The sequence below is a fragment of the Facklamia sp. HMSC062C11 genome, from assembly GCF_001810675.1.
Lineage (GTDB): Bacteria > Bacillota > Bacilli > Lactobacillales > Aerococcaceae > Facklamia > Facklamia hominis.
On record NZ_KV802374.1, the window covers coordinates 1 to 57,671 of the forward strand.

48 protein-coding genes and 1 riboswitch (1 of these 49 running past the window's edge) are annotated in these 57,671 nt (G+C 37.7%); all 48 genes read right to left on the reverse strand.

Features of this window, described 5'->3' with window-relative positions; all coding sequences use genetic code 11:
• Positions 1-43: 43 nt before the first annotated feature.
• Positions 44-781 carry a DnaD domain-containing protein gene (locus tag HMPREF2758_RS00150; protein ID WP_070608405.1) on the reverse strand — a complete coding sequence of 246 codons (738 nt, stop codon included), beginning with the start codon at positions 779-781 and terminating at the stop codon, positions 44-46.
• A gap of 21 nt (positions 782-802) precedes the next feature.
• The gene (gene asnS, locus HMPREF2758_RS00155) at positions 803-2,101 is read right to left on the reverse strand and encodes an asparagine--tRNA ligase (RefSeq protein WP_070608407.1); all 1,299 of its coding nucleotides are present in this window, start codon (positions 2,099-2,101) and stop codon (positions 803-805) included.
• Positions 2,102-2,113: 12 nt separating this feature from the next.
• Positions 2,114-2,590 carry a hypothetical protein gene (locus HMPREF2758_RS00160; protein ID WP_070608408.1) on the reverse strand — a complete coding sequence of 159 codons (477 nt, stop codon included), beginning with the start codon at positions 2,588-2,590 and terminating at the stop codon, positions 2,114-2,116.
• Between the two features lie 31 nt (positions 2,591-2,621).
• A complete protein-coding gene (locus HMPREF2758_RS00165) occupies positions 2,622-5,147 on the reverse strand; it encodes an exonuclease domain-containing protein (RefSeq protein WP_070608410.1) in 2,526 nt (841 codons plus the stop codon).
• 12 nt (positions 5,148-5,159) lie between these two features.
• Positions 5,160-6,395 (reverse strand): CCA tRNA nucleotidyltransferase, encoded by a 1,236-nt coding sequence (locus HMPREF2758_RS00170; protein ID WP_016647728.1) that lies wholly within the window; start codon positions 6,393-6,395, stop codon positions 5,160-5,162.
• Between the two features lie 10 nt (positions 6,396-6,405).
• Positions 6,406-6,933, reverse strand: coding sequence for a YpiB family protein (locus tag HMPREF2758_RS00175; protein ID WP_070608412.1), 528 nt, complete (start codon positions 6,931-6,933; stop codon positions 6,406-6,408).
• 10 nt (positions 6,934-6,943) lie between these two features.
• Positions 6,944-8,155: a tetratricopeptide repeat protein gene (locus tag HMPREF2758_RS00180; protein ID WP_246823113.1), complete on the reverse strand. Its 1,212-nt coding sequence runs from the start codon at positions 8,153-8,155 to the stop codon at positions 6,944-6,946.
• A 197-nt stretch (positions 8,156-8,352) separates the two neighbouring features.
• Entirely contained in the window at positions 8,353-8,628 is a 276-nt protein-coding gene (locus tag HMPREF2758_RS00185; RefSeq protein ID WP_016647724.1) for an HU family DNA-binding protein, read from the reverse strand.
• A 131-nt stretch (positions 8,629-8,759) separates the two neighbouring features.
• The gene (gene der, locus HMPREF2758_RS00190) at positions 8,760-10,073 is read right to left on the reverse strand and encodes a ribosome biogenesis GTPase Der (protein ID WP_016647723.1); all 1,314 of its coding nucleotides are present in this window, start codon (positions 10,071-10,073) and stop codon (positions 8,760-8,762) included.
• A 90-nt stretch (positions 10,074-10,163) separates the two neighbouring features.
• On the reverse strand, positions 10,164-11,513 hold the full coding sequence (gene rpsA / locus HMPREF2758_RS00195) for a 30S ribosomal protein S1 (RefSeq protein WP_016647722.1): 1,350 nt from the start codon (positions 11,511-11,513) through the stop codon (positions 10,164-10,166).
• A gap of 125 nt (positions 11,514-11,638) precedes the next feature.
• On the reverse strand, positions 11,639-12,301 hold the full coding sequence (gene cmk / locus HMPREF2758_RS00200) for a (d)CMP kinase (RefSeq protein ID WP_070608415.1): 663 nt from the start codon (positions 12,299-12,301) through the stop codon (positions 11,639-11,641).
• A gap of 141 nt (positions 12,302-12,442) precedes the next feature.
• The gene (locus HMPREF2758_RS00205; RefSeq protein WP_070608416.1) at positions 12,443-13,054 is read right to left on the reverse strand and encodes a LysM peptidoglycan-binding domain-containing protein; all 612 of its coding nucleotides are present in this window, start codon (positions 13,052-13,054) and stop codon (positions 12,443-12,445) included.
• 173 nt (positions 13,055-13,227) lie between these two features.
• Positions 13,228-13,821, reverse strand: a complete 594-nt coding sequence (locus HMPREF2758_RS00210) for an ECF transporter S component (protein ID WP_070608418.1) — start codon at positions 13,819-13,821, stop codon at positions 13,228-13,230.
• A gap of 100 nt (positions 13,822-13,921) precedes the next feature.
• A riboswitch (FMN riboswitch) is annotated at positions 13,922-14,036 on the reverse strand.
• A gap of 52 nt (positions 14,037-14,088) precedes the next feature.
• Positions 14,089-14,820, reverse strand: a complete 732-nt coding sequence (locus tag HMPREF2758_RS00215; protein WP_070608420.1) for a pseudouridine synthase — start codon at positions 14,818-14,820, stop codon at positions 14,089-14,091.
• Positions 14,777-15,427 carry an SMC-Scp complex subunit ScpB gene (scpB, locus tag HMPREF2758_RS00220; protein ID WP_070608421.1) on the reverse strand — a complete coding sequence of 217 codons (651 nt, stop codon included), beginning with the start codon at positions 15,425-15,427 and terminating at the stop codon, positions 14,777-14,779. Before scpB ends, HMPREF2758_RS00215 begins: the two co-directional genes overlap by 44 nt.
• Positions 15,428-15,439: 12 nt before the next feature.
• Positions 15,440-16,195, reverse strand: a complete 756-nt coding sequence (locus tag HMPREF2758_RS00225; RefSeq protein WP_070608423.1) for a segregation and condensation protein A — start codon at positions 16,193-16,195, stop codon at positions 15,440-15,442.
• Positions 16,196-16,621: a hypothetical protein gene (locus HMPREF2758_RS00230; RefSeq protein WP_070608425.1), complete on the reverse strand. Its 426-nt coding sequence runs from the start codon at positions 16,619-16,621 to the stop codon at positions 16,196-16,198.
• 92 nt (positions 16,622-16,713) lie between these two features.
• Complete coding sequence (locus tag HMPREF2758_RS00235) at positions 16,714-17,505, reverse strand: purine-nucleoside phosphorylase (RefSeq protein WP_070608427.1); 792 nt, start codon at positions 17,503-17,505, stop codon at positions 16,714-16,716.
• A gap of 8 nt (positions 17,506-17,513) precedes the next feature.
• Positions 17,514-18,683 carry a phosphopentomutase gene (gene deoB / locus HMPREF2758_RS00240; RefSeq protein WP_070608430.1) on the reverse strand — a complete coding sequence of 390 codons (1,170 nt, stop codon included), beginning with the start codon at positions 18,681-18,683 and terminating at the stop codon, positions 17,514-17,516.
• A gap of 19 nt (positions 18,684-18,702) precedes the next feature.
• Positions 18,703-19,611, reverse strand: coding sequence for a site-specific tyrosine recombinase XerD (xerD, locus tag HMPREF2758_RS00245; protein ID WP_070608432.1), 909 nt, complete (start codon positions 19,609-19,611; stop codon positions 18,703-18,705).
• Positions 19,604-20,494: a CvfB family protein gene (locus HMPREF2758_RS00250; protein WP_070608434.1), complete on the reverse strand. Its 891-nt coding sequence runs from the start codon at positions 20,492-20,494 to the stop codon at positions 19,604-19,606. Before HMPREF2758_RS00250 ends, xerD begins: the two co-directional genes overlap by 8 nt.
• 123 nt (positions 20,495-20,617) lie before the next feature.
• Positions 20,618-22,375, reverse strand: a complete 1,758-nt coding sequence (pyk, locus tag HMPREF2758_RS00255; protein ID WP_070608436.1) for a pyruvate kinase — start codon at positions 22,373-22,375, stop codon at positions 20,618-20,620.
• Positions 22,376-22,396: 21 nt separating this feature from the next.
• A complete protein-coding gene (locus tag HMPREF2758_RS00260; protein ID WP_006907501.1) occupies positions 22,397-23,368 on the reverse strand; it encodes an ATP-dependent 6-phosphofructokinase in 972 nt (323 codons plus the stop codon).
• Between the two features lie 87 nt (positions 23,369-23,455).
• A complete protein-coding gene (locus HMPREF2758_RS00265) occupies positions 23,456-26,797 on the reverse strand; it encodes a DNA polymerase III subunit alpha (RefSeq protein ID WP_070608439.1) in 3,342 nt (1,113 codons plus the stop codon).
• Positions 26,798-26,815: 18 nt separating this feature from the next.
• A complete protein-coding gene (gene queA, locus HMPREF2758_RS00270) occupies positions 26,816-27,853 on the reverse strand; it encodes a tRNA preQ1(34) S-adenosylmethionine ribosyltransferase-isomerase QueA (RefSeq protein ID WP_070608441.1) in 1,038 nt (345 codons plus the stop codon).
• Between the two features lie 13 nt (positions 27,854-27,866).
• Complete coding sequence (gene ruvB, locus HMPREF2758_RS00275; protein ID WP_006907498.1) at positions 27,867-28,871, reverse strand: Holliday junction branch migration DNA helicase RuvB; 1,005 nt, start codon at positions 28,869-28,871, stop codon at positions 27,867-27,869.
• Between the two features lie 29 nt (positions 28,872-28,900).
• Complete coding sequence (ruvA, locus tag HMPREF2758_RS00280) at positions 28,901-29,485, reverse strand: Holliday junction branch migration protein RuvA (RefSeq protein ID WP_006907497.1); 585 nt, start codon at positions 29,483-29,485, stop codon at positions 28,901-28,903.
• Positions 29,485-29,922 (reverse strand): peptide-methionine (R)-S-oxide reductase MsrB, encoded by a 438-nt coding sequence (gene msrB, locus HMPREF2758_RS00285; RefSeq protein WP_070608443.1) that lies wholly within the window; start codon positions 29,920-29,922, stop codon positions 29,485-29,487. The genes ruvA and msrB overlap by 1 nt, the downstream gene beginning before the upstream one ends.
• Entirely contained in the window at positions 29,915-31,831 is a 1,917-nt protein-coding gene (gene mutL / locus HMPREF2758_RS00290; protein ID WP_070608445.1) for a DNA mismatch repair endonuclease MutL, read from the reverse strand. Before mutL ends, msrB begins: the two co-directional genes overlap by 8 nt.
• A 3-nt stretch (positions 31,832-31,834) precedes the next feature.
• Positions 31,835-34,444 (reverse strand): DNA mismatch repair protein MutS, encoded by a 2,610-nt coding sequence (mutS, locus tag HMPREF2758_RS00295; protein WP_070608447.1) that lies wholly within the window; start codon positions 34,442-34,444, stop codon positions 31,835-31,837.
• A gap of 152 nt (positions 34,445-34,596) precedes the next feature.
• Positions 34,597-36,156 (reverse strand): ribonuclease Y, encoded by a 1,560-nt coding sequence (gene rny, locus HMPREF2758_RS00300; RefSeq protein WP_070608448.1) that lies wholly within the window; start codon positions 36,154-36,156, stop codon positions 34,597-34,599.
• A gap of 176 nt (positions 36,157-36,332) precedes the next feature.
• Entirely contained in the window at positions 36,333-37,394 is a 1,062-nt protein-coding gene (recA, locus tag HMPREF2758_RS00305) for a recombinase RecA (protein WP_006907492.1), read from the reverse strand.
• 62 nt (positions 37,395-37,456) lie between these two features.
• On the reverse strand, positions 37,457-38,599 hold the full coding sequence (locus tag HMPREF2758_RS00310; protein WP_070608450.1) for a CinA family protein: 1,143 nt from the start codon (positions 38,597-38,599) through the stop codon (positions 37,457-37,459).
• A 186-nt stretch (positions 38,600-38,785) separates the two neighbouring features.
• Complete coding sequence (gene pgsA / locus HMPREF2758_RS00315; RefSeq protein WP_016647698.1) at positions 38,786-39,370, reverse strand: CDP-diacylglycerol--glycerol-3-phosphate 3-phosphatidyltransferase; 585 nt, start codon at positions 39,368-39,370, stop codon at positions 38,786-38,788.
• A gap of 1 nt (position 39,371) precedes the next feature.
• The gene (locus tag HMPREF2758_RS00320; protein WP_016647697.1) at positions 39,372-40,406 is read right to left on the reverse strand and encodes a helix-turn-helix domain-containing protein; all 1,035 of its coding nucleotides are present in this window, start codon (positions 40,404-40,406) and stop codon (positions 39,372-39,374) included.
• A 79-nt stretch (positions 40,407-40,485) separates the two neighbouring features.
• On the reverse strand, positions 40,486-41,517 hold the full coding sequence (ftsY, locus tag HMPREF2758_RS00325; protein WP_016647696.1) for a signal recognition particle-docking protein FtsY: 1,032 nt from the start codon (positions 41,515-41,517) through the stop codon (positions 40,486-40,488).
• 15 nt (positions 41,518-41,532) lie between these two features.
• Positions 41,533-42,339: a Cof-type HAD-IIB family hydrolase gene (locus HMPREF2758_RS00330; RefSeq protein WP_016647695.1), complete on the reverse strand. Its 807-nt coding sequence runs from the start codon at positions 42,337-42,339 to the stop codon at positions 41,533-41,535.
• 120 nt (positions 42,340-42,459) lie between these two features.
• Positions 42,460-46,011: a chromosome segregation protein SMC gene (smc, locus tag HMPREF2758_RS00335; RefSeq protein WP_016647694.1), complete on the reverse strand. Its 3,552-nt coding sequence runs from the start codon at positions 46,009-46,011 to the stop codon at positions 42,460-42,462.
• On the reverse strand, positions 46,012-46,716 hold the full coding sequence (gene rnc, locus HMPREF2758_RS00340; protein ID WP_016647693.1) for a ribonuclease III: 705 nt from the start codon (positions 46,714-46,716) through the stop codon (positions 46,012-46,014).
• A 111-nt stretch (positions 46,717-46,827) separates the two neighbouring features.
• On the reverse strand, positions 46,828-48,609 hold the full coding sequence (locus HMPREF2758_RS00345) for an oligopeptide ABC transporter substrate-binding protein (RefSeq protein ID WP_070608452.1): 1,782 nt from the start codon (positions 48,607-48,609) through the stop codon (positions 46,828-46,830).
• A gap of 88 nt (positions 48,610-48,697) precedes the next feature.
• Entirely contained in the window at positions 48,698-49,627 is a 930-nt protein-coding gene (locus HMPREF2758_RS00350) for an ABC transporter permease (protein WP_070608454.1), read from the reverse strand.
• An 11-nt stretch (positions 49,628-49,638) separates the two neighbouring features.
• The gene (opp4B, locus tag HMPREF2758_RS00355; protein ID WP_016647690.1) at positions 49,639-50,601 is read right to left on the reverse strand and encodes an oligopeptide ABC transporter permease; all 963 of its coding nucleotides are present in this window, start codon (positions 50,599-50,601) and stop codon (positions 49,639-49,641) included.
• 1 nt (position 50,602) lies between these two features.
• Positions 50,603-51,565 carry an ATP-binding cassette domain-containing protein gene (locus HMPREF2758_RS00360; protein WP_070608455.1) on the reverse strand — a complete coding sequence of 321 codons (963 nt, stop codon included), beginning with the start codon at positions 51,563-51,565 and terminating at the stop codon, positions 50,603-50,605.
• Positions 51,565-52,575 carry an ABC transporter ATP-binding protein gene (locus tag HMPREF2758_RS00365; protein WP_070608457.1) on the reverse strand — a complete coding sequence of 337 codons (1,011 nt, stop codon included), beginning with the start codon at positions 52,573-52,575 and terminating at the stop codon, positions 51,565-51,567. The genes HMPREF2758_RS00360 and HMPREF2758_RS00365 overlap by 1 nt, the downstream gene beginning before the upstream one ends.
• A gap of 40 nt (positions 52,576-52,615) precedes the next feature.
• Complete coding sequence (gene acpP / locus HMPREF2758_RS00370) at positions 52,616-52,864, reverse strand: acyl carrier protein (RefSeq protein ID WP_006907479.1); 249 nt, start codon at positions 52,862-52,864, stop codon at positions 52,616-52,618.
• A gap of 67 nt (positions 52,865-52,931) precedes the next feature.
• Positions 52,932-53,930, reverse strand: coding sequence for a phosphate acyltransferase PlsX (gene plsX, locus HMPREF2758_RS00375; protein WP_070608459.1), 999 nt, complete (start codon positions 53,928-53,930; stop codon positions 52,932-52,934).
• Positions 53,931-53,948: 18 nt separating this feature from the next.
• Entirely contained in the window at positions 53,949-55,991 is a 2,043-nt protein-coding gene (gene recG, locus HMPREF2758_RS00380; RefSeq protein WP_070608461.1) for an ATP-dependent DNA helicase RecG, read from the reverse strand.
• 84 nt (positions 55,992-56,075) lie between these two features.
• Positions 56,076-57,671: the 3' portion of a DAK2 domain-containing protein gene (locus tag HMPREF2758_RS00385; protein ID WP_070608463.1), read on the reverse strand. 87 nt of this gene lie beyond the right edge of the window; the window shows 1,596 of its 1,683 coding nt (coding positions 88-1,683); its start codon lies beyond the right edge, outside the window; its stop codon occupies positions 56,076-56,078.

Below are 57,671 nucleotides of genomic sequence, written 5' to 3' on the forward strand. Positions count from 1 at the left end.
TATTTTTGAGACTTGTGTCACAGCCTCTTTATGAGTTTGAATTTTAGGATGATCCCCAATCAATAATGGGGATCTGATAGCTATTTTGATCTTTTAGTGATGGTTCTTGATAATCTGAAGCAGATCGAATAGATTTTTGATCGAATGCTTGAATATAAGCTCTAGCTTCTTCATAAGTTTTAATATTATTCTGTTGCCAATTTAATAGAATACGATCAATATATTTAAAAGAATAAGCTTCTCGAATCATAGCCTCTCTTAATGCTAACTGAATGAGATCCACCGAATACTTATCTTGGTTGATCCATTGATTAACCATGTCTAATTCAGAAGACGATAAACCACGTCCAAAGCCTTCCTCAAATTGTTGAAGCAATTGACTCATCTTAGTTTCATTTTGAAGCACACTCGGTTTCTGTTGTCCAATAGCTTGGCTTGATGTCTGTTCCTTATGCACCTGATCATTTAAATAATCAAACAAAGGCCTAAGGGTATAATGATCTGTTTTTTTCCCCTGATCATTAGATACTAATTCAATATTTAAATAGTTTTTATCTAAAAGTGAATTAAGACTAGCATACAGCTTTTCGCTTGACCAACCAAGTTGATTCGCGATGGAAGCCACTGTATCGACAGATTGATGGTTATGAATATGCTCTAATAGATAAACGACCACCACAAATTCGTCAGATGTTAATTTTAACTGAGCAAATCGTTGAATTAAAATATTGGGAATGATTGTGCATCCCGACTTCATCCAATCATAGATTGATTCACTCATGCGGTCATTCCCTCCTTCTTTTTATGGATACAAACGGTGTAATAAACGTGGGAATGGAGCAGTTTCTCGAATATGTTCAATACCACAAATCCAAGCAACTGTTCTTTCAAGCCCCAAACCAAATCCTGAATGTGGAACCGATCCATATTTTCTTAAATCAAGGTACCAGGCATAGGTTTCTGGATCAAGCTGATAGGCTTTAATATTTTCAACCATCTTATCATAGTCATCAATCCGTTGAGAACCGCCAATGATTTCCCCATAACCTTCAGGCGCAATCATATCCGCACAAAGCACAGTTTCTGGATTATCGGGATTCTCTTTCATATAAAATGGTTTAATGGATTTTGGCCAATTAACGATAAAGACCGGCTGATCATTTTGGTTAGCGACAAAAGTTTCATGAGGTGATCCAAAATCTTGTCCCCATTCAATATCATCAAAACCATTTTCTTTTAAAAGCTCAATCGCATCGGTATATTCAATGCGTGCATAGGGTAATTTCGTATATTTACGTAATTGGTCTTGGTCACGTCCCAAAGTCTCTAATGCCATTTGACAATGATCTAAGACATTCTGTACTAAATAAGCGACATATTCTTCTTGAATTTTTAGACTTTCTTCATGGTCACAATTAGCCATTTCAGGTTCCATCATCCAAAATTCAATTAAATGACGACGAGTTTTAGATTTTTCCGCTCTAAATGTCGGTCCAAAAGAAAAAACTTTACCAAAGGCCATGGCCGCTGCTTCCATATAAAGCTGACCAGACTGGGATAGATAAGCATCTTGGTCAAAATATTCAGTATGGAATAATTCTGTCGTTCCTTCAGGAGCCGATCCTGTTAAAATAGGGGGATCAATCTTAATAAATCCACGATCATTGAAGAATTCATAGGTAGCACGAATCAACTCATTTCGAATAAGCATAATGGCATGTTGACGGTTAGACCGTAACCATAAGTGACGGTGATCCATTAAAAAGTCAGTCCCATGTTCTTTAGGGGTAATTGGATAATCTTCACTCGTTCCAATTAATTCAATCGACTTAATAAGTAACTCATAGCCTAAAGAAGACCGATCATCACGTTGAACAATTCCAGTTAGACGTATAGAACTTTCTTGTCCTAAGGATTTTGCTTGATGAAAAGCTTCTTCCCCAACCTCTTGCTTTAATACGATCCCTTGAAAATTAACACGGCCATCTCTTAATTGTAAGAAGGCGATTTTTCCAGATGATCGCTTATTAGTCAACCAAGCATTCACTTGGACAGTCTCATCCACATGAGCACTCGCTTGGTCCATGGTAATTAATTCCATTTATTCTCCTCCTTAAATATTAGAGAGGGTTTGAACCCACTCTCCTGTTTTTGCATCTAAGATAAAATATGAGATTGTCTGATTTGAATTACGTAAAGTCATTTCCCATACAGGTTTCCCTTTATATAATCCTAATCGAGCTTGCATGATTTGAGGATCTTTGATTTCGCTAGCAGTAATTGACTTCGCATCACTTTCCTTAATCAATTCTTGGTAAGGGAAATAATGAATATCTCCCCCTTCCCTTTCAACAATCGCATAAAAACGTTCAGCTTGATCATCAATAAAATCGATCGTAAAGCATGATTGATCGGTTATTGTCCAATAAAATTGGTTAACCTTCTTGACCGTATGATCAACTTCAACCAAGGCGATTGTTTCTTCTTCTGCTCGACTTAAATGAGCCTGACTAGCCATAAAAACTGATAATAGTGAAATCATTACCACTAATAAAATAAAAGTTAAGATTGAGACTGTTCGTCGTTTCACCTCACCACCCCTATCTACTGTCTCATGCCTTCTATTCTAGAATAAAATGTAGGCTTCGATCAAGTCTTTGCTGAATTTCTTTTGAATAATATTTACTAAAAACTCGTCCATCAAACAAAAGGATTAGATCTAACGAAAAAATTCCTTTCGCTGTTTGGCAAGTCGCTAGCAAATTATGACACATATCTGCGATTAATAATTGGTCAAAGATCTCTTCTTTGGAAATTGAGGCTAAATCTGCTTGCAGTTTTATCAAAGGATCTTCCAATGATCTAAAGGGGAGCTTGAGCCAATGAAGTTGGACCGTCTTGTCCAAAATCGGCCAATCCAAATCTTTGAGCGTTTGCCACTGAATCACAAGCACAAAGGTATTTGACTCTCTAATATAGCGTTTTATTTTATTCATGCTTCCCGAAATGTGTTGAGCAAAAATAGGAATTTCGATCGAATTATCTAAGTGTTGGGTCAAATACTGATAGGCTTCAACTGCTTGCTGACGACTCCCTACAAGAAGCACTTGACTTACTGATCGATGGAAATTAGAAGAATCATTCATCCAATCTACCACTGATTTTAAATCATCGGTTAAGTCTGTCGTCTTAGTCGATCGAGTTGGTAAATAATCCATTTCAAGATAAACATCTAAGGCAGGCTCATTTTGTTTAAGCAGATAGTAAGCATAATTCCAGAGATTCAAGCGATGATAACTACCAATAAATTGTTTAAAATAAGCATTCCCTGGTGAAAAAAGTAAGACTTGATGAAATGGTTCCAGAAAATCCTCATGAAAGTTGATATATTGATAATCACGGCTACAAACATTGAATTGATAAAAACGCTCTTGTACCTGATGACTCTTTAAAATAATATAGGAATTCTCATCTAATAAGCTAGCAATCATCTTGCGACCTTGATGACACATTGTTAAGATTTCTTTAAATTTATCCTGAAAATTTATTTGATCATTTTTTGGCCAAACCATAACGGCCTCAATAAATCGATCAAGTCTCGATGACAAACTTTGTAAAAAGTCATATAAATCCTTTTTTATTTTGGGATAGTCATTTAAGTAAAGAATTCGATTTTGTTGTTTTTCAATCGGGAGATAAATTGTTTGCAGCTGACTTTCTAAATGCTCCAAATAATTATGCAAATGATCGTTCATCCACATTAATTGATTAATTAATCGTATCGAATCCGAATCTTCATCCAAGTCCATAAAAAGTAAGTCTTTTAACTGAAGACCCAAAACTAAGAAATGACTTAAGTTAAATGTTCGCTGAAAATGAATCATCGCACTTTGAGCAAGATGATCAAGGTCTTGAATCAATAACAAACGATTTGCTAGCAAGGTTCGTATTTTTTTTGACTGTTTAAGTCCAAACAAGGATTGATCCGTCATAATAACTAACTGAGCTTTTTGAGCTTGTTCCACTGCCCTTTGATAAAAAGGATTCACAGAAAATAGTTGATTTGAGGTTTCATATTCTATCATTAACCGTTTTATATCAATTTCATGATTTAACTCTAAGAGTAAGCCAGTCTGCGTTTCCTCCAACCAAATACAAGACGCAGCTAAAATAGCCGCTTGATAACTCTGTATTTTTCTTTTTTTTAAGCTTGCAAGGACTTTTTTAAATCGCTGAGGATGTATGTAATCATTTGGATTTAAAAGAATAGTAGTCGAAAGCTGATCAGACAAATCGGATAAACGATACCGCTCTCTCCAGAATTTTATTTTTGAACTTACTAAAACAACTTTTTCACCTTGATTCAAAAACCAATCTACTATTAAAGCCTGGTCTTTTTTATCAATCGCATGAAGATTACCTTCTACAATCAAATGAGCCTGGTTAGACAATTTTTCCTGCAAAAGTTGCCCCCACAGAAGAATTGTTTTACTGAGAGTCTCCCTTGAATCTTTTTGATACACACGTTTTCTAACTAACGGCTGATCAAGGCAAAAATTACAAGCTGATTCAAAAAAATAAGACTCCTGATGGTCCAAAGATTTACTGATAGTTACGACTTGCTTAAGACATTTTTCAGATAGTTGTTGGCATTTTCGAGCCATTATATCTAGCAACTGACAGGTAATTTGAGCATCCGCTAAAGCCTGATGTGCTTCATTATAAATCAAATGAAAGTCCGCAGCCAAATCGATTAAATTATAGGCTCTAGCTTGGGGAAAGCAGATCTTAGCCAAAAGGATACTATCGATTGCCGGCGGGTCAAAATTTAAACCAGACTCTGCAAAATGATCTTTCAAGAAAAGAAGATCATGATGCAAATTATGAGCCACAAAGACACAATCTGCCAATCGTTCAAACCACTCCTGAGCAATCTGACTGAAATCGGGTGCCGTTTTTAATTCCTCCGATCGAATACCGGTCAATTGTTGAATACGAATTGAAAGCTCTTGATGAGGGTTAACTAAACTTTGTTTTTGTTCAATAACTTGTCCGTCTGAAACAATAACCGCCCCAATTTGTATGATACGATCTCCTTGATCTAGACGGGGACCCGTTGATTCTAAATCTACGACTGCGTATTTCACCAAACTCCCCCTCTAACAATCATTATGAGTCTTGCCATAATCTTGAACTGCTTTTTCTAAAATTAAACGATCATTTCTTAAATTATTTTTTATGACTTGTGTTTCTAAATAATCCAAAATTTGGCCGATTAGAGGTCCACCACGGTGCATGTCCAGAATCTGCATAATATCACTTCCATTAAGTGCAAGCTCCTTACGATCATGGATCGCTAAGGAATCGAAATGGTCTCGAATTGATGCGGCTAATGATATCTGATCCTTGGCTATCAAATAGTCCTCCAATAATTCAATGGATTGGCTACTAAATGAATAAAGATCAATCGGTTGAATCGCTCCGTTTTCAAGATTAACGATTAGTTGATAATACTCTTGGATTTGGTTAATTCTTTGATTAGACAATGTCCACTTCTTTAACAAATTTTGACGATCGGATGATTCAGATAATTCCATTCCACGTAGTAAGAAAGCCCAAGCTTGAACGATTGAATAATGCTTAAGATTGCTTATTTCATTAGCTAAGGCATCCATACCTAGACAATAGCGTTGACCATTATAAAGGGGAAAATGATCTAATAGATGCGACTCCTTGATTAATGGCAAACAACGATTAAAATGTCTTCCAAGCATTGTCTTTTCAAATTCAATTCGAATACGTTCAATCGAAATATAAGCTAAATTTTTCGATAAGCCTTGAATGGCTTTATAGGTCTGAGATTCTAGTTCAAAACCTAATTGACTGGCAAAACGAATTGCACGCATCATTCTAAGGGCATCTTCTTGAAAACGATCATGAGCTTGCCCTACCGCTCTTATTTTTTGATCTTCAAGATCCTTCAATCCATCATGATAATCGAATAAGACGCCTCTTGCATCCAGTGCCATCGCATTTATCGTAAAGTCACGGCGTTTTGTGTCTTCTACTAAATCTCGAACAAAGGAAACCTGATCTGGTCGCCGGTAGTCCGAATAGGTCGACTCTGTTCTAAATGTGGTAATTTCATAGGATTCCCCATGAAATAACACAACGACGGTACCATGTTCTAAGCCAACATCAAAGTGTTTAGGAAAAATGGATTGAACCTCTTCTGGAAAGGCAGATGTCGCAATATCAATATCCGAGATGCCCTTGTTCAATAGGCTATCTCTTACGCAACCTCCTACAAAATAAGCCTCATAACCATGTGATTCAAGCTCTTTTAGTACAGGGATTGCCTTAAGAAATAATGGATCTGTTAAGTCTAATTTCATGCCTGCCTCCTTAAGTAGCTTGTCTTAAAATATTAGTTAATACGTCAAATTTACTCCGATCATGTTCAATTAAAGCTTGGTTGATATGTTCCATCAATACCTGGCGTTGCCCCTCTTTGGCTAATTGATCCGCCGTATAATCAACTTCCTTCAGAAGGTCTCCACATAGCGGAGCAAAAGGATTTTCAACAAAGATATTCATTTTCTGGCAGTAATAATAATAGTCTTGACAATCTAATTCAATATAATAGATCTTCTTTTGTGATCTGGCATTTAAACGAAAATCATGAAAAGCTTGATCTATCGACTGATAGGAATAATCTCCTTTAAAATAGGTAAAATAGCTCTCTTGAGTTTGTTGATAAGAGATTTTAAAAGCCAAAGGGGCAAAGATAACTTGATCTGAAAACTCAAGTAAAGATAAGAAGGATGGATGAGCCTGCAAATAATGGTAAAAAGCATTAACTTGACGATCAAAATGTGGGCGGTTCCCAATTAACCAATCAATCATTTGTAATTTTTCCTGTTGATACGTCATAGTGGCCTCCCTAGGAATGATAATGCTGATACAGATTCTCAATATCTTCCGCTTGACATCCTTCTAACCAAGCTTGTTCAATATTAACGCTAAAAGTTTCTTTATCCTCTTCAATTAAAGCAAGCTTAGCGCTATAATAGGCCAAATCAGCTTCCATTATTTGATCTTTTAATTGATGGATTAGATCGTTTGCCTGATCAGTTTGATTCATTGCTAATAAGTGATTAAAGACTAAAAGTATCACCTTTTGTTTTAAGTCGTCTTCGTCAATCAAGGGCAAACAATCCATCAATTTATCATAAAGTAGTTCACCATAATCTTCTCGAATTGTTAGGTATGGAAGACATTCCAATAGGACTAGATCATAGCTAGGGACGACCTTCACAAATTGTTGAATCCATTTCTTTAATGCTGCTTCTTCCCCACGATTATGTTGAATATCCACAATATACAAGTAAGCTTGAAGATAATCATCCTCCAATTCGATAGCTTGCTGAAAGGCTTCAAGTGCCAATTGATTGTCTTGGTAATAATAAGCACACACCCCTTGCAAAAAAAACTCTTCCGCTTCAATTAAAGGTAGATCGGGATCCTTTAACAGTGTCTGTAAAATCTCCTGATCGATATATTCTTGTTGTAAGTAAAGTCGGAGCAATGCTTTACGCCAGTGGCGTCGAAGTTTGGAATCTTCCTTTAAGAAGTATTGATAAAGCGTTTGATAGTAACGAATAGCTTGATCTTCATAGCCTTCATGTTCAAATAATTGTGCGAGCTGGTCATAAGCCAGCCACTCGGTTGGATACGCCTTAATCAATGTTTGATAGCAATCCTTAGCTTGACGTAATTGGCCTAAGCCTTCCAAAGCTTGTCCCTGTAGCAACTTCATCGAATAGGTCTTTTGAAGTTCTGGCACTTTCTCCAGATAAGTCAAGGCTAGCGTATATAGGCCCAGTTGATTACACGCTTTTGCTAAAGAAAAAGCAACATTGGCATCCGCCTGCCATTGAAAGGCTAACTGATAGAGTTCAATTTCTTCTTTTCGATAGCCTTGTTGTCCCCATTTTTTTGCCCAATAGACCAATAAAGAAGCTATATCTTCCTTGCTTAATGATGATCCCGCTCCTTGATCGAGGTAGTTCTGGGATAATTCAATTAAAGCTTGATAGGCCTCTTCAACATTAGAAAACGACTCAATAAAAATGATTGCTTCACCTAAATCCAAAACAACCCCTCCTTATATTGTCCATTATACCAAAAGTAAAACTAACTTTAAGTCAAAATAAAAGACTGCGATAGCAACTATCACAGCCTTATAATTGAATCATTGATGCACTTACCACTTAGATCAAGTAGACCATAAAGGTTAAGATAACTACTTACTAAGCAACTGACTCAATGTTCAATGAGTCTTTTCAATGATTATTTAACAGCGTCTTTTAATGCTTTACCTGCTTTAAATCCAGGAACTTTGGTTGCATCAATTTGGATTTCTTCACCAGTTTGAGGGTTACGACCTTTACGAGCTGCACGTTCACGCACTTCAAAGGTACCAAATCCAATAATTTGAACTTTTTCACCTTCAGCTAAGAATTCTTCAACGGATTCGAATAGTGCTTCTACCGTAGCTGTAACATCTTTCTTAGTTAAGTTTGTCTTTCCTGCAATTTTTTCTACTAATTCTGCTTTATTAGCCATTTGAATAATCCTCCTTAAAAATATATGCACTGGGCATTTTGAAATTTAATCACTCAGTGATTATTTCTTACATAGAATAACATAAGATCCTTATTAAAACAATCTTTAGCCCTTATTTTTTAGGAAAACACTTAAGATCTTTGGCGAATTAAAATTTTAAGCGGCGTTCCTTCAAAGTAAAAAGCTTCTCTTAATTTATTTTCTATAAAACGTTGATAAGAAAAATGCATCAGTTCTTCATCATTGACAAAAACGACAAAAGTAGGCGGATTTACAGCAACCTGAGTCATATAGTAAATCTTTAAACGTCTTCCTTTATCCGTTGGAGTAGGATTTAAAGCAATAGCATCCATCAATACATCATTAAGTACTGACGATTGAATTCTGCGGAAGCGATTCTCATAAATCTCTTCAATCATCGCTGGTAAACGATCTAGCCGTTGGCCTGTTTTTGCCGAAACAAATAATATTGGGGCAAAGGGTAAATATTGAAATTCTTGACGAATTTTATCGGTAAATTCTTGGAAGAGATTATCTGATTTATCGACAGCATCCCACTTATTAACTAATATGATAATTCCTTTATTTGCTTCATAGGCATAACCAGCAACCTTCTTATCTTGTTCAATAATTCCAGTTTCTGCATCTAAAACTAAACAAACAATGTCAGAACGATCGATAGCAGATAGGGCTCGCATTACCGAATATTTTTCCGTATTCTCATAGACTTTTCCTCTTTTGCGAATGCCAGCAGTATCAATCATTGTAAAGGATTGACCTGTTTTACTAACAAAATGTGTATCAACCGCCTCACGGGTCGTCCCCTCCATATTAGAAACGATAACTCGCTCTTCCTTCAACATGGCATTTACTAAACTGGATTTCCCAACATTGGGTCTGCCAATAAAAGAAAATTTAATCTCATTATCGACCTCTTCAGAATTATCTTTATTCGGAAAATGCTTGATAAGTTCATCGAGTAAATCACCTGTACCCGTACCATGTGACGAAGAAATTGGATAAGGATCTCCATGACCTAAAGCATAAAATTCATAAACTTGAGCACGTTGTTCAGGATTATCGGCCTTATTAACGGCAAGTATGACTGGTTTATTACTTCGATGTAAAAAATGAGCTATTGCTTCATCCGTATCGGTCATTCCTTCTTGAGCTGAGGTTACAAAAATAATAACATCCGCCTCTTCTGTAGCAATTTCTGCTTGATATCTCACTTGATTCATTAAGGGTTCATCGATCATCTCAATACCACCTGTATCTATCAAACGAAATTCTCTTCCAAGCCAAGAACCGGTCGCATAGATACGATCTCGAGTCACACCTTCATAATCAGCTACTATCGATATTCGTTCCCCAATTAAACGATTAAAAAGCGTAGATTTGCCTACATTTGGCCGACCAACAATGGCTACAACTGGTAAATCCATATAATCACCTCCATATTTCATAAAAAAGCTTCTCCCACCTAGCTTATTAAGCGACGGGAGAAGCTTTTAATCTTGATATTCTAATTAAAATTAATCTTGATCTGATTCTTCAGCATCTTGCTGTAATTCAGCAAAATCCTTACCAAGTAGATCTCCAAGCGTGAAGCTTCCTTCAGTAGCAGCATCATTCAATGATGTTGAAGTAGCGCCTGTTTGTTGATTTGTTTTTTCGCTTTGACGACGTTGATTATTACGATTCGTTGCTTTATTACGACGTGGTTTTGGTGCTTCTTCTTGTTTTTCTTCAAAATCAGCAGGACGGTCTAATAAAGCCTTGATCGATAATGACAAACGTTTTTCTTGAGGATCAGCAGATAATACTTTAACTTCTACTTCTTGACCTTCACTTAAGCGATCAGATGGTGTCTCAATATGTTCGTGACAAATTTGAGAAATATGTACTAATCCTTCAACACCTGGGAATACTTCTACAAAAGCACCGAAGCTAACAAGGCGTTTTACAACTCCCTTAAGAACGGTTCCTTCGCTTGCTTTTTCTTCAATATCGTCCCAAGGTCCAGGTAAAGTATCCTTAATTGATAATGAGATACGTCCTTCTTCTTCATCGATCGAAAGGATTTTCACTTCAACCGTATCTCCAACTGTTAATTTATCAGAAGGATGTTTTACATGTTCATGAGCAATACGGCTAATATGAACGAGACCGTCTACTCCACCTAAATCAATGAAGGCACCAAAATTGGTTAATCGAGCTACTTTACCTTCAACAATGCTTCCTTCTTCTAATTCATTTAAACGTTCAGAACGTTCTGCTTCGCGTTTTTGACGAGCAATTTCTTTATGTGATAAGATTAAACGATTATCTGCAGGATCTAATTCTACAATTTGGAATTCAAGAGTTTGACCTTTGTAAGAAGAAAAATCATCTACATAGTAATCTTCAACCATTGAAGCTGGCACGAAACCACGAACACCTGCATCAACAACAAGTCCACCCTTAACAACATCCTTAACTGGGGCTTCGATTGTTTCTTTGTTTGCATGTTTTTCTTCGAGTTCTGCCCATACTTTACGAGCATCGATCCGTTTTTTAGATAATAAATAATTACCATTTTCTTTGTCTTTAATTGGTTTAACAACGACTAATTCTAGTTCGTCTCCAATGCTTACAACTTCTGATGGATCTTCTACTCTTGAAGTAGCTAATTCATTCTTTGGAATAACTCCTTCTAAACCGCCTGAATTCTTAATAGCAACACGTACTTGATTGCTTTCATCAAATGCAAGTACATCGGCGGTGACGATATCGCCAACCTTAATTTCTTGAACGCTATCTAAAGCGTCTGCCATATTAGTAATTGGTTCTACCTCATTTGTTGCTTTTTCTTCTTGATCTTTGTTCTCTACAAACTCTGACATTCTACAAGTTCCTCCTAAGCGTTACCAAAAAAATTGTGCCTTGTTTATTTTTTTACAAGCACTCTATCGACATTGTACCAAACAATTCCATATTCGTCTAGCACCAATCAGACTTTATTTGACATTTAAGCCTTTCTGCTAATAAATGTTAACATTTTTTCAACCACTTCATCAATGGTCATATTTGAAGTATCAATTTCGATCGCATCTTCTGCTTTTTTTAAGGGAGCATACTTTCGATTTCGATCATATTCATCTCTGGCTTGAATATCTTTTTCAATCTGATCAATTGAAATAGGACGATGCCCATTTTTACTCAATTCATCGAACCGTCGCTGTGCTCGAACGCGACTCGATGCGATCAGAAAAAATTTATAATCTGCTTGTGGAAGTACTGTCGTTCCAATATCGCGTCCATCCATAACAACATCTTGATTTTTAGCTAATCTTCTCTGTTCTTTTAGTAAATACTCTCTCACCTTTAAATCCGCTGCCACTTTAGAGACTTGGCGGGACACTTCTTGACTGCGAATTGCCTCTGTTACATCTTCCTGATTGAGAAAAACCTTTTGGCCAAATTCGGTCATTTCTAATTGAATATCTATGTCTGCAAGTTTTTTATCCCATAATTCAACCCTAGTGATCAACCCTTCTTGCTTCAATAAATATAAAGTTACCGCACGAAACATGGCTCCTGTATCAATGTATGTAGCTTTTAATTTACTGGCTAGTATTTTAGCAACCGTTGACTTACCGGAAGCTGCCGGTCCATCAATAGCTATTTGCATCTGCCTTACTCCTTCCCTATTCAAAAAAATAAAGGAGGCTGGGACATAAGGGTCGCAGCCTCTTAAAACAGTCAAACTTTCTCAGTGCATGGAATTCTTCCTTAAAAGGACCTAAGATCTCTTGAAAGATGATCGTAAAGATTAAGGAATGATAATCTGAGTTCCTGGATGAATTGGTGTATCAATACTTGCTCCGTTGGCTGAAGCAAGTTGATAAACATCAACTCCGTAAGCTCTCGATATCGACCACCAAGATTCTCCCTGTCCTACTGTATGATAAGACGATTGACTAGCCTGAGTCGTTGTTTGATTCTCAAATTGAGCGCTCGTTGTCGTAGCTTGATTGTTAGTACGGCTTTCATCTTCAGCATCAATTTTACGGGTAGACACAGATTCGTCCTCTTTTGAAGTTTCTTGTGTAGTAGTCGTTTCTTCTTTTTTAGATTCACTAGACATCGTCATTCGTACTTGCTCAGCTGTTTTTTCCACTGGCTTTTGATTGCGTTGTGAATTAACCAACATAAACAAGATAAATGGAGATATTAAGGCCACGATTAAGACGAACAATAAAACTTGTGATAAAGTTGTTGCTTCTTTATCCGGCGTATTTCTAGCAGAACGAGAATATTGACGTTTTTTGAAATTCTCATCTTCTCCAAACTTTTTATTCCATGGAGCAGAGAATTTTTTTGATTTGTTTAAATCATTGGACTCTTGTTCATCGAATTCAAAATGTTCATTATCCTGAGTCATTAAGCATCCTCCTATGCACTAATGATTATATTCACCTACTATCGGCTATTTGAAACAATCATTAGTTCATCTAATTTATTTCATTATAGCAGACTCCAATGCTTATTCAAATAAAATAAACGACTTTTTTTAGGTAAAAAGCTGTTTTGTGGGGAATTTTACTAATTTCAGGATTAAAATTGGTCATATAAGGGGTATAAATACTTCTTTTGTTCCAAAATTGGACGAATATACTTATTTAGTATCCCTTGACAAGCAGCAATGAGCACTCCTTTAATTGCATTAAAGGGAAGGATAAATTGAATCACATAATTCAAATAATGATCGATAGGTAATTTCATTACTTTGGCATAAATTGGCAAAGCGATGTAATAATTCATAAGGCTCATCACTAAGCATAACATGACAACCAAGGATAGAGGAGTAAGAAATATCCGTACTAGTCTATTCTTATTTAAGGAACTTTTTAAAAAGAAATGACTGGGTAAAAACATCGTTACAGAAGCAATAAAACTCATAATAACCCCTATCGGAATGCCACCCTCTCCTCCCTTCATAATATAATTGGATAAATCACGAATTCCGGCTACAAGCATCAGACCTTTAGGGCCTCCTATCAACATTCCCACATAAACCATCAAATCAGAAAAATCAAACTTTAAAAATGGAACAAACGGTAAAATCGGAAAATCTAACAGACGTAGAATGACTGCCCATGCTCCTAATAAAGCCAAACTAATCCAAATTCGCAACCGATACTTATTCATACTAATCTCCTTCCAAGCCTTGGAGCAAAATAAAAAAAGATCATCTCTTGTCGCCTCAGAACAAAAAATGATCTATTAATGCAGCATAAAAAAGCATTAATCCAATCTTCTACCATCCAGACTATACTGTCGGTACTGGAATCACACCAGTTCTGCTAATTTAGCTCGCGGACTTTACCGCCGGTCGAGAATCTCACTCTGCCCCGAAGACCTTTCATATTAAATTTAATTTTATATTACCATCCTATCAATAAATAATCAAGCTTCTTACTTTCGATGGCCGGACTCTGCCATTTTCCTTAATTTATCCACTTCGAAGGAGGTTAAATACCTCCAATCACCTGCTTGCATCTTATCCAGATTTAAGAAGGCGAAAGCTTCACGCTTTAATTTAATAACAGGATGACCAATCGCTTCAAACATTTTTTTAACTTGGTGATTCCACCCTTCATGGATCGTTAATTCAACAACCGCTGTTTGATTACTAGTATTTTGCTTAAGTAGTTTAACATTGGCTTTAGAAGTGAGCTTACCATCAACCATGACCCCTTTAGCCAGTCTCTTTAGTGCGTCCGTTTGAGGAATACCTTTAATTTTAGCAATGTAAACTTTCTCAACTTGAAATCTAGGATGCATCATTCGATTTGCAAAATCACCATCATTCGTTAATAGTAGCAAACCCGTCGTATCAAAATCTAATCGACCAATCGGATAAATCCGCTCATCAACTCCATTGATCAGATCCACTACCACTGGACGTCCTTTATCATCTTCTACCGCTGAAATATAGTTTCGCGGCTTGTATAGAAGTATATACCGAGGTTCTTCTCGATAGATAGGAATCCCATCGACCTCAATTCGATCATTGGGGCTGACTTTGACACCTAATTGGTCAACTACTTGCCCTTGAACTTTTACTCGTCCTTGAGTAATCAGTTCTTCACATTTTCGACGGCTAGCGACTCCCGCATGAGCCATCACTTTCTGTAGTCTTTCCATCATTTTCCTCCTTCATTAAGGCTACTTGCGACGAATTATCATCTTCATAATCGGACCATGTCTTAAAGCTAAACAACGACTCCGTAGTCGATTGCGTATTAAGTACAAGATCCTTAATTTCTGGAAGATCATCTAGAGATGTTAATCCAAAATAATTATAAAAATAAGGTGTAACCCCATATAGTAGTGGACGACCTGGTGCATCAAGACGACCGACTTCTGCAATCAAATCACGTAGTAACAACTTTTGTAACATCGCTTGGGAAGATACTCCACGAATCTCATCGATAGTTACTCGTGTCACTGGTTGACGATAAGCAACAATAGCCAATGTTTCAATAGCAGCACGGCTAAGTTTTTGTTGTAAGGGTGATTGCGCAAAAGAACGGATGGTCTCATCAAGATCCGATTGAGTCATTAGGAAATACCGTTGTCCATAGTTCACCAAATCGATTGGTGACATCGGATCTTCACTGAGATGGTGTTGCAACTGAGCCAATAATTCTAAAAGCTCTTCTTGAGGTACTTGTAAAGTCTCTTGTAAGGTTTCTAAGCTAATTCCCTCTTCTCCTGCAACAAAAAGTAGTCCAGCAATTTTTCGGATCATTGAATCACTCCTTTATCCACGTATATGAATCGGTCCATATTGGCTCTTTTGCTCAAAGATCAATTCTTGCTTTCTTACTAATTCAAGAATAGCTAAAAAACAGGCAATCATCTCAGGCCGAGTTTCTTTATCCATCAAATCTCTTAAAGTTAAGCTTTGACCTTGCACTAATTGGCGAAACTTTTGACGAATCGCATTGATTTTATCGGATACTGATACTTGATCATACTTAATCTCTTTAGCAGGAAGCTGTTGATCCAACTGCCTTTGTAAAAGTCGTAACATAGCTTCTTGTAAGTCGCCTAATTCTAATTCTCCCTCTCCCAATGGAACAGAGAGCTGATACGCGGTTAAATCACTCCCAGCACGTGAAAAAGTGAGTGCCCGATTACTTTGACGCTGATCCAAATCGTCTGCTACCTCTTGAAATTGTTGATAAAGTAAAAGATGATCTACCAATGCTTTACGAGGATCTTCCTCCAATTCCATGTCTAAGGATTTATCTTCAATCGGAATCAATAAACGACTCTTTATTTCAATAAGAGTCGCTGCCATCACTAAGTAATCCGAAATTTGATCGAGATCAATAGCAGATGATTGATGAATGAATTCTAAATACTGGTCAGTAATTTCAGCAACCGGTATATCATAAATATCAATTTCCATTTTCTTGATCAAGTGTAAAAGCAAATCAAACGGCCCTTGGAAGGCCGTTAGATTAATCTCCATCTCATGGGATAGATGAGAATCTTGTTGAAAACCCGTCATCTAATCCTCCTCATTACTTGGCTCATTTTCCGCTTGATATCGTGCTGCAAAGCTAGCTACTTGATCCAATGTATGATATTGAATTGCTCCAGATATTTGAGCCTGTGGATACATCATTTTAAGACTTTTATACATCTGATAATCGATCGCTTCATCTTCAAAAGAAGGAATCACAGAAATTCGATTGATCAAAATGGTTTCTTGAACCTTACCATCTTCCTGATTAGCAAAACGATGTTCGGCCCCTAATAAGCCGACAAAATTATCCGTTTCAGGATCTTTATATAAATATAATTCAAAGTCTTCCGATTGACGATAGTTTTCCAGAATTTCTGAGGCTGTTAAATCTGTCTCCGTATTTTTAATATTTAGTGATAACAAGCCAAGAACGACTTTTTCATTTTTATTTGTTGAGCTTAATAACATTTAAGCTACCTCCATTTTGAACCTTTAATTTCTTTTGTGATCGTATCATGGTCTTAAAAAAATATCAAGAAAAACTCTTCAGAATCGCTATTTTAAGCTAAAAACGCTCGAATTAAAGCTTTAAATTGCGGTTTAACGACTTGCGAGATTGCCATGACTTCTTGATGATCCAAACTTTCCTGCATCCCAGCCGCATAATTAGTAATACAAGAGATACCTACAACTTCCATACCACAGTGTTTAGCCACAATGGCTTCAGGAACTGTAGACATTCCGACTGCATCTGCTCCTAAAAGCCTCAGTGCCCTGATTTCTGCGGGAGTCTCATAAGTGGGGCCCGTTAGCCAGGCATAGACCCCCTTTTGCAAGTGGAGCCCTAGCTGATCCGCCACTTTCATTAATTTTGATTGAGCCTTGATCGAATAGGTTTGACTCATATCGACAAAACGAGGCCCCTGATTATTATTTTGACCAATCAAAGGATTTTCACCAGTGAAATTCAAATGATCAGAAATGACCATCAAGTCACCGGGCTTAAATGAACCGTTAATACCTCCAGCAGCATTCGTTAAAAGAATAGTGTCCACACCCAACTCTTTAAACACTCTGATCGGATAAGTAACAATTGCTAAATCATAACCCTCATAATAGTGAAAACGTCCCTGCATGGCTAAAACTTTTTGGCCTGAAAGTCGACCATATACTAACTGCCCTTCATGGCCTGGAACAGTTGAGCTTGGAAATCCAGGAATTGATTCATATTTGATTTTAATGGGTGATTGGATTTCTTCAGCTAGATCACCCAGTCCTGATCCTAGGACCAAGGCTATTTTAGGATTTACAATACCGGCTTCTTTTAAAAATGTAATTGTCTCTTGATTCATAATATCTCCTATACTATTTGATTCATAAATGATTGCCCATTGTCTGGCAGTGCCACTTCAAAATTATCGGCAATACTAGCAGCAATGTCTGAATAATAAGATGCCTGTAATTCGCCAGCTTCGTTCAAAGATGGACTATAGACTAGCAAAGGTACATACTCTCTGGTATGGTCTGTTCCAGAATAGGTTGGATCATTCCCATGATCCGCTGTAATCATTAATAAGTCGTCCGAACGCATGGCCGACGTAATTTCACCCAAACGTCGATCAAAAGCTTCTAAAGCTTCACCATAACCAATCGGATCCCTACGGTGACCATATTTAGCATCGAAATCAACCAGATTAGTAAAGGAAAGGCCGGTAAAGTCCTGTTCCATCACTTGAAGCAATCGATCAACTCCATCCATATTGTCTTTGGTTCGAATCGCTTGAGTAATTCCCTGACCATTAAATATATCATTAATCTTGCCAACAGCAATCACTTGATAACCAGCTTCTTTTAAAGCATCAAGCGTTGTCTTACCAAAAGGATCTAAAGCATAATCATGCCGATTAGCTGTCCTTTGGTAATTACCCGCACTCCCCACAAAAGGTCTAGCAATAATACGACCGATCATATAGGGTTCTTGACTAGTAATTTCACGTACATAGGCGCATATCTTGTATAATTCTTCTAAGGGAATCACCTCTTCATGCGCCGCGATTTGTAAGACTGGGTCTGCTGAAGTATAAACGATTAAAGCACCGGTTTCTTCTTGTTCTGGGCCTAACTCTTCAATGATTTTTGTGCCTGAAGCGGGTCGATTACAAATCACCTTACGCCCTGAAAAATCCTCAATTTTGTTGATTAATTCCTGGGGGAAGCCATTTGGAAAAACTCGAAAAGGTGTATCAATCCGTAAACCCATAATTTCCCAGTGGCCGGTCATCGTATCCTTACCCGCTGATTGTTCCTGCAGCTTAGTCCAGTAAGCTTTTGATTTTTTTACAGGGCTTATTCCCCTTAAAGGCTCAATATTTCCTAAACCAAATTCTGCCATCCCTGGCAGGCTTAAATCCATGGATTCAGCAATATGCCCCAATGTATGGACATTCACATCTCCAAAAGCTTCTGCATCTGGCGCTTGACCGATACCTACAGAATCTAAAACAATTAGATGGATTCGTTTAAATGACATTAGTATTCTCCTTATCTTTCTAGGCTCGCGGAAAATGGTCGCGATAGACCTCCTGCAAGCGATGTTTACTGATATGTGTATAAATTTGGGTGGTTGAAATATTAGAATGTCCCAACAATTCCTGAACCATTCTCAAGTCAGCCCCATTTTCTAAAAGATGAGTCGCAAAAGAGTGACGCAACATGTGAGGAGAAACATCCATCGAAATCCCTGCTATTTGAACATATTTATTCAGATTTTTCCAAATACCTTGACGAGTAAAAGGGTTCCCTCTTTGATTCAAAAATACATGTTGAGTATGACGACTGGTTTTTTTAGCCCAAAATAGCGGACGCACATCTTGTAAATATTGATTCAACCAATAAGCGGCCTCTTCACCAATCGGTAGTAGCCGCTCCTTATTCCCCTTACCAATGGTTTGGATAAAGCCTAACTCAAGATGCAGATCCCTTAAAGACAAGTGAGTCAACTCAGAGACTCGTAATCCTGTTGCATACATTAACTCTAAAATAGCTCGATCTCTAAGACCTATATATTCTGAAGTATCAGGTGCTTGTAAAATTTTCTCTACCTGATCTAAACTTAAGCTAGCTGGTAAGTGTTTCTCCTTTTTTGGACCAAGCACTTTTTGCATAGGATTCAATGTGATAATTTGTTCTTTCAATAAATAATGAAAAAACTGTCTTAAAGAAGACAACATGCGTGATGTGCTTGAAGTTGCATAATTCTTTTGATGCAAATCATTCAAATAAGACTGGACAAAAGCATAATCCACTTGCTCCCACTGATCGATACTCGATTTATCACAATAATCAAAAAAAATTGTCAAATCTCTCAAATAGGCCTGGATTGTATTATCCGACTTATCCTGGTCGATCTTTAAGTAATGGGCAAAGTCTTCAAGATAGTCTTTAAAAAAATTATTCACCCGCTTCGTCCCCAATCGAATCGGTTAATAAATAAATACCTTCTCCTTTAACTTGACGTATTTTATTAGCCTTTAACAATGCGCCTACTGCTCGCTTAAATTGTCCTTTTGAAATAGCCAGATAAGCTTTAATCACCTCTGGATCCGACTTATCATGTAGGGGAAGAAAACCTTCAGAATCTTTTTCTAACAATCTTAATAAAAGCTTAGCGTCATCATCAATCGCTTCATAGGCCCTTGGTTTTAAAGAAACATTCAAACTACCATCTCGGTGAACATGAGTGACACGACCTTTAGCACACTCACCTAAATGTGGCTCTAAAATCCATTCAGACTCATGAACAAAAGCTCGGTAACCTTCTTTAGTGATACATTGAGCTCCAGCTAATTTTAATTGAACAATTCGTACTTCAACATCTTGATTCATTAAACGTTTGGGAGCTTTGTTAAACAGTGCTTGCATTTGCTCAATCGTCGCTAATTTACCCCAGAGTCGCTGCTTTTTATCGCATTCGAAAGTCACATAGACCTGCTCATCAACTTTGGGCCATTGTCTTCGATTATCCGGCAAATCATCCAAAGAAATCACAACATCTTTATTGACTAGACCAACGTCCACAAAGACTCCTAATTCCCGACGAATCTGTTTAACCTTAGCCCATCCAAAAATACCTGGGCGTATATCCGGTAGATCAACCTGTATCATCAAGCGACGATCCATATCTTCATAAATCATCCCCTCGACCAGACTACCTTTTTCAAGATTTTCACCTTCAACTTGTGATTTTTCTAAAGCAAAGCTTTGGCCTTCTGCTTGTACAAAGTAATAATCCTTATTTTGATCATATATTTTTCCTTCTATGATTTGTCCATATTCTAACATGGCATCACCTAATTTCTTTCATTCTGGCTCTATTTTAGCACAAGCGAGATCGTTACGCTCAGAAAATGTGCCGCTCATCAAAAAAAGAAGGCGGTAATCGCCTTCTTCTACAAAATCATATTTTTAAAATGATGAACTTGCACCTCGGTAAACATATCCTCGACGTGCATCAACAGTAATCAACTCGTGCGGTTGAATCGAGTCAATAGCTCCCTTTGCGGCTACAATCACTGGGATTCCTCTTTCTAAACCAATAAGAGCTGCATGAGAGGTAATTCCCCCTTCTTCACAAACAATAGCACCAACTTGCTGGATAGCCGCATTAAAGCGCTTGTCAGTTTGGCTAGTAATTAATACACTGCCTGGATTCGCCTCTAAATTAGCTTGAATTGGATCCTGAGTGATTAGAGCCTTACCAATAAATTGACCATTACCTACACCCTGGCCTTCTACCAAGCGAGTACCTATCAATTGAATTTTCATAATATTTGTGGTGCCCGCTTCACCCACCGGAACTCCCGCTGTAATTAGAATCAATTCACCTTCTTGAGCAAATTCTTCCTTAACCGCTAAGGCCGCTGCATTATCTAACATCTCATCGGTCGATTCAGGCTTTGCAATTACAAAAGGTTGAACGCCCCACACCAAGGTCAAGCGTCGTTGAGTTTTTTCATCAAAGGTTGCGGCTAAGACATTGGCACTTGGCCGATACTTTGCAATCATACGTGCAGTATGCCCCGATGAGGTTGCAGCAACAATTGTATGAATTGCTAAGTTTTTAGCCGTATGGCCCACCGCCTGCCCGATCGCTTCAGTTAAATCTGACTTATCGAAAGACTTAAGCGTAAAAGCATCACGTCCATGCCAATGATTTTCAGTCTGAATCGCGATCGATGCCATAGTCCGAACTGCTTCTAAAGGATAATCTCCAGCTGCTGTTTCACCGGAAAGCATAACCGCATCTGTTCCATCTAAGATGGCATTGGCAACATCACCTGCTTCAGCTCTTGTGGGACGAGGATTTCTCTGCATGGAATCAAGCATTTGTGTTGCTGTAACAACGGGTTTTCCCGCACGATTACATTTTCTAATAATACTCTTTTGGATAAGTGGAACATTCTCGGTCGGTACTTCAACCCCTAAATCTCCCCGTGCTACCATAACTCCATCTGCAACATCAATAATTTCTTCGATATTATTGACACCTTCTTGATTTTCAATTTTTGCAATGACTTGAACATCTGGGTAGCCTATTTCTTCAAGATATGCCTTGATCTCAAGAACATCTGCCGGTCTTCTAACAAAAGAGGCTGCAATAAAGTCAATCCCTTGTTGACAACCGAATCGAATATCGGACTGATCTTTCTCCGTCATCGCTGGAAGATTAAGCGCAACATTAGGAACGTTAACGCCTTTTTTATTCTTCAAAAATCCGGAGTTAAGAATTGTGGCAATAATCTCTTGATTTTCATGATCAATCGATTGAACCAATAAATCGATTAAGCCATCATCTAAAAGAATATGATCGCCAACTTTCACATCCTCAATTAATCCAGGATAAGAAACGGAGAACTTTTCTACACTCCCCAACACTTCTTGCATCCCTATTCGAACAGTATGTCCTTTTTCTAGGAAGATCGCATCATTTGTCATTTGATGTGTGCGAATTTCTGGGCCTTTAGTATCCAACAACATTGCTGCAACAATTCCAGATTCTTGACGAGCTGCCTTGAAATTATTAAAGCGAAACAAGTGCTCTTCATGGTCTCCATGAGAAAAATTAAATCGTCCTACATTCATGCCAGCTTGCATCAAAGATATCATCATCTCTTTATCTTCACTGGCTGGTCCAATTGTACAAATAATCTTAGTTTTCTTCATCGCCTAGTAAGCCCCTTTCGCTTAGTACCGATCTGTTAAGGCCTGGTTCAATTCAAACAAATCATCTCTAACCTTGTGCTTGCTGCTGGCCAAAGTATCAATCATATCAAAAACCGCCAATTCTTCACCAATAATCCCTACATAAATGCCGGATTGGCCATGTAAAATAAGGTCTACTGATTTTGCTCCCATCAAGGTCGCAAAAACTCGGTCTCGTCCTGTAGGACTACCCCCTCTTTGAATATGTGATAAATTAACGCCTCTTACATCCTGTTCTGGAGCTTCTTCAGAATAGGCTGCCACAAAATCTTCGACTCCCATAACTCCTTCAGCCAAAATAATTAAGCCGTGATCTTTACCGTGTTTTCGGGAAGTTCGAACCCGCCGAGCAATATCTCCCATAAAATATTCTTCTTCTGGAATAATAATGGCATCTGCTCCTACAGCAACCCCTGCCCATATCGCAATATCCCCCGCATTATGACCCATTACCTCAACTACAAAGGTCCGATTATGCGAAGCTGCTGTATCAGAAATCATATCAATGGCTGTGGTAGCTGCTGAAAAGGCCGAATCAAAACCTATCGTATACTCTGTACCAGGTATGTCATTGTCTATCGTTGCTGGAATACCTACTGCAGGAAAGCCTAACTTTGTCAATGCTAAGGCTCCTCTAAAAGTTCCGTCTCCTCCTATAGCAATTAAGCCTTCAATACCATTTTCTTCCATCACCTGTACGGCTTTTTCTTGGACAGATAATTGACTAAACTCAGGGAAACGAGCTGAATATAAAATGGTTCCTCCACGTCGAATCGCTTGCGAGACACTATTAATTCCTAGTGGCCTAAAATTTCCCTCTACTAATCCTTTATATCCTTGTTGAACACCTATAACTTCAATATTATGATGGAGCCCTTCTTCGACGACTGCTCGAATGGCAGCGTTCATACCAGGGGCGTCCCCCCCACTTGTTAAAACTGCTAACCGCCTCATATTTTTCACCTCTTGCTATGTTCCATCTAATGTCTATGATTTTATCATGGATTGTCCATAAAAACTGCTTAATTCTAAATTCGAATATTACCGGTAGGCAATATTTTCCTTACCAAAGGCTTGCTCTAAAGCGCGCTGAATTCGGCTGGCTGCTGATAAATTGTAATGTTCATCTAACTGCCAAGATTTTTTCTGTGAATCAACAATAATTACTTTTAAAGGACCTGGATTTTGTAAACAGAGTTGCTTCAACCAATCCAATTTAAGTGCCATTACCTCTTTTTCCAAACGAATAAAAACTGTCTGGTATTTATTAGTAGGAGCTTTTGGGGCAATCTGATCTGTCAAGCGCTCAATCGATTGAACAATTATCTGCTTCTGACCATTCAGATCTTGATCTATCCTACCCTTAAAACATAGAATTTTCCCCTCTTGTAGGAAAGTTTGAATCCTTTGAAAGACATTAGGAAAGACCACTAACTTTGCTTCCGCTTGTGGGTCACTCACGGTCAAAAAAGCCATTTCTTCTTGCCGTTTGGTCGTTTTCTTTCTAATTTCTTCTACAAAAGCAATGAAAGTAACAGTGCTTCTTACTCTTTTAGCACTTATTTGCTCCAACAGGGTATATTGTGAGCTCGATTCAATACTTGTCATCATGGATGACATGGGATGGTCCATCCATTGATTACCTAATACAGCACGTTGTCGTGCTAATCGTTCTTTTTCAGTCCAGTCTTCAACCAATTCAACTTTAGGTTCCATCTCTTTGAATAAAGAGATTTGATTATTACTAAACTTAAAATATTGAATAAAGGCCGGAAGATTATGGGTTAAGGAGGCCCGATTATAACCTAAACAATCCAAAGCTCCCGCATCAATTAAAGGCTGGATTGTTTTTTCATTCAAATAAGCTGCATCAAGTCGACTCAAAAAGTCAAAATAATTTTGGTATTTGCCAACTAATTCTCTCTCTTGAATAATTGAACGACAAACTTCAGCCCGCATTCCTTTAATAGCCATCAATCCCAATCGCAAACTGCCTTGATCGATGGATAGGTCTACCTTAGAAAGATTGATATCCAATGGTAATAAGCGTCCTAAAACTCTTTTTGCCACCGGTAAATAGGCCAAATCTCCTTGACTAGAATGTGTTCCTTGGTTCAGGAGACATACGTAAAAAGCTGCAGGATAATGAGCCTTTAAATAAGCCAGCTGGAATGCTAGGGTCGAATAAACAACAGCATGAGATCGATTAAAACCATAATTAGCAAACTGATAAATATATTGAAAAATTTGTTCCGCAGTTTGCTGTTGAATCCCACGTTCCAAAGCTCCTTCAATAAATCGAGTCTTTTCTTGATCCATAATAGAAATTTGCTTTTTACCCATTGCACGCCTCAATAAATCGGCCTGTCCTAGTGTAAAGCCAGCTAATTGACGGCAAATCTGCATCACCTGTTCCTGGTAAACAATAATACCATAGGTTTTTTCTAAAATTGGTTTTAGTAGTGGATGCAAATAATCAATCGTCTCTTTACCGTGTTTTCTAGCAATAAAATGTTGGATTTGCTGCATGGGTCCTGGACGATACAAGGCATTTACGGCGATAATATCTTCCAATGATTCTGGATATAACCGCCGTAGTACTTGGCGAATCCCAGAGGACTCAAATTGAAAAACCCCTGCTGTATCCGCCTTTTGAAAAAGTGCTAAGGTCGCTTTATCTGATAAATCAATTTGACGAATATCAATCTCCTTCTGATATTCTCGTCGAATCGTCAGCAAAATATCATCCAACAATTGTAAGTTTCGCAATCCGAGAAAATCCATCTTCAATAAGCCAAGCTCTTCTACTTCTTCCATAGCAAATTGAGTTAACTGTAGTTCGCCTTGACGGTCAAGCACCGGAATCAGTTGGGATAAATCTTGATCACAAATCACAATTCCAGAGGCATGAATCGATGTATGACGAGGTAGACCTTCAATGGCTAAAGCAAGGTCAAACAAAGCTTGATTTTCTTTTGACTGATGAACGATACGCCTTAAAGTATCTGACAGCTTAAAGGCCTCTTGTATTTTAATGGAAGGCTTAGATGGGATTGCTTTGGACCAAAGGGATTGTTCATTTTTAGACTTACCTAAGACCCTCAAACAATCTCGAATCGCCTGTTTAGCACCGAAGGTCCCGAAGGTAATTAATTTTGCTACATTCTTATGACCATAGTGTTTTTCGATAAAGTTAAAGACCTGATATCGTTTATCATCCGGAATATCGATATCAATATCTGGCATATTATAACGTTCAGGATTCAAAAACCGTTCAAATAATAATCCATATTCAATGGGATCCACTTGTGTGATATCTAAAAGATAGGCAATAAGAGAACCTGCTGCCGAACCTCGGCCCGGACCTGTACGAATCTTTGCATAACGGCAAAAGCCAATAATTTCCCAGACAATCAGAAAATAATCCACAAATCCCATCTGTTGAATAATCGCTAATTCATGATTCATTCGATCTAGATAAATTTGATTGTCCAGTTTATCAATCCGTTGAAGACCTTGAAGTGCCTGATCCTTTAAATAGTCAAAACTTGTCACTCCCTCTGGAGGACTAAAGCGTGGCAGTAATGTTTGATGCATTTTTAATTGAAGATCGATACTCTTGGCCAAGTTAACCGCATTATCAACAGCCTCTTCTAATCCTTTTTCTTGGTATAAACGGACCAAATCATCACGATGATAAAGATAATGCGCTCCACGGTAAGCAAATACGGACTCATCCAGTGTTTCATTCGCATCAATGGCTTGTAAAAATTTCAAAGCAACCGCATCTTCGGGAACTAATGTTTCTATTAATTGACTGACAATTAATCCTATTCCTTGATTTTTAGCAAAATGTTGCAAAACTTTTACTTCAAGTTCATTGTAGGGATAAATTGAGATACCCAAAAATAGCCGGTTTTTAGAAAGATTATCCTGCCAAAGATCGACCCATTGACACGCTTCTTGTTCACGATCATGGCTAATTAAATAATCTAACTCCCCTTCTTTTGCAGGCGTAATTAAGACCAAGGAATTCAGAGCTGCCGCAATAATTCGTCGGATCTCTGTGTGATTAACTGGTGATTGATTCACTGCTTTTGAAAGAGCTATTAAACTTAAATAGCCGGAATAATCTCGAGCATAAACTAAGAGAGAGAAGTTTTTACCAGACTCAATAAAGCCAGGTATCTTTAAAGTAATCCCAATCAAGGCTTTTACTTGTTCTTTTTGACAAGCCTTATAAAATTGTAATGCTCCATATAGTACATTCACATCGGCCAAACCAATCGCTTGATAACCCAGACGTTTTGCCTCTTTAACATAGCTTTCAACATCTAAGGTTGATTGTAACAAGGAATACGCACTCCGACTGTTAAAAAGCACATAATCCCTCCTTTAGTCTTATAAAATAAGCATCGCATCCCCAAATGAGAAGAAACGATAATGTTCTTCAACAGCATGTTGATAAGCTTTTAAAATAGATTCTCTATCATAGAAAGCAGAAACCAACATAACTAAGGTTGACTGTGGTAAGTGGAAATTGGTAATTAAATGATCCACTACTTGAAATTTAAAGCCAGGTGTAATAAAAATATCCGTCCAACCCGAAGCTGCTACAATGTTCCCTTGATGGTTCTTCGCAACGGTCTCAAGTGTCCGAACACTCGTCGTTCCAACCGCTATAATTTTACCCCCATTATCCTTAACCTTTTGAATCCGATCAGCTGCCTCTGGGCTTACTCGGTAAAACTCTGAATGCATATGGTGGTCTGCAATATTATCAACAGATACAGGTCTAAACGTACCTAAACCAACATGTAATAAGATTGGAATTATCTCAATCCCCTTTTGTCTAGCTTGATCGAATAATTCCTGAGTAAAGTGTAGTCCAGCTGTCGGGGCTGCTGCTGATCCATTTTCTTTGGCATAGACTGTTTGATAACGATCCGGATCCTCTAGTTTTTCCTTGATATAAGGTGGCAAAGGCATTTCACCCAACTGCTCTAATATCTCTAAGAAAACCCCTTGATAGCTAAACTCAATGATTCTTCCGCCATGTTCTAAGTCTTCCAGAATTTCAGCAGTTAGTAAATTCTCATCGCCAAATACTAAGCGTGTTCCTTTATGGGCACGCTTGCCCGGCTTAACTAAACACTCCCAACGATTTCCCTCAATATTGTTCAAGAGTAATACTTCAATATGTCCGCCTGTATCTGCCTTAATACCAAACAATCGAGCTGGAATAACCCGCGTTTCATTAATAACTAAAGCATCACCAGGTTCTAGAAAATCGAGTAAATGTTTAAAATCTGTATCCTGTATCTCATTAGTTTGACGATCTAAAACCAATAATCTTGAAGAAGAACGATCTTTCAAAGGGGTTTGAGCAATTAATTCTTCTGGTAAGTCATAGTCAAAATCTTTTGTCGTATATGTCATATTATTCTTCTTTCTATTCGTTCAATAAGGGATACCCTAAGTGTTGGTACGCAAGTCTCGTTGCTTGTCTTCCCCGAGGTGTTCGCTGAATGAAGCCTTGTTGGACCAAATAAGGTTCATACATATCTTCGATGGTGACCAAATCTTCTCCCATATTCACAGCTAAAGTCCCAATCCCAACAGGACCTCCTTGATACATCTCAATCAAAGTCTTCAACAAGCGCCGATCGAGGTCATCAAGACCAAATTGATCGATTCCAAGTACTCCTAGTGCCTGTTTAGTATGCTCAAGTGCAATATCTCCATCATTTAATACCTGGGCAAAATCACGAACCCGTCTTAAAATACGATTAGCAATTCTTGGTGTCCCCCGACTCCTACAGGCAATCTCTTTTGCCGCTTGGTCATCAATCCCTACATCAAATACTTGAGCAGACCGATGAACAATTTGATCAAGTTCTTCCACAGTATAATACTGCATATGAGCCATAATTCCAAAACGATCTCGTAGGGGGCGAGATAGCATACCGGCACGTGTCGTTGCCCCAATCAAGGTAAATGGCGGTAATTCAAAATGGATGGGTTGGCTACTTGTCCCTTGACCTATTACTATATCTACATAATAATCTTCCATCGCTGAATATAGTACCTCTTCCACGATGCTAGGTAATCGGTGAATTTCATCAATGAAAAGAATATCTCCAGCATTTAACTCATTGACAATCGCCAACAGATCTCCAGGACGTTCAATGGCCGGACCCGAAGTTGTTTGAATTGCCACCCCCAATTCATTGGCAATAACCATAGCTAAGGTAGTTTTTCCTAAGCCAGGTGGTCCGTAGAGTAAACAATGATCCAAGGCTTCCTCTCGTTCTAGAGCAGCTTGGATATATATCTTTAATTCCGATTTTATCTTTTTTTGACCTAAATACTCGTCTAAGGAATGAGGTCGCAGGGATGTAACTATGTCAACATCCTCTTCAAGACGTTCATTCGTTATAAAGCGTTCTTCCTGCAAATAAAATACCTCCTTCTCTAAGACCTTGTTTATTTAATTAATAATTTAAAGGCAAAGCTTAGCCCAGCTTGACTATTTTCAAATTTCTCCTTTTTCAATTGCGGTAAAATTCGATCAATCTCTTTAACACGATACCCCAATCCTAGCAAAGCCTGCTTCACTTCCTCTATGATGGCATCCGTATCATGAGTTGGTTTTGTATTTTCAGTTTGATCCAAGGATAGCTTACCTTGCAAGTCAAGTATCATTTGTTGAGCTGTTTTCTTACCTACACCAGGAAACTTCATCAAATACTTAGCATCCGCTTGATCAATCGCATTGACCAAACCTTGGTGGTCATCTAGAGCCAAGATTGATAAGGCGCTCTTAGGTCCAATTCCCGATACCTTATTCAACATCAGAAATAGATCCTTTTCAGCTTGATCCTTAAAGCCATATAACATCATACTATCCTCACGCACCACTAATTCCAAGAAGACTTTGATCGATTGCTTAAGCGACTCTTGCCAGCGAAAGGGGTTTGCACAGAATATTTGATAGCCAATTCCTCCCACTTCGACCACTAAGAAAGTCGCATGTATCTGAGTGAGTTCTCCACAAATATATTGATACATTATTTTACCACCGACTTATATTCGCCATAACCAGCTTGGTCCATTTCTTCATAGGGAATAAATTTTAATGCAGCGGAATTAATGCAATAGCGTAATCCTCCACCTTCTTTAGGTCCATCGGGAAAAACATGACCTAAATGTGATTCTGCATCTCTTGATCGAACTTCAGTGCGCGGAACAAACAATTTATAATCTGCATGTTCTGTTAAAGCATCCGAACTAATCGGACGGCTAAATGATGGCCAACCACAGCCAGCATCAAATTTTTCTGATGATGAAAATAAAGGCTGCCCTGAAACAATATCAACATAAATCCCTTTTTGATAAAACTGATCATACTGTCCCGTAAAGGCTCTTTCAGTTCCCCCTTCTTGAGTCACATGATAAGCCTGTGGGTCTAAATTTGCAATTTTTTCTTGATAATCTGCTTTAGTCATACTCTCTACCTCCTTGATGGCTATCCATAATTCGCTTAAATAATTTTTCAATCGTTTGTTGATTAAATTCAACAAATACCGGTCTACCATGTGGACAATGATAAGGATCTTTCAAATACTGCATTTCCTTAATCAGTGTCTCGGCTTCTTGATTTGATAAATGATGATTAGCCTTAATCGCCCCTCGACAGGATTGCATAATCAATGATGCTTCTTTGAGATCTCTTGGTGATAGATCCGGCTGACTAGCTAACTGTTCAATAATCTCCGGAATGAGTGTCTCTAGCTCATCAGCCTCAAGCCAAATAGGATAATATTCTAATTGATAACTTCGCAAACCAAAGGGTTCCAGTTCTAATCCCATGGCACGAAGCTTAGATTCGTTCTCAAGAAATAAGGCATCCAAATTCGGATCAAACTGAAACACCATGGGTATCAATAGACTTTGGTGCTGGTTTGGATCAATTTCTTGACTCATAAACATTTCATAGCGAATCCGTTCCTGGGCCGCATGTTGATCGATCAAATAGAAGCCTCGCTCAGATTCCGCAATTAAATAACTACCATGAATCTGGCCAACATACCTTAATTGATTGAAGTCAATCCCAGCACGGTCATGACCACCGACTGATGTTATTTTATTTTCTCGGTTTGATTGATCAAAAGCATTCTCTTCAATTTTTTCGAATTTCTGAAAGTCATTGATTGAAGCATTTCTTTCCTTATCCATCAAATTTGTATCTTCGTTGACATAGTCCTTAGCCCTTTCAAAATTCGAAGCAAGCGAAGAAAACGAGTTAGTAGGGTCAACGGATTTTTCCTTAGCTAGACTTTCATCCAGCGTCATGGTCTTGTGGGTTATTCTCTTAGAATTAGCTGCTCTGAATAAGCTATCAGCCGCTTCCGGAACAGTTCGAGTATGGTTCAGACGCTCTTGACAAACCTGCGTTAATAAATGACAGAGTTCATCTTCCTTAGAAAGTCGAATCGTTTGTTTTCTTGGATGAACATTGACATCCACTAATTGAGGATCTAACCGGATTTGAATCATTGCTAACGGAAAGCGACCAATCATTAATTGCTTGCCATAGGCTTTCAAAAGAACATTGGTCAAAAGAGAGCTTTTTACAGGGCGTCCATTCACCATCCAGTGGATCGCTGATCGGCTGGCACGAGTCAATTGTGGGGGTGAAATATACCCTTCTAATGAAAAATCTTTATCTTTTGCTGAAATTTTTAGCATCTGACGAGCAATCGAAGGTTGATAAACATTGGCAATAGCTTGTAAAAAATCACCCTTGCCATTCGTACTAATTATATTTTGTCCATCATTGCTTAATTTGAAGGAAATACCTGGATAAGCTAAAGCTAAATCTTGAATAATATTTAAACTATGTCTCAATTCTGTTTTAAGAGACGCCAAGTGCTTCAATCGAGCGGGAGTGTTATAAAATAAGTCCTTTACCTCAACGATACATCCTTTTATGGGAGGACAAACACCTTGATCGATTAAGTTAGAATCTTCCAAATAAACATAATAGCCTTGATGAGTATCTGCTTGATTCAATCCTGAAGCTATTCGTAGACGTGCTACTGAAGATATCGAAGCCAAGGCCTCTCCCCTAAAACCTAAAGAATGAATATGAAATAAATCATGAACATTAAATATTTTAGAGGTAGCATGAGGCAAACAGGCCATTAATAAATCAGCTTGATCCATACCTGAACCATTATCAGTAACTTGGATCGATTGAATACCTGATTGGATAAGTTGAATATCAATTTGGTCAGCCCCGGCATCAATCGAATTTTCTACCAACTCTTTTACCACGGAGGATGGGCGTTCAACGACTTCACCAGCCGCAATTTGATTGGCTAAGGCGGTAGTCATTTGTTTTATTTTGGCCATGAATTACTCCTCCTTTTTGACTTGATTAAGTTGATTTTTCCATTGGGCTAATCGATTTAATGCTTCTAAAGGTGTTAATTGATTAAGATCTAACTTCTCAAGCGATGACTCTAACCATGTTGATTGGATTTTCTCAGCTGGTTGAGCTCTTCTGATGACACTATCTTCATTATTTTTAGCATTTTTTGACCAAAGATAATGCGCTTTTTCTTCTAATTCATCTAACACTTCTTGACTATGGTCTAATAATTCATCCGGCATACCAGCAAGTCTCGCTACATGAATCCCGTAGGACTTATCTGCTGGCCCTTTTAGAATCTTATAAAGAAACACTAAATTTCCATGTTCCTCAACTGCTCCAACATGAATATTAACTAAAGGCGTGAGCTGATCTTCCAAATCCACTAACTCATGATAGTGAGTTGAAAAAATTGTCATTGCTTCAACCTTTTGACAGATATAGTAAAGAATCGCTTGAGCTAGAGCAATGCCATCAAAAGTAGCCGTACCACGACCAATCTCATCAAACAAAATCAAAGACCGATTAGTGGCATTGGCCAAGGCATAGTTTGTCTCAATCATTTCAACCATAAAGGTTGATTGACCAGCAGATAGGTCATCTGAAGACCCAATTCTTGTAAATATTTGATCAACAAGCGGTAAACTAGCTTTCTTTGCTGGAACAAAACAACCAATTTGATTCATAATGACTGCATAAGCCACTTGGCGCATATAGGTTGATTTACCAGACATATTAGGCCCGGTCAATAATAGAACAAATTGGTCTGGCGTTAGTGATAAATCATTGGCCACAAATGATTCTGAACCGATTAACTGTTCCAAAACTGGGTGTCTAGATTCCACTAATTGAACATCTTTCGGACAATCACTGATTTCAGCTTGAACATAGTGATTGGATTCACTTAAGCTGGCAAAACCTGCTAATACATCCAAACTCGCCAAATTCTTTGCCAATTCCTGAAGAGCTTCCTTATATTGATTGATTTTTTCACGAAGATCAATAAATAGCGCATATTCTAATTGAACCGCCTTTTCTTGGGCTTGTAGAATTCGTTCTTCCATAGACTTCAATTCTTCCGTGATAAATCGTTCAGAATTTGCTAAGGTTTGTTTTCGAATATACCTTTCATCATCAAGTTGGCCTGCTTGAAGACGAGATATCTCTATATAGTAACCAAAGACTTTATTGTAGCCAACTTTTAAAGTCTTTAGGCCAGTATGCTGTCTTTCTCTTTCCTGTAGGTCTAATAACCATTCTTGCCCATGCTCAAGTGCCTGGTGATAGTCATCTAACTCTTCATCATAGCCTGTGCGGATAAACCCTCCTTCAGTAATAGAAATTGGTGGATCATCAACCAAAGCTTGATCTAATAAGATTCTTAACGATGTAAAATCATTGAGTAAAACAAAGGGTTCTCTTCCATTTTGTTGGATATCTTGGTTAATTGACTCCAACGCTTTATTAATCGCCGGCAAAGCCGCTAAGCTTCTTTTTAATTGGGTCATCTCTCGCGCATTGACTGATTGCATAGAGATTTTTGTAACCAATCTCTCTAGATCATAGACTTTTTTTAAATGTTCTTGGATATCTAGGCGGGCAAAATAGTGGTCCATTAAGGCTGCTACCTTCAGATGACGGTCCATTAAGGGTTGCTTGAATAATAAGGGTTTATCTAACCACTGATGAAGTAAACGCCCCCCCATAGCGGTTTGAGTCTGATCCAGTAACCATAATAGTGAACCTTTTTTCTTTTGAGTTCGTAATGACTCTGTTAATTCTAATTGACTTTTTGTATAGGGGTTCATCTGCAGATACTGACTTAATTCATAAGCTTGAACTTTCTGCATATGATCTAAACTTTGTTTAGCAGTAGCATAAAGATAAGCTGATAAATAATCTAGCACTTTACTTTGATCTTCAGTTTCCACTCCCTGATCAGATTCCATTTTTAAAACTGAAGGCGAATTTTCATCAGATTTATGGAAAGCGGAAGGATATGCTTTGGTCTTGCTTTTCAATTCATTAAAAGCTTGCTCATCTAGCCCATTATAGTCTTCTGGATCGTAAACCCATTCGGAAGGATCAATTGTTTGAAATTCACTAATGCATTGAGTCCAATCCTTCGTCGATGTTATCCGACTTTCCCCAGTTGAAAGATCGCAATAGGCCAAATAATAAGTAGACTGACGATTAAATAAAGTGATTAAATAGTTATTTTCTTTCTGACTGACTGCATTCTCAACTAAGATCGTTCCTGGTGTAATAACTTTAACCACATCACGTTTAACCATTCCCTTGGTCGAACGTGGATCTTCAAGTTGCTCACAAATCGCAACCTTATATCCTTCCTTAACCAATCGTCGTATGTAATCCGTTGCAGAATGAAAAGGAACCCCACACATAGGAATGGGATCGTCAGCTTTTTTATTTCTAGAGGTCAGCGTAATCTCTAGAATACGAGAAGCTAGCAAAGCATCGTCGTAGAACATCTCATAAAAATCCCCTAATCGGAAAAAGAGAATGGTATCAGGATATTGATTTTTAATTGAAAAATATTGTTGCATCATAGGCGTTTCTTTTGATTTCGTCATTTAACCACTCTCATTTCTAAATCATCTGTTCTATGATCTTCGTATATATGTATTCCCTAATATATCTATTATATAAGATTTTTTCCTTAAGAGCTAATTTTCACTCAATATCTATTCATAAGAAAAAGAGGTTGCATAGCAACCTCTTTTGATTATTTAGCATACTCTACGGCTCTAGTTTCGCGTATAACCGTTACTTTAATCTTACCTGGATATTTCATTTCATTTTCGATTCGTGTTTTAACTTCTCGAGCAAGAACAACTGCTTTAGCATCAGAAATTTGATTTGGTTCCACCATCACTCGAACTTCACGTCCTGCTTGAATCGCAAAGGCCTTCACAACGCCTTGACTATCTGTTGCAATTTCTTCGAGTTGTTGTAATCGTCGAATATAGTTTTCATAGGACTCGCTCCGGGCTCCCGGTCTAGCAGCTGATAAAGCATCAGCCACTGCTACTAACTCTGCGATTACAGATGTCGCTTGAGTATCTCCATGGTGAGAAGCAATTGTATTTACGACGACCTCTGGCTCCTTATATCGAATGGCAATTTCAGCACCTATCTCAACGTGCGAACCTTCAATTTCTTGATCTAAAGCTTTACCGATATCGTGCAATAGTCCGGCTCTCTTAGCTAAAACAACATCTTGATTTAACTCACCAGCCATCACACCAGCTAGCTTAGCTACTTCAATCGAATGTTTAAGCACATTTTGTCCGTAAGACGTCCGATAAGCTAAACGTCCAAGAACTTTAATAAGATCAGGATGAAGCGAATGAATTCCCACCTCAAAGACAGCATCTTCTCCTACTTGGCGAATTTTTTCATCCATCTCCTTACGAGCACGTTCTACCATCTCTTCAATTCTAGCTGGATGAATTCGACCATCTTGCATTAGTTTTTCCAATGCGATACCAGCAATTTCACGACGTATCGGATCGAAACCACTCAAAACGACCGTCTCAGGTGTATCATCCACAATCAAATCAATCCCTGTTAGACTTTCAAGTGTACGAATATTCCGACCTTCTCGTCCTATAATTCGCCCTTTCATATCGTCATTTGGTAGATGAACTACCGTAATAGAATTTTCGGTGACGATATCTGTTGCAGAACGCTGAATTGCTTGTAGAATAATACTTTGAGCATTACGATCAGCTTCATCTTTAGCTTTTTGATCAGCATCACGAACCATAATTGCTATTTCATTTGAAAGCTCAGCTTCTGTCTCATTTAATACAATCTGTTTTGCATCATCTCGAGACATTTGAGCTACTTTTTCTAATTCAGCTTTTTGCTTCAAAAGAGTCTCTTCAATTTCAACTTCTTTTTGAGCAATTGCTTCTTTTCTTTCTAAGTAGTCAGCTTCTTTATTTTCTAATAGGCTTTCTCGATTATCCAGATTATTACTCTTTTTATCCAAATTTTCTTCTTTTTGTATGAGACGATTTTCAAAACGCGTTGCTTCTTGACGGCGTTCTTTTAATTCCGTCTCGATCTCATTACGATATTTAATATTTTCTTCCTTCGCTTCAAATAAAGCTTCACGCTTTAAAATTTGAGCTTGATTAATAGCATCATTCACAATAGCATCTGCATTTTCTCGTGCACCTGCTATTCTTTTTTGATCAATAAATCGTTTTATCCAATATCCAATCGTAATTCCAATGATTAAGGTAAGGCTAGCGAAGGCGAAAGACATAAAATCCATGAGTATCACCTCCGTAATATTTAATTTTTCATGCTAATTGACTAAACATAAACTGGTGGTTTCCCACACTCTTAATAATACGTTTATTACTAAGAAGTGTCAAATACTTATGCTTGTATTAAAAAAAATATAATTAAAAAAATCGCATGCCCTAAAGCATGCGATTAATCATTCAACTAGATATCCAACAGCGTCTGTTCATCTACTTCATCGGATAAAAGTTCATTTTCTTTACTATTAGAAGTCCCACTCATATTAAAATGTTGACGAACTAACCCTTCAATCTCATCTTTCAAATTAGGATTATCTAATAAATATTGTTTGGCATTCTCACGCCCCTGACCAATCCGTTCTTCATGATAGGAGTACCATGAACCTGCCTTGTTAATAATATCCAGGTCAGCCGCCATATCTACCAATTCACCAACTTGTGAGATTCCTTGACCATAGATGATATCCACTAGGGCCTCCTTGAAAGGTGGGGCCATTTTATTTTTAACAATTTTTATCCGTGTGCGGTTACCGTAAGCATCTCCATTTTGTTTTAAAGTTTCTTGTCGCCGTACTTCCATTCGAATGGAAGAATAGAACTTTAGAGCGCGACCGCCAGGTGTCACTTCTGGGTTACCAAACATAACACCGACTTTTTCTCGAATTTGATTGATGAAAAAAGCAATCGTTTTGGTTTTATTAATCGATCCCGATAATTTTCGCATAGCTTGTGACATTAAACGTGCTTGCAAACCAATATGAGAGTCTCCCATTTCTCCTTCAATCTCAGCTCTTGGAACTAATGCTGCAACTGAATCGACGACCACGATATCAATGGCACCAGACGATACTAATGCATCGGCAATCTCTAATCCTTGCTCACCCGTGTCCGGTTGTGATAATAAAAGATTATCTACATCAACACCTAATTGTGCAGCATATGTTGGATCTAAGGCATGCTCTGCATCAATAAAAGCAGCCAGGCCACCATTTTTTTGCACCGAAGCAATCGCATGAAGGGCTACAGTTGTTTTACCTGAAGATTCCGGACCATAACATTCAATGATTCGTCCTCTTGGGTAGCCACCAATACCTAAGGCCACATCTAAGGCCAAGGAGCCAGAAGGTATCGTTTCGACTTTAACATCGGCTTGTTCACCCAAGCGCATAATAGCCCCTTTACCAAAATTTTTTTCAATATTTTTTAAGGCCTGATCTAAGGCTTTTTGACGATTTGCATCTACCATATTCTTCCTCCACTTCTCTGTCTAAGTATATTTTACCATTTATTAAAATTATTTCAATCAGTTTAAGAACATTTGTTCGATAATATTTTTTGAGCTAATAAGAGTAAGGCCTGTCGACAGGCTCTTATCCGAACTTGATTTCTATCATTAAAATTAAATTGGTACTTATAAGATTCAACTTCATGCCCCTTTTGGGCAATCCCAATAAAAACCTGACCGGCAGGGTGTCCCATGTCTCCCCCCGGACCTGCTACACCTGTCAAAGATAGTCCAAAATCTGACTGTGTTTTTGTTTGAATTGCTCGAGCCATTGCTTTAGCACAAGCATGACTATAGACATGATCGCCTATGGTCAATTGATTATCAATACCTAGCAGTACATCTTTCATGATACTTTGATAGACAACCATCCCCCCTTTTAACACTTGACTGGCTCCAGATACCATGGATAGCCGACTAGATACTAAGCCTGCCGTGATACTTTCTGCCGTTGAAATAGTTTGACGCCTTTGACTCAACCGTCTAACAAGCCACTCCTCCAGAGAAAAATTGATTCCAGAAGCAAGATAATTTTGAGGGAACAATTGGCTCATTTGATCGATAAAGTTTGTTGTATTAATCGAATCAAAGAGTATAAGCTGCATAATTCCCTCATCTTCCATAATCAAGTATTTTTTTACTTTAAAGGACTTCATCTGAGAAAGAATTATTTCTTGAAAGGATGACTTATTATCCATTAGAAAATTTAAACACTTCATCTGAGATGAAGCATTCCAAGTCATAAAATCTTGTAAAATAGCCCTGATCGATTCATTAAATAACTGATCCTCTACGTTAGAAACATTTGGCAATAAATAAATACTCTTAAGAGAATCTGAATTCTTTTCTCCATTAAATAGCCTAATTACTTGCTTCTGTTCATTTACAAAAGCGATTGAAAAATGTTCTAGAAAATAATGATTCTGAAGAATATCGAAAATTAAAGAACGATCAATTAAGATTTCCGACCCAATTATAAGCATTAAATCATATTCAGTAGATAATAATGACAGTTTCTCCCCAAGGATTTGCGGATTATCTTTAATGGATTGGTAGGAAGATTCAATTCCATATGCAGATATTGCTTCTATGGTTTTAACCTCTTGCCGAACGGATATTTTTTCCTTATCAGACTCAGCGGATAACTTAATGACTATTGCCTTCATATAACCTCCTAATATTAGATATTCTATCTCGTTACAATTGCGCTATTTTATTAAACCCCATGCTTTTACTCATGATTTGATTGTTATACCTTAACGGATTCTGGAAAATTCAATTTATGAGTAATAATAGGAAGAATTAATATTTTATGTTTAAAAAGGCCATGACCCATGGTCATAGCCTGTTCTTTACTGAATGGTATTGGAAAAGACTGAACGACCTTTCCAAAAATAATCGATCCCAGAATAAATTGTAAATATTAAGCACAAGTAGATAAGGAGTTTTGCCATTGAAAATGGTAAAAAGTGAAAGCCCAAGTCATGCCAAAGGTAAAATAAAATAGCAAACATTTGAGTAAATGTCTTCACCTTTCCAGGCCATGCCGCAGCTAAAACACGCCCATTTTGTTGAGCTAAAAGAACACGTAAACCTGTTACCAATAGCTCACGACTGACAATAATGATACAAATCCATGCAGATAAGTCACCTCTAGCCACTAACAATACTAAGGCTGCTATAACGAGCAGCTTATCTGCCATCGGATCAAAAAATATGCCAAATTGAGTAATTAAATGATATTTACGAGCGAGATATCCATCAAGATAATCCGTAAAAGAAGCGATAGCAAAAAGTAAACCAGCTATAAAATCAATACAGGGTAGTGTCTGATTCCATAATGTAATCTCTCCTAAGTCAATATTCAGGGTTAGTAAGAGAACAAAAACTGGAATACATCCCATTCGAAATAATGTTAGACGATTCGCAATATTCATCCTAACGACTCCTTCTATTGGCTGGATCGTAAACTGCTGGTCCTTGGAATCCGGTTGTTGAACTTGGTTCACTATTTTCAGTTGAAGTTAGCTCAACCGCATTCTCTTGTGAACTATCCTGATGATCTGATGAATCAGCTTGATCATTAGCGATAAATTTGATCGAATATGGAACGCTAGGGTCTACTTCAACCGTTTGACCATTTACAGCAAAGCTTCCTCCTTGGGGATATCCAATCTCTAGACGAATCTCTTTTACAGGCTTATCAACCACGTAATCAAAACTTTCTCCTTGATTAACCGTTCGATCCTCAACCATTTGACCATCTTCATAGATGCCTAACCATACAAAGCCAGCTGCTTTTAAAGTGAATGTATAGTCTTTCCAGTCACCTTCTAGTTTATAAGTCTTTTCTTCCCCAGGATTTGAAACCAGACTAATCACCGCTTGACCAACTCGCATTTGATTTTCTGCTAAACTACCTGCTGAAGAATCTTCTTCTTTCGTTGATTCATCCTCTTTCGTCGACTCTGGGTGTGAGTCGGGCTCTACCGGTTGAACAACACTGGTTTCAGTTTTAGTCATGGAATCCGTATCCGAATCCTTTTTCGATAGATCCCGAATTGCTAAAGCTAGGATAATAATAATTAAGATAATAATAAAAGTTAAGATAAATAAAGGGATATAAGACAAAATCATCTCTAATTGACTACGATCATTCAAAGAATGTCTAGCCTTCACACGACTTGGAAGTCGATCTTGATCTTGATCATCTAGAGAGCTTGAGACTGGTTTACTCGTTACATCAAGTTCAGATTCGTAATCTTTTAGTAATTGGTCTCCATCTAAGCCTACCATATCTGCATACTGCTTAACAAAAGCTCTGATATAAAAATTACCAGGAATTTCATCATAACGACCTTCTTCCAAAGCTTGAAGGTATTTTTTTTGAATTTTAGTCATCTGCTGAAGTGTATTCAGCGTATATCCTTTATTCACTCGTGCTTCTCTAAGTCGAGTTCCTAATTCGCTCATCACCATTACTCCCTTTTTTACATGATCAAGAATATTATAGCATAGCTTCTATGGATCATCTAATAGATTATTGCTTTATTTAAGCATTGATATCTTTATTTTCAATGAGATCTTTTATCAATGAATACATATACTTTTCAGCATCAAATGGCTGTAAGTCAGCTGCTTGCTCCCCTAAACCAATAAATTTTACTGGAATGTCTAACTCATAACGAATTGATAAAATGACCCCTCCCTTTGCTGTACCATCTAATTTGGTTAGCACAAGGCCCGTAATTTCTGTCGCGTCATTAAATTGCTTAGCTTGGGTTAATGCATTTTGGCCCGTTGTTGCATCTAAAACTAATAAGACCTCTTGAACGCCGTTTGGATTTTCACGTTCAATGATTCGTTTCATTTTGGCTAATTCATTCATTAGATTTGCCTTCGAATGAAGTCGACCAGCAGTATCAACCAATAAATAATCGTAATGTTCCTGATTAGCTAATTTTACTGCATCAAAGACTACAGAAGCAGGATCACTTTTTTCTTGACCAGTAACAACTGGAATCCCTAATCGTTCCGCCCACACAGTTAATTGCTCCGTAGCCCCTGCCCTAAAAGTATCACCCGCAGCTAATAAGACCTTTTTCCCTGAATTCTTTAGTTGATAGGCAATTTTCCCAACAGAAGTGGTCTTTCCAACACCATTAACACCGACGAATAAAATGACACTTGGCCCATCTGAATTTTCTGCTAATGCAACTGAATCGTTACCTTCTTTTTCATAGATGGCCACCATTTCTTCAAGCATGACCCGCTTAACATCTTCAATCTTATAAACATTTTGATCTTCTACTGCTTGACGAATTGCATCACTTAAAGCCAAAGTCATATCAAAACCTACATCTGCACTGATTAGGCACTCTTCTAATTCATCATAAAAAGAATCATCAATCTCGCGCCAACCAGTAAATAATTGACTAATCTTTTCACCAAATGACTGACGCGTATTCTCTAAGCCTTTATCATATTTTTCTAAAACTAATTTTTCTTCTTGGTCAGGTATTTGATTTTTTATCACCTTGTCTTCACCAGTAAATGCTCGTTTAATTCGATCTAATAATCCCATAATGGCCTCCAATCTTTAAATAAAATGATCCAATGCATAAGCTACACCAGCTTGATTATTGGACTTTGTAACAAAATCAGCAATCTCTTTCAACCGATCGTCTGCATTTTCCATTGCCACGCCGATTCCGGCTACTTGAAGTAGATCCATATCATTTAATTGATCCCCCAAAGCAAGAACCTCTTTCATTGAGATGGATAAATAATCCCCTAATCGTTTCAGCGTCTGTGATTTTGACGTTTCTTTTGCCATCACTTCTAATTGAAAAGGATGCGATAAACAAATGGAATAATCATCCCATAAGTATCTAGGAATTTTGGCCATTTGTTGCTTTAAAAAACTCGCTTCAGCTGTCACTACAAATTTTAAGAAGGTCTGATCTTCAGTGAAATCATCAAAGTTTTTCTTTTCAAATGGCGCGTTAGGAAAGGCCTTCTTATACAAATTGGGACGGCCAGGAATGATTTTTGGCGATTCATAAATAGTATCTAACGTGAGTGCGTTGAGCGGCATATCAAGCTCATCCATTAGCTGTTTGAAAAATTTTAAATCCAACAGTGAAAGATGTTTTTGATAGATCAATTTCTTTTGATCCAAGCGATATAACACTGCGCCATTATAAATAATCAAATAATCTTCCGAGACGACAGGACCTAATAAGTCAATAATTGGCTTAGCGGTAAATAAAGGACGTCCCGTACAGATAACCACTTTTATTCCCAATGATTTTACTCGTTGGATGGCTTTTATATTTTCAAGATCCACGCCTTTTTCATCATTTAAAAGTGTCCCATCTAAATCTATTGCCACTAATTTTATCATACGATATAATCCATTCCTTTTCAAAAGACGCGATCATCCAATCTAATGCTTCTAATTATATCATAGAAACTTTTAAAAAGGCGCGCTATTTCTAGCACGCCCTTAAATTTATTGTTCTTATTAAGCATTGAATTGTGCTAATTTAACTGAGGCCAATTTGGAAATCCCGGTCTCCTGCATAGTTACTCCATATAAACTATCTGCATACTCCATAGTCCCTTTACGATGGGTTATCACAATAAACTGTGTTCGATGGGCAAAATTCTGTATATATTGTCCATAACGATACACATTCGCATCATCTAAGGCTGCCTCAACCTCATCCAAAACAACAAAGGGGACAGTTTTTGTCTGTAAAATGGCAAAAAGCAGCGCAATCGCAGTTAAAGCACGTTCTCCCCCTGAAAGTAATGCTAAATTCTGTTTCTTTTTACCAGGAGGTTGCGCCACAATATCAATTCCAGTTACTAGTAGATCCTTGGGATCAGTTAACACTAAATAAGCTCTGCCGCCTCCAAATAAAGCGACAAAAGTTTGCTTGAATTGATGGTTAATTGCTTCAAAGGCTATCTTAAAACGACTCTCAACTTCTTGATCCATCTCATCCATCGTTGCTTGCAATTGATCCATCGCTTTCAAAAGATCAGTTTCTTGAACTTTCATGGAATCATATCGATCCTGCAATCCTTGATAATCTTGAAGTGCTTGAAGATTTACAGGCCCTAATTGTTCAATTTCCCGCCTTAAACGCTTCACCAAATCCTTAGTCTGTCTAACGTTATCAATCGGTTTGGATTGAGCCTTAGCTGCTTCAAAGGAAATTTGATAAGCTTCACTTAAATACGTTAACTGTTGATCCATCGATCGATCATACTGATCAATACTAGCTTGAAGATGTGCTTCTTCTTGATACAACTTCTGAAGCCTTGCTTCAAGGTCTTTTTCATTTTCACGATCTGATTGCAATTCTCCATTAAGCGACTTACGCTGAACTTTCAAGTTTTCAATAGCATCTTTAGCTTGAACCAAAGTCTGTTCCTCTCTCTGGATAAGCTGACTAAGGGTTTGTATTTTTTGATGTAGTTGATTAATTTGTTCTTGACTCGATCGATTGCTCTCTTGATTTTCTTCGAGTTGATTAGCTAACTTCTCAATCGAATGTTTCAGCCCTTCCAATTGTTTATTTTCTTGCACCAACTGCATATTCTTAACGGCCAATTCTGTCTTCACAGTATTCGATTGATTTAAAAGAGAATCTAGCTTTTCCTGTTTTTGACCTTGATCCGTTTGCCAATTTTTTAAAGCTTGATTTCCTGCATCAATCTTTGCCTTTAGTTGGTCTAAGGTCTGTAAATTAGCCTTGTATTGTTCTTTTTCGCGTTCAAATTCAGTTTTAGCCATTTCAAAGTCATCTTTTTTGATGGCTAATTGTAAGTCTTTTTGTTCTTTTTGATTAGTTATCTGTTCCTGTTGGCTGCGTAAACTTTCTAATTCTGATAAAAGATCTTGTATTTTTTTCTCACTTTGTTCACGCCTATGCATATTCTCTTGTTGCTTTTGCCGATAGTTTGTGATCAGTTCTTTAACATCTTTCAATTGTAACCGATCCTGTTTCAAAGCTTCTTCAAGTTGAGCTAATTGGCTTTGTCGGCTTAATACAGAACTTCGTTTATGATGATTCTTACCACCAGTCACTGCCCCTCCTGGAAGGATTAAATCCCCCTTTAAACTGACAATTTTCGCTTGTTGATTAACTGCTTTTGCTAAAGATTGTGCAGATTCTAAATCATTAACGACGATGCATGTACCTAAAAGCTGCTCAACTATTTCGCGATTTTCTCTTGAGCTACTTACCAAATCACTGGCTAATCCGATAAATCCCTCATTCTGCTGAGCTTTATTTAATTGATAGTCAGCTATTTTACGGCCTTTAATATTGTTTCGAGGTAAAAAAGTTGCTCGTCCCGCTTGATTCTTTCGTAACAACTGAATCGCTGAGCGAGCAGCATAATCATCCGTAACAATGATATTCTGTAAACTCGCCCCCAACGCAGTATCAATGGCCTCTTGATAAATTGGCTCAACCTGGATGGCATCCGCTACTGTCCCTTCGATACCTTGAAGCTGTTCGCGATGTTGCATGACAAAACGTACACCTTGATGGTAACCAGCGTAATCTTCTTGCATTTGAAGCAAAGATTGATATTTTGCATTTGACATTTGATAGCTTTCTTGCAACTTGTAGAAAAATTGTTCCTTATTATTCAAATCTTGTGATAATTCTTGAAGCACCAAATCACATTTACTCAAGTCTTTTTTTATTAGAATATGATCCTGTTGTACCATCTTCATTTTCGCATCTAATTGATTTGACACATCATCCCATTCTTTAAAAAGATTGAGAACTTGCTCCTGTGCCTCTTCAATATTATGCTTTTTCTGTAAGAAACGTTGTTGAATTTGATCGAATTGATTCACTTGATTTTTATAATGACTTTCCTGACGATAATAATCAAATAGATCGGATTGAATATCTTCCTCATTTTTTGATTCGGTCTCTTTTATCGCTTGAATCTGACTTTTTAGATCAGTCAATTGCAACTCAAGCGATTGAATATCAAGTGTCAATTGATCTACTTTCTCTTTCTGTACCACACTTGCCTGTTGACTATCCGTCAATTGATTGCTTAAAGCTTCTTTTTGCTCGCTTTGATCATCTTGATTTAGCTTAGCATAGCGGAGGTCTTGCTGTAAGATTTGTAACTTCCCTTTTCTTTGTTCCAATAATTTCGCTTGGTCCTGAATCGTAAGACTTTTCTCATCAATTGTTTCAATTAAACGATCTAACTGATTTTGATTGGACATTAAAATTTGATCTGTTTTTTGTTTTTGATCTACCAAACTTTGTAATTGTTCATGGCAAATGTTTAATTCCTTTTGTCCTTGTTCCCAAGCTTCTTTATTTTTTCCAATTTCAAAAGTATATAAGGATAATTCTTGATTTTTCAATAATTGAGATTTTTCTTGATAAATTAAAGCTGTATCATACTGTAATTTGAGAGGTTCCAATTGACTATTCAATTCATGGAGAATATCTCGTAATCTCGACAAATGATCTCTAGACCTTACTAACTTTCTTTCCGCTTCAGCTTTTCGAACCTGATATCGTTGCACACCAGCCGCTTCCTCAAAAATTCCTCGTCTTTCCTCCGGCTTACTAAGAAAAATAGATTCGACTTTCCCCTGAGAAATCATGGCGAAGGAATTCCGCCCAATTCCAGTATCTAATAGCAAGTCCGTGATATCTTTCAAACGAACTGGTTGCTTATTAATAAAATAAAGGCTATCCCCATTTCGGTGATATTGACGGCAGATGGCAACTTCATTCTGGTCATAATCGAGATAACGGTCTTCATTATTCAAAACCAAAGTTACACTGGCATAATTAACAGCCTTTTTGGCTTGAGATCCATTAAAAATCACATCTTCCATTCTACTTCCGCGAAGACTCTTAGCTGATTGCTCCCCTAGAACCCAACGAATCGCTTCGGATAAATTTGATTTACCAGAACCATTTGGCCCTACAATCGCTGTCATTCCCTGATCAAATTCAATGCTTGTCTTGTTAGCAAAAGATTTGAAGCCTGACATTTCAATTCTTGATAAATACACCTAATTATCTTTCCCTTCAAGATAAACTTTAATCCCCTCTTTAGCAGCAAGCATTTCAGCTTCCTTTTTTGAATAGCCACTCGCCTTAGCAATTGTTTTACCCTCTAATGAGAGACTAACCGTAAATAGTTGATGATGAGCTGGACCTGATTTTTCAAGGAGTTGGTATTCAATTTTAACACTACCTTTTTCTTGAACCAATTCTTGAAACTGCGTCTTATAATCTTGCTTTGCACTTTTTAAAAATTGTTGGTGTTTAGATAAAAAAAGTTGATTCAAAAATGCTTGGCAAATATCCATTCCCTGATCAAGATATAAAGCACCTAAGAAAGCTTCAAAACAATCCGATAATAATGAATCCCTTTGATTAGAATGACTGGCCAATTCTCCCTTTCCTAAGCGTAAATAATCCTCAAAATGCATACAACGTGCTAAATGAGCCAGACTATCTTCACGAACAAGCTGAGCTCGCATACGAGATAATGTCCCTTCAGGCTCATTGGGATAAGTATTAAACAAAAAATCAGAAACTAATATTTCTAAGACTGCATCACCTAAGAATTCTAGACGTTCATTGGAGCCAATGGCAATTAACCGTCTATTTTCATTGACATAGGAAGTATGATAAAAAGCCTGCTGGCATAAATCTTTATTATTAAATTTAATATGAAATTGATCTTTTAAAAAAGCATGTAAAGATTGCATAGTGACCTCATCTTCTTTCTTTTACTGAAGTTATTCTACCAAATTTCCTGCTCTTGCACAAAAATATATGCAAAAAAAGTGACTGGTTGCCCAGTCACTTTTTAATAGAACCTATTCAGTTATTGGTTTATCTGCTGTTACATAAATATCTGACCATTCTAAGTGAGAACCAATTTGGATATCCCAGTTAGAGACACGATTATTTACTGCTTTAAGATTTGATTGCCAGAAAGTAGGAATGATTGGTAACTCTTCATGCATCAGTGCTTGCCAATCATTGAAGGCTTGTTTTCTAAATTCTTCGTCAAAGGAATCAGATGAGTTAATGCGACCTAAGATCTCATTATGTTCATCTGTTTCCCAACGAGGGAAGTTAAACATAGATTCTGGACCATACAATCCAGTTGGGTTAGGGTCTCCTCCCATTCCCCAAGCTCCACCGTATACATTAACGGCTGGATCATCTTCACCTTTGGATCCAACACGTTCGTAGAAGGAGTTAAATTCATGAAGCTTACCATCTAATAATTCAATATCAATTCCGACTGCTTGCCAAGATTGAATATAGTATTGTGCAATAGCTTCTTGAACAGAGTTTCCTGACATGGCTGCATACGATAGCTTGAATTTTTCACCCTTTGGATCTTCAACGAAACCATCGCCATCGGTATCTTTAAATCCTGCATCGGCTAATGTTTGCTTAGCTGCTTCTGGATTAAATTCATAAGCTTTAGCTTCTGGATTCAAATATTCTGTAAAGTTTGGTGTAATAGGTGCTTTAGCGACCTGTTGAATGCCGTGATAGAAATTATCGGAAACTGCTTGTAAGTCAATCGCTTGAGCCATTGCCTGACGTAAGGCTTTTTGGCTAGTTACTAAATCAGGATCATAAGCTACTTTCCCATTTTCTTTATCCCAAGTACCCATCTTGAAGCCAATGTAGCTATAAGAGTTAGTAATAGCTCCTAAGACTGTAAAGTTTTTAGCATCTTGGAATTGTTCATAATCAGACGAAGAAACACTAGCGACATCAATGTTGCCTGCTTTTAATTCTGCAACAACAGATGATGGGTTGACTACCTTCAAGATCACCTTATCAACACCTGGACGATCTTTATAATAATATTCATTGACCGTATAAGTTACAGATTCACCAGGTTGAATGGACTCAATCTTAAATGGACCGAATCCAATCGGTTTAACCCGAACTTGTTCAGAATCTTCTAAGTCTTTTACTGGAATATCTTCTAGGTAGTGTTTTGGTTCGATATATGAAGAAACGCCGCCACCCGCTTGAGTCATTGAGTTAGGAAACTCTTTATAATGAACCACTAAAGTATAGTCGTCAACTTTTTCAAGACCTGAAATTTCATCGGCTTCACCATTATGGTATTCTTCCATACCTTCAATATTCTCATAATCTGAACCATAACGAATTCCAGTATAGTCTGGGTGTCCAATCACATAATATGGGAAAATGACATCCTCAATTGTAATCGGCTCGCCATCTTCCCATTTTTCACCTTCCGGAATGGTAATGGTTGCTGTCTTTGCATCTTTATCCAACTCAACCTTACCAAAGCCAGATTCATCGAAATGGAAGTTCTCGTCATAGCCAAATAATCCTGGATTAAAGTAATTAATAACTTCTGAGTCAGGTTGACCTGAATAGAGCATATTGTTTAAAACACCCGCAAATGGTGTATCAGAAGTTAAAGCAACATTTAATGTAGCTCCTTCAACCTTTTCACCTTCATTTGTCACACTTGGTGAAAAATCAAGATTTTCAGCTTCTTCTGCCGCAACTAAGCCTGTAACTGCTGATAAGACTGTAGCTGATAACGTTACTGTTGTTAACAAGCTTGTAAATAATTTTTTAAATGATTTCTTCATTTGCAACCCTCCAAATTAGTGATTGATTGTATTATAACTAAAGTATTAAAAATAGGCAAGTCTGTTTTAATATTTTTTTAATTTATTATTAACCACGACGTTGTTTTGAGTTAGCAATTCGTTGGAAAGCTTGTCCAATATAGTTGATAGCAAGCATCATCACAAGAACTAATAAAGTTGCTGGAAGCCATACCCAGGTTTTATTTTGAATAACATCGGGCGTCCGTGCATAACCAATTAATGTTCCTAAGGAAGGTGTCCCAACAGGCAAACCAAATCCTAAGAAAGATAGTCCCGTTTCAAGACCAATATTTCCAGCAAAAGAAAGCGTCAAATTCGTAATCATTAAAGACGACAGGTTTGGTAAGAGAGATGTCAGCATAATCTTCCAGTCTCGCGTCCCCATGGTCTTAGATGCTTGAATATAGTCCTTAGAGGCCTCTGATAGTGATGCGGTACGAACAAGCCTTGTCTGCCCCATCCAACCGAAGCAAGAGATAATCCAAATCAGAGTCCATGGATCAAATCGTTTAACAATGGTTACCACCACGATAATAATCATCGTTGTTGGTAAAACGATCAAGAAATCCACAATCCGCATGATTAAATTATCAACATGATTTCCATAATAACCTGCGATTAATCCAATGAGGGTCCCAAAAGCTGCAGTTAAAATGGTAACCGACCAAGCAATCGTAAGAGAGTTTCGGGTTCCTAAAATTAATTGATGCAAAACATCACGACCAGCATCGTCCGTTCCTAAAATAAATCCATCCGTCCCTGGTTGTTTATAACGGTCAAAAATATTAACCAATGAGGCTTGAGATTCATCAATAAAGAATGGTCCAATAACTGCCATTAGAATGATGATTAAAAGAATTACTAATGAGATTAAAGCAATCTTATCCTTAGCAAATTCTCTCACCACTACTTCCCACCCCATCGGTGGTTTAGATACGGCTTGATTGTCCTCCAAAACTTCTTCTTGTAATGGTATTTGAGTATTATTTTCTGCCATTAAAATCCCTCCTATTTAATCCGAATACGTGGGTCTACGAAGACCATGATGATATCCGATAGTAATGAACCTAAGAGAGTCATCAAGCCGTAAAGCAAAGTAATGGCTAGCATCACTGAGAAATCTCGTAAGTTGATTGATTCTACGAACAATAGGCCCATTCCAGGATAAGTAAAGACAGTTTCTGTAAATACCGAACCACCTAAAAGACCGGTAATGGTAAATCCAAAGAAAGCTGCAATTGGTAGGATTGAATTTCTAAAAATATGTTTACGATAAATCACTGACTCAGGAACACCCTTAGCTCTGGCTGTACGCACATAATCTTCTGACTTAGCGTCAATCACACCCGTTCTAAGATATTGAATCGTTGAGGTAGTTGACAATAAGGCCATTGTGATTGCTGGTAAAATTATATGATGCAATCTGGATAAGGCATAATCCAAAGTTCCAGGGCTCATTCCTGGTGCAACCGTTCCTGTTGTTGGGAACCAATGTAATGTATAACCAAAAGCCCAGATCATAAAGAGTCCTAACACAAATGAAGGAATTGCATATGTGATAAACGTATATAAGTTAACTGCCTTATCAAAGAAGCTATTATTATAACGACCAGATAACAAACCTAGTGGCAATGCCAAGAGATAAGAAAGAATAACAGTCAATAAAGACAATTGAACAGTCGGCATGATTCGTTGACCAATGATATTCATAACCGGTTGACGGTGATGCCAAGAACGTCCTAAATCTCCGTGCAAAATGTTACCAATCCAATCGAAATAACGGATATGCCATGGTTTATTAAGACCTAGGCTTTCTCGCATAGCTGCAACTTGTGCTGCATCAATCGTCGGATCCATCAGCCCTGTTAGGGCATCCCCTGGCATCATGGCTCCCAAAGCAAAGACAATAATGGATAAAATAAGAATTTGTGGAATCATGATTATAATCCGTCTTAAAATTGTTTTCCACATATTATCTCACTCCTCCTTTTTCAAGCTGCGACAGTTCTTTTAAAGCAACATAATGATGATCATTAATCTTTTTAAGATCATAAACCTTACCTTGCTCATCAAAATAGGTTGATGAATTTTGGCGATATTCTTTTTCTACTTTTAGGCGATTAATTTTATTTTCTTCACGATTATTTGGATCCACATGTGGAATTGCAGATAATAATCGTCGTGTATAAATATGTTGTGGATCGGCATAAATTTCATGATTGCGCCCGTATTCTGTAAAGCGACCTCTAAACATAATCGCAATTTCATCAGACATATGTTTAACAACACCCAAGTCATGAGAGATAAACAAGTAGGACACATTATACTCTTGTTGAATTCGTTTCATAAAGTTTAAAACTTGTGCTTGAACTGATAAGTCCAGAGCAGACACTGGTTCGTCTGCAATAACTAATTTAGGATTTAAGGCAACAGCTCGAGCTACACCAATCCGTTGTCTTTGACCTCCCGAAAATTCATGGGGATATTTACCTAAGGCATCTTGGGTTAAGCCAACAATTTCCAGAAGTTCGATTGATTTTCGCCACTCTTCATCCGGCGTCATCGAAGTAAAATTACGCATTGGTTCTGCTAAAATATCCCGAATCCTCTTTTTGGGGTCAAAGGATGATAAGGAATCCTGGAAAATCATCTGAACATTACGACGATATTCAGACCGTCGACTCGCGGCAGAATTAGAGACATCCTGGCCGTCATAGATAATCTTACCCTCGGTTAATTTTTCTAAGCCAATAATCGCCTTACCTATCGTTGATTTACCTGAACCTGATTCTCCAACCAATCCATAAGTTTTACCAGCTTCAAAATGTAAATCTACGCCATCTACGGCATAAACGTAATCGGTAATACGATTAAAAAATCCTGATCGAATAGGATAGTGAACTTTTAAATTTTCAATACTTAAGAATTCGCTCATTATTCACCCTCCTCTGGAAAATAAAAATCTTGATAACAAGTACAACGAACTAAGTGTCCTGGTTCTACCTCGTGAAGTTCAGGATGGGCTTCATGTTTATCGGCAGAAATCCAAGGAATTCGATCTGCAAAGCGACAACCTGTTCTTGGTAAATATTGTAATGCTGGGACAACTCCTTGAATCACATGTAAATCTCCTTTTTCGTCGACCATATCATTCGACTGAGGGATTGACTTAAGTAAGGAGCGAGTATAAGGATGCAAAGGGTTATTAAACAATTGCTCAACAGGTGCCAATTCAACAATTTGTCCTGCATACATTACTGCAACACGATCCGCTGTTTCAGCTACAACACCTAAGTCATGAGTTATCAGAATAATTCCGGATTCAGTCTCATCTTGAATATCATTTAGCAAATCAAGAATCTGGGCTTGAATCGTCACATCTAAAGCGGTTGTCGGTTCATCAGCTATAATAATCGGAGGCTTACATGATAACGCAATCGCAATGATCACCCGTTGACGCATCCCACCGGATAACTCATGAGGGTATTGTTTAACCATTCGTTCCGGTTTAGGAATCCCAACTTGATCTAATAATTCAAGAACTCTTTGTCGACGCTGGCTCTTATTTAGATTAGTATGATAATAGAGCGCTTCTTCAATTTGTTCGCCAATATTCATCAAAGGATTTAACGCAGCCAATGGATCCTGGAAAATCATCGCAATATCATTCCCACGAATCTTGTTAAAGTCTGACTCAGAATAATTAACTAAGTTATCTCCCTTATAATCAATTTCGCCTGTAATTCTAGTATTCAAGCGATCATGCAAGCCAACAATGGCTGTAGCAAGGGTTGATTTCCCACAGCCTGATTCTCCCACAATTGCGAGCTTTTCATTTCTAGCCAACGAGAATGAAACTCCGTCGACTGCATCATAATAGTCATCTTTAATTCTGAAGCCAACATGGACATCTTTGACTTCTAATAAAATTTCATTTGATTTCATTTCTAACCTCCTAGATTATATCAATCCTCAAAGTCATGCCTTACTGCTTGGCTACAAGTTGATCAATATAATCAACGGCATCTTTGATGTTATTGAGTTCTTCCATCTTCTCATCTTCAAACTCAATACCATAATGGTCTTCTAATTCCATCACAAATTCAACAACATCCAAAGAATCTGCACCAAGATCGTCAAATGTCATCGTTTCAGTGATTATTTCTTCATTAATGTCAAAACGTTCAGCAATTAGTGATTTAATGTATTCAAAGCTTGTATTCTCTTGAGACATTTTTTTCCTCCTCAATTAACGTTATCTCTCATTTTAACGATATTTTTCTAACCTGTCTATTATTATCTTAATTTTTATTGAAAATATTTTTCATCTTTTCAATTGCTTGCGATTGAACAATCTCTCGAGTTTGACGGATCGCATTAAAGATAGCTTGATCATCAGATGATCCATGAGCCTTCACAACAGCGTTGTTAACACCTAGTAAGACCGCACCACCTTGCTTAGAATCATCAAACTCAAGCGCCAATTGTTTTAAACGATCTTTAACTAAAAATGCCCCTACTTTCGTCTTTAAGCCAGATTGGACTAAGGCTTCTTTTAAAAGTTTAAAAATCGCCTTGGCTGTTCCTTCAAGCGATTTTAAAACAGCATTCCCAGTAAAGCCATCAGTAATCACGATATCAACATTACCAGTTAATAAATCTTTCGACTCAATATTGCCAACAAAATTTAAGGTTTGGTCCGCTTCTAATTGCTCATACACTTCTTTTCTTAATTTATCACCTTTGCCTGATTCTGCCCCATTGTTCAGTAAACTAATCCGAGGAGTCTCTATCTTTAAGACAGATTGAGCATATTGATTCGCTAAGAGTGCATGTTGATATAAGTAAATAGCTTTAGCATCAGCATTAGCTCCAGCATCCATCAAAATAAAATAAGGAGAAGATGGATTGATAGTTGGGATCAATGGCATTAATCCCGGCCTTTCAATCCCTTTTAGTCGTCCAATAATAAGTAAACCAGCGGCCAATAAAGCACCCGTATTCCCCGCTGATATCAAGGCATCTGCATGACCATCTTTAACAGCATATGCAGCCTTTACTAGCGAAGAATCTTTCTTTTTACGGATTGTTTTTACCGGATCATCCTCACCTGTAATCTTCTCACTGGCATCCACAATTACTAAACGAGTCAAATCATCAAACTGAGACATCAACTCTTCTTGTGGACCAAAAAGTGTAATTTCAATATCCGAATAAGTGGCCAGAGCCTGTTTTACCCCTTCAATGACTACTTCAGGAGCGTGATCTCCACCCATTGCATCAATTGCTAAACGTATCATACTTAACTTCCCCTCCAATTAATACTCCATTTTTGTACGAGTTAATAAAGTGTTTAAATGTTGCTGTTCCATACTTGACAGATTTTCTAAATGACTTTGAAGATAGGCTACCATTTTATAGATATTTAGTAAAAGTTCTTGATCTTCAATCGGATGAATTAATTGAAATTCAGGCAGGCCACTTTGATTTCTTCCTAGAATATCCCCCATTCCACGAATTTTCAGATCCTCCTTGGACAAAGTAAATCCATCCTGACTTTCCGTCATCATCTGTAGTCGCTTCTTTGCTTGTTCAGTTTTGATCTGAGCGACCAATAAACAATATGAAGAAAGATTCGACCGCCCGACTCGACCGCGTAATTGATGTAATTGGGCTAAACCGAAACGTTCTGCAGATTGAATAACCATAAGGGTTGCATTTGGAACATCCATTCCCACTTCTACCATAGAAGTAGCAACCAAAATATCTAGCTCTCCCTTTTTAAATTGGTCCATCGAAAACAACTGGGCTTCTTTCGACAGCTGTCCATGCAAAAGTCCCATTCGATAATTCGGGAAGCGTTGCTTCAAAGTCAAAGCCACATTCTCGACATTTTCTACGTCTGTCATTGCATCCGAAGATTGAATCATCGGTAAAACATAATAAACCTGATGCCCCTTTTCAACCTGATCTTGTATCGATTCAAAGACTTGGTCCATCTGTCCTTCTTCTAATAGCTTGGTCTCAATTGGTTGTCGACCAGATGGTAATTCCTCAAGACTAGTAACATTTAGATTAGCATACAAAGTTTGAGCTAAAGACCTTGGAATGGGAGTGGCCGTCATTTGTAGGTTATTTGCTTTAAAATCACCCGCCGCTTTTTCAGATAAAGCCTGCCTTTGGCCGACACCAAAGCGATGTTGTTCATCAATTACCACAAAAGCCAAATCCTTATATGAAACACCCGCTTGGAACAAAGCATGCGTGCCAATCACGAGTCGAATCCGGCCTGTTTTTAACCCTGAAATGACCTGACTTTTTTGAGTCGGATCCATTTGAGAGGTTAATAGTTCGGCATGCAGACCGACCGCTTCAAAATAACGATTAAATGCCACTTGATGCTGAATCGCCAAAATCTCGGTGGGTGCCATTAAACAGGCCTGGAAACCAGCAGAAACAGTAGCTATCATAGCAAGAAAGGCAACCAATGTTTTTCCTGACCCCACATCTCCTTGGAGTAATCTTTGCATAGGATACACTTGTAAGAAATCATAACAAATAGCATTAACCGCTTTCTTTTGACTATTAGTTAATTCAAAGGGAATGGCTTGAATTGCTTGGCGAAGTTGATCTAAGTCATAATGAATCTGATAACCTTTTTGAGTTTCTTGATCGTGTTTCATTCCTTGCAATTGCCATTGATATATAAATGCTTCTCGAACTTTCAGTTTATGCTTTGCATATTGATACTCTTGGTCATTTGCAGGAAAATGCATGGCATAAAGTGCTTGATTTAAGGGCAGTAAGTCAAAATACCCGTTCACATAATCCGGCAAATCCTCTTCAATCAATGATCCATAATCTACAAAAGCTTGTCTGATAATTTTTTGGATTTGACCTTGTTTCAAACCTTGAATGGTTCGATAAATTGGAGAAAAGTCTTGACTTGATTGCTTACCCAAAAGCTTCATAGCAAGCAATTCTTGACGATTCGCTTGCCACTTTCCATATACCGCTACGGATTCACCTAAAACAATTGAATTCTTTAGATAATGCTGGTTAAAGAAAACAACTGAAATAATATTATATTCATCGACCGCCATTTTAAACCATAAGCGACTTTTCTTATTTCCATAAAAAGTTACAAGCGGTGGCGATACTACTGTCCCTCTGAGCACCACTTTTTCTTGGTCTAAAAGACTAGTGATTTCTCTTTCTTGCAGATCCTCATAACGAAAAGGAATATGAAAAAATAAGTCTTCCACTGTTTCAATCCCCAGTTGGATAAATTTCTGAACAGTTTTAGGACCAACACCCTTAACTTGATCAATCCTTATGTCCTTTATGTTCGATTGGCACATATCTGCCTCCTTTTTATAGAAAAAAGGACGGTAAAAGCTCCGATCAAGCTTTTAAATCCGTCCCTAACTTAAAGTACACTATGCTTAATCCACCGAAACAAAATATTGATAAACAGGTTGATCCCCTTGAATCACTTCAACTTCAATATCAGGATGACTTTCTTGTAAGACAGCTTCTATTTCATCTGCTAGTGCCTGTGAGCCTGTCTCTCCCACAATGAGTGTTACTAATTCCGAATCATCTTCGATCATCTCTAAAATCAAAGTCTTTAACACGTAGGAAAGATCTTCATCAGCTAGAATAATATTTCCATCAAGAATAGCCATAAAGTCATTTTCTTTAATTGAAATATCATTAATCTGACTATCTCGAATGGCTGTTGTGATTTGACCTGACGCGGTGCTTTGAGCATAATTTTGCATAATTTCTTGATTTTCTTCAATGGATGCTTCTGGGTTAAACATCAACATTGCTGCAATTCCTTGGGTAATCGACTTAGTTGCTACCACCTTAGCCGGTACCTGAGCAACTTGGGTTGCCTGTTCAGCAGCCATTTGAATATTTTTGTTATTTGGTAAAATCAAAATGTTTTTAGCATGGACTTGATCCATTGCTTCAACAAAATCCTGCGTTGATGGGTTCATCGTCTGACCCCCTGCAATCACATAGGATACGCCCATTGATTTAAATAAATCAATTAATCCTTGACCCGATGCGACTGCAATAATAGCAAATTCTTTTTCTTGAATCGGATGTTCTGGCAATTGATCACTAGGCTGCTTCAAAGCTTCTTCTTTTGCTTCAAGGCTCCGCACCTGTTCACGCATATTTTCAACTTTAATCTTAATTAATTCACCATAACTTTGACCTAATTGCATCACTTTACCAGGATCTTCCGTATGAACATGAACTTTAATAATCTCATCATCAGCGACAACTAATAAAGAATCCCCCATTTTATTCAATGTTTGACGAAAGTCTTCATAATTAAAGACTTGATGTTTTGAATAATCTTGGCTAATACGCACCATAATCTCAGTACAATAGCCAAAAGTGATGTCTTCCATTCTTACTGGATGTTCATTCTTTTCTTCAAAAATAGCATGAGCATGTTGATTGACTGAAGCTTCTTCCTTTTCAGAAAGGTTTTGACCAGTTAAAGAAGCTAAGAAACCTTCATAAATGCAAAGTAAACCTTTACCACCAGAATCCACAACACCTACTTGCTTTAAAACTGGCAATAATTCCGGTGTATGATCCAGAGACTCTTGAGCTCCCTTAACAATGGATTCCATCACTTCAACGATATCTTCAGTTTGCTGAGCTTTCTTTTCTCCACGTAGAGCGGATTCTCTGGCAACCGTTAAAATAGTTCCTTCAACTGGCTTCATAACTGCTTTATAAGCAGACTCTACTCCACCCATAAAAGCTTTTGCAAAGCTTTGGCTATCGAGGGACTCTAGGTCTGCAATTGCTTGAGAAAAGCCTCTGAAAATCTGAGAAAGAATAACACCTGAGTTACCTCTTGCGCCCATCAAAAGCCCCTTAGCTACTTTAGTTGCTAATTCACCGACTGAATGAGTCGAGGATTCCATCATGCTCGCAACACCAGATTGAAAAGTCATATTCATATTAGTACCTGTATCCCCATCTGGGACAGGAAAGACATTCAATGCATT

What these genes read in the sequence shown, in the direction of transcription:
- rny (WP_070608448.1), bottom strand. Translation starts at nt 36,156, where the DNA reads ATGGATTTTATGTCTTTCGCCTTCGCTAGCCTTACCTTAATCATTGGA.
- HMPREF2758_RS00170 (WP_016647728.1), bottom strand. Translation starts at nt 6,395, where the DNA reads ATGAAATTAGACTTAACAGATCCATTATTTCTTAAGGCAATCCCTGTA.
- HMPREF2758_RS00310 (WP_070608450.1), bottom strand. Translation starts at nt 38,599, where the DNA reads ATGAAGGCAATAGTCATTAAGTTATCCGCTGAGTCTGATAAGGAAAAA.
- recG (WP_070608461.1), bottom strand. Translation starts at nt 55,991, where the DNA reads ATGTGCCAATCGAACATAAAGGACATAAGGATTGATCAAGTTAAGGGT.
- mutL (WP_070608445.1), bottom strand. Translation starts at nt 31,831, where the DNA reads ATGGCCAAAATAAAACAAATGACTACCGCCTTAGCCAATCAAATTGCG.
- deoB (WP_070608430.1), bottom strand. Translation starts at nt 18,683, where the DNA reads ATGTCATTTAAACGAATCCATCTAATTGTTTTAGATTCTGTAGGTATC.
- HMPREF2758_RS00250 (WP_070608434.1), bottom strand. Translation starts at nt 20,494, where the DNA reads ATGTTAGAATATGGACAAATCATAGAAGGAAAAATATATGATCAAAAT.
- asnS (WP_070608407.1), bottom strand. Translation starts at nt 2,101, where the DNA reads ATGGAATTAATTACCATGGACCAAGCGAGTGCTCATGTGGATGAGACT.
- rpsA (WP_016647722.1), bottom strand. Translation starts at nt 11,513, where the DNA reads ATGTCAGAGTTTGTAGAGAACAAAGATCAAGAAGAAAAAGCAACAAAT.
- mutS (WP_070608447.1), bottom strand. Translation starts at nt 34,444, where the DNA reads ATGACGAAATCAAAAGAAACGCCTATGATGCAACAATATTTTTCAATT.
- plsX (WP_070608459.1), bottom strand. Translation starts at nt 53,930, where the DNA reads ATGATACGTTTAGCAATTGATGCAATGGGTGGAGATCACGCTCCTGAA.
- HMPREF2758_RS00230 (WP_070608425.1), bottom strand. Translation starts at nt 16,621, where the DNA reads ATGTTATTAAGCTCAACAAATAAAAATGAAAAAGTCGTTCTTGGCTTG.
- queA (WP_070608441.1), bottom strand. Translation starts at nt 27,853, where the DNA reads ATGACATATACGACAAAAGATTTTGACTATGACTTACCAGAAGAATTA.
- HMPREF2758_RS00150 (WP_070608405.1), bottom strand. Translation starts at nt 781, where the DNA reads ATGAGTGAATCAATCTATGATTGGATGAAGTCGGGATGCACAATCATT.
- HMPREF2758_RS00235 (WP_070608427.1), bottom strand. Translation starts at nt 17,505, where the DNA reads ATGAATCAAGAGACAATTACATTTTTAAAAGAAGCCGGTATTGTAAAT.
- HMPREF2758_RS00260 (WP_006907501.1), bottom strand. Translation starts at nt 23,368, where the DNA reads ATGAGGCGGTTAGCAGTTTTAACAAGTGGGGGGGACGCCCCTGGTATG.
- acpP (WP_006907479.1), bottom strand. Translation starts at nt 52,864, where the DNA reads ATGTCTCAAGAGAATACAAGCTTTGAATACATTAAATCACTAATTGCT.
- HMPREF2758_RS00205 (WP_070608416.1), bottom strand. Translation starts at nt 13,054, where the DNA reads ATGACTCAGGATAATGAACATTTTGAATTCGATGAACAAGAGTCCAAT.
- cmk (WP_070608415.1), bottom strand. Translation starts at nt 12,301, where the DNA reads ATGCAAATAGCTATTGATGGACCGGCAGCTTCCGGTAAGTCAACGGTT.
- scpB (WP_070608421.1), bottom strand. Translation starts at nt 15,427, where the DNA reads ATGATCCGAAAAATTGCTGGACTACTTTTTGTTGCAGGAGAAGAGGGA.
- HMPREF2758_RS00345 (WP_070608452.1), bottom strand. Translation starts at nt 48,609, where the DNA reads ATGAAGAAATCATTTAAAAAATTATTTACAAGCTTGTTAACAACAGTA.
- pyk (WP_070608436.1), bottom strand. Translation starts at nt 22,375, where the DNA reads ATGAAGAAAACTAAGATTATTTGTACAATTGGACCAGCCAGTGAAGAT.
- ftsY (WP_016647696.1), bottom strand. Translation starts at nt 41,517, where the DNA reads ATGGGATTATTAGATCGAATTAAACGAGCATTTACTGGTGAAGACAAG.
- HMPREF2758_RS00175 (WP_070608412.1), bottom strand. Translation starts at nt 6,933, where the DNA reads ATGACGTATCAACAGGAAAAATTACAAATGATTGATTGGTTAATTGGG.
- HMPREF2758_RS00350 (WP_070608454.1), bottom strand. Translation starts at nt 49,627, where the DNA reads ATGGCAGAAAATAATACTCAAATACCATTACAAGAAGAAGTTTTGGAG.
- HMPREF2758_RS00210 (WP_070608418.1), bottom strand. Translation starts at nt 13,821, where the DNA reads ATGAATAAGTATCGGTTGCGAATTTGGATTAGTTTGGCTTTATTAGGA.
- rnc (WP_016647693.1), bottom strand. Translation starts at nt 46,716, where the DNA reads ATGCAATCTTTACATGCTTTTTTAAAAGATCAATTTCATATTAAATTT.
- msrB (WP_070608443.1), bottom strand. Translation starts at nt 29,922, where the DNA reads ATGACTAAAGCAGATTATCAAGAAAAAATTGCAAATTTAGACCCACAG.
- HMPREF2758_RS00225 (WP_070608423.1), bottom strand. Translation starts at nt 16,195, where the DNA reads ATGACGGGTTTTCAACAAGATTCTCATCTATCCCATGAGATGGAGATT.
- HMPREF2758_RS00360 (WP_070608455.1), bottom strand. Translation starts at nt 51,565, where the DNA reads ATGAGCGAATTCTTAAGTATTGAAAATTTAAAAGTTCACTATCCTATT.
- HMPREF2758_RS00330 (WP_016647695.1), bottom strand. Translation starts at nt 42,339, where the DNA reads ATGATAAAATTAGTGGCAATAGATTTAGATGGGACACTTTTAAATGAT.
- opp4B (WP_016647690.1), bottom strand. Translation starts at nt 50,601, where the DNA reads ATGTGGAAAACAATTTTAAGACGGATTATAATCATGATTCCACAAATT.
- HMPREF2758_RS00365 (WP_070608457.1), bottom strand. Translation starts at nt 52,575, where the DNA reads ATGAAATCAAATGAAATTTTATTAGAAGTCAAAGATGTCCATGTTGGC.
- recA (WP_006907492.1), bottom strand. Translation starts at nt 37,394, where the DNA reads ATGGTAGATGCAAATCGTCAAAAAGCCTTAGATCAGGCCTTAAAAAAT.
- ruvA (WP_006907497.1), bottom strand. Translation starts at nt 29,485, where the DNA reads ATGTATCAATATATTTGTGGAGAACTCACTCAGATACATGCGACTTTC.
- HMPREF2758_RS00320 (WP_016647697.1), bottom strand. Translation starts at nt 40,406, where the DNA reads ATGAGCGAATTAGGAACTCGACTTAGAGAAGCACGAGTGAATAAAGGA.
- HMPREF2758_RS00215 (WP_070608420.1), bottom strand. Translation starts at nt 14,820, where the DNA reads ATGGAAAGACTACAGAAAGTGATGGCTCATGCGGGAGTCGCTAGCCGT.
- pgsA (WP_016647698.1), bottom strand. Translation starts at nt 39,370, where the DNA reads ATGAATATTGCGAATCGTCTAACATTATTTCGAATGGGATGTATTCCA.
- der (WP_016647723.1), bottom strand. Translation starts at nt 10,073, where the DNA reads ATGGATTTACCAGTTGTAGCCATTGTTGGTCGGCCAAATGTAGGCAAA.
- HMPREF2758_RS00185 (WP_016647724.1), bottom strand. Translation starts at nt 8,628, where the DNA reads ATGGCTAATAAAGCAGAATTAGTAGAAAAAATTGCAGGAAAGACAAAC.